The sequence below is a fragment of the Psychrobacter sp. I-STPA6b genome (assembly GCF_020662265.1).
Taxonomy (GTDB): domain Bacteria; phylum Pseudomonadota; class Gammaproteobacteria; order Pseudomonadales; family Moraxellaceae; genus Psychrobacter.
This window is the reverse complement of record NZ_VEWM01000028.1, coordinates 1-57671: the sequence shown is the minus strand read 5'-3', so window position 1 is coordinate 57671 and position 57671 is coordinate 1. Positions and strand designations below refer to the sequence as shown.

The window sequence follows — 57671 nt, the reverse complement described above, 5'->3', positions numbered from 1 at the left end:
TAAAATGATGCACCAATCCATGCAATGCCTGTGATGACATGAAACCAGCGAAAAAATAACTGTAACCAATCAAGTAAATACGCACCCATATCGCAAGCGTCCTTTTTGCAAAAATTTATAAAGCCATGATGTCAATTAAAGTTGACTCATAGAGATTATTTTGGTGTGATAAAATCAAAATAGCCTAAGCAATAAAAATAATGCTTAACCTTAATCAACCTATCATCAATAGATAAGATTAAGAGCCACGATAAGTGCTATAACCGTGCGCACTTAACAATAACGGCACGTGATAATGACTGTTATCAGAAATCACAAAATCAATCACCACTTGCGGATAAAAGGCGGTCAAGCTTTGAGCGTCAAAGTAGGCTTGAGTATCAAAAGTGAGCGTATAGCGTCCAGTGCCAAGCTGCTGTTCTTGATGACTATCACTGACAAATTTCCAACCATCTGAGGTCACACGACCATCATTATTGGTTGTGCCGTTTGCCAGCAAGGTCTGTTTGCCATCATCACCGACTTTATGTAAGGTCACTGCGATATTGGCAGCAGGTTTGCCAAGGTGGGTATCTAAAATATGTGAGGATAAGGTGGCTGACTTATGGTTGGTCATGGTGGCTTCCTTTGTGTTAAATGTGGTGTTAAAGGTAAAAGTAGTTGGTTAAAAACAACAGTAGTTATGCAACGATTAATCTGTAATGAGTTTATTTAAACGTAAACGGGTAATCTTATTTTGTTCAGCGGCGGCATTGTCTAGCTCTTGCTCACGGCTATTTGGCAGGCGAGCTTGTAGCAAATCGAGCATTTGCTGTGCTGACTTACCTGTGGCAAACACAATAAAAATAAAACCAAACTTATCCAAATAGGCTTGATTACCATCGGCTAAGGCTTGCAAAGTGGCATCATCAGCATCATTTGCCCCTGATTGCTCATGGGCGGCACTTGCTTGAGTGTTACGATATTTTTCTTTTAGCGTTGCCACATTGCCAATTTGGGGGTGTCCTTCAAAGGCTTGTAATAAATCGGCCTCTTGCATGGTCTGCCAAATCTCATCACTGCTATTTAGTAAGGTATCTAAATCGGTAAAGGGACGCTGGCTGGCAAGCTGATTTGCCCAATTCTCACTGGTACAGCAGGTTAAAAGCTGGTTAGTGGCGTCATCGGCTGATAACTGGTTAAACTCATTTAGGTTCACAATAGATTCCATAATAACTGATAAAAGATAACCTATTTTGCAAAAACCTGACCATTTGGTCAACTATTTTATCAATTATTTTAAAAAATATTTTGTAGTCAGGTCTTATAGGGTGTTTTCTTAATGAATAAATCATAAAAAATGGTCATAATCGCTAAGGACTATGACCATCTGTAACCCCTGTAAATATTGGGTTATTAGGTTATTGGTTTAATAGGACAAGTGTTTCACTGTCTTTAATATTCTAAGGTATAGCTTAGACCATAGGTTGTCCCAGTTGCGTCTAGGCGGTTCATTGCACCATAGGTAGTTTGGTGATAGACAGTTTTGTACTGAGTATTGCCAATATTATAGATACCATAGTCTAGGTGTCCTTTGGGGAGATTGACTTGTCCAACCAAGTCAGCCACGACATAGCCTGTGACAGGCTGTACATTCAGATCAGGGGTATCTTTAGCATCTTTTGCAGCTTTATCAGTACCATCGATAGCCAGTGCTTGTAAACGAATACTACTACCATGAGGGAAGTTGTATTGTGCATAGGCAGTGGCTTTAAGTGGTGAAATACGGACAGGGCTTAATTCGCGCCAAGTACCATTGCTATCTTTATATTGACCACTGGTATAGGCAATGGTTGTTCCTAGTGTCCATTCGTCATTTAGGTCATGGCTAATTGCTGCTTCTGCACCATAAATTCGCTCATCGGTATCTACCACTTCGACTAGATAATCTTTGGTAAAGTGAACCGTTTTGTCTGAGGTATTATAAAAACCAGAGAGTTTGGCTTTGGTATTGTTAAAATTACCAGCCCAACCAAGCTCATAGCTATCAACTGTTACTGGCTCGATGTTATCTGAGTTTACTTTATAGCCACTGCGTACGTCACGTAGAGCACGTTGAAGGTCAACGATGGTGAAGCCTTGTGAGAAGTTGGCAAATACTTGACTGTTTGGTGTAACTTTATAACTTGTACCTAAGTTAAAGAGTGTTTTGCTGTGTTCTGTTTTACCTGCCGCTACTGTACCAGCAGTAAAGGGAATGTTGTATTTGCCACTTGATTGTAATCTTAGATTATTAAAGAATTCTTCTAATAAGGCTTCTGTGATGGGGGTAAACGCTTCAGTATTTGCCTTGATATTTTGATAACGGATACCAGCGCCGACATGCCAGCTATCAGTAACGTCCATATCTACATTGGCAAAAACACCTGCCTTATCAATGGTGGTGTTAGGACCACCAAAGTATTTATTACCATTAGGCTCGGCGACTAAGCCGTTACTTTGGATGAATTTATTTAAATCTTGTCCATAGTAGTATTGCTTGTCTTTTTCTGTGTCATAGTCAAGACCATAACTAAATAAAGTAGGCACATTGCCAAGCTGTGTTTCTGTTTGCATGGCAGCACGGACACCTAACACTTTAATATCAGCTTCAGACTGAGCGATAGCAACTGCCTTTTGAGCCAAGTTGCGCACAGTTGGTTTTAGTACAGCTGGATCAGTAACCCCAGCACCAATTAATGCTTTGGTTATATAGGGTGCAGCTTGTTTACCGACAGATTGTCCAGAAGGGTAAAAACGACCTGTTTCATCACGGTAGTAGCCAGTGATATTGAGCTTTGAGCCAGCGATGTTATCATGATGATAGTTGAGGTTTACCGTATTTTTGGTAGTGTAAGGTTGATTGGTGATCTTAGCCCCATCAATGGCCTTAAGTGAAGGTGTGGCAGTTGGGTCTAATAAAACTTGTAAACCAGGACCATAGTCAGGACCATAATCTGTGTCTTGTTGATTGTCATAATGGGTGGCGGCTAGGTTCAGACGTTGTGTATCATTAATCTGCCAGCCCAAATTGGCATTGACACTTAGCGTATTGGTGTCTTGTTGGTCAGTTTGAAATACGTCAGGGCTAATACGATTGCCCATACTGTCAAATTGACCACCTTTGACTTCATAGTCGACATCAAGTCGGGCATCAACCACACCGTTTTCACTACCATACTCTAGAGTTTGACCGACATTATAGCCTAATGCTTCTTTATTAAAGTCTTGGTTGCTACTAACACCAACTCGAGTTTGCCCATGTACTCCATAATTAGCCGTTGATTTTGTCACTAGGTTAATCAGACCCCCTGTTGCACCTGAGCCATAAATACTCGTTGCTCCAGATAGTACTTCGACACGCTCAAGCTGAGTGGGGTCAATACTGTTTAACTGTCGAGAGATATTACGTGAGCCTGTTAATGGCACGCCATTTAGCAAATATTGCACAGGGCGACCGTGCATGGTTGTACCATAGTTACTGGTCGAACCACTAGCGGTACCAAGGCTTGGTATGAGTTGTCCCAATATCTCTGCAAGACTGCGATTACCTGTCGCCTGTAGAGCAATCTCATCTTGAGAAATTATCTGAGTGACCGCAGGCATTTCGCTGATTTTTTGTGCCAGTGCAGTACCAGTTTTTGCTTGTGCTGAAATAATAACTGGGTCAAGCGTAACGGTTGGTTGTTGTGTGGTTTCGGCATAGAGTTGCTGAGTGACACACAAAGAAAGTAGAGATAGGGTAAGAGTTTGATAGCTTTTCATGGTATTGCCCTGTAATGATAAGAATAAAAGTCGAACTCAAAGGCAGTCAATCCCAGATAAAATTACAACCACATAAAGTTTGTCTGTCATTGTAGTAGTGATTTTATGTTGAATCGCCTGTCATAGTATTTGTGAATCAAATTTGTTAACTACTTGTTTTGTTAAAAGAAATAATAGATAAAATTAGAATCAACAAATATTAAGAAAAATTTAAATTCCATATTAAATGATAATAATTTACATTACAATAAAAATTAGGGCAATTTTTATGCTAAAACTGTGACGACGGAGTAATATTTTTACGATATCATTAATGGTGATTACATGGGTAATGTGTTACGAAACCATGCTAGGTTAAGAAACTATGTTATAGTCGTCATAGTCATATTCCATTACTCCAAAGTTTAATTCTCTAAAAAATATTACTTCAAATGGATACTTAATGATAAAGCTGTAAAAACAGTTTTAGCTTGGCATCATCATCAGACTGTTTTTTCTGACAGTCTGCTAATAGAGACTCGGCAAGCTCAGGCGTCAAAATAAACACACCATCGTTATCCATCACCGCAATATCACCAGAATGAATCGTCGTTTTTGTGGTATTTGTTGCTAATGGATACTCAAGGTCGACATCTAAATGACCTTGGGTATTTTCACTCTTAAAGGTTGTTAAAGCACTCACACCTTGCGCAAATACTGGCAAACCTAACTGCTGTATCTGCATGGAGTCGGTGACTTTTCCTAAAACAATAATGGCCGATAGTTGTTCTTGCAGTGCTGAGCAGGTACGCAAAGCCCCCCAACATGCACGTTCTGCTAAGACTTGAGCATCAATACACAACACATCACCTGCTTGAGCATTGAGTAAGGCTTGACGAATAATGTCTGTATTATCAGAGCGGAGTTGGACGGTACGTACCACGCCAGCGACTGTCTTTTGACAAGGGAAAATGGCTTTGATATCAGATAGATAGCCTTGGCTGTTTAGGTGTCCAATCGTTGATGTGTCGATGCTTTGATATGCTGTAAGCAGTTGCGAGTTAGAAGTAGGCTTGCTTGATTCTTTGACGGACCCCAACGGCTTGAGTGGGTTTCGGGTGAGGCTTTCACCGGCTGGCATACTACCGTGTGCGTCATGCCCACGCTCAATCACAGGCAGTAATAGTGTTTTGTGTGGATAATGTGGCGCATCTATCAGTAGTTGTTGCAGTAGTTGTTTTTGCGCCTTGCTAAAGTCAATCTGCTCAATATAATGACTGATGCTCAGTTTGACTTGTTGCCACAGCTCGCTTTCGTCAATACCATAATGTAGGGTCATCGACTCAATAATGGCACGAATACTCACCAGTACTCCTAAGGTTTGCAGATAAAAAATCAACTCTTCTGGTGTGTCACGATAGAGGCGGTTTTTAAAGTTTGGCGGGCTAAGATACTCTGGGTCAGCAATACCATGCGCTTCTAGCCACGGTAGATGAATACGCACGGAGTCATGGTCGCGTAATAATAGCCCTGTAAAGCTATGATTGGTCAATACCAGCAAGATATTTTGTCCATGAAGCTCTGGTAAAAATCCAATGCGCAAACAACGTAAATGCAAGTCAAAAAAGACGTCACACATCTGGCGAAAACACTGTAGGGCATTTTCTGGATTGGTGTCCTGCTGTCGCTGTGCCATGATTTCATCAAATATATGATGGCTTTGTCCTTGTTGATGGTTGAGCATACCCAAACTGCCCATTGGGATAAGGCGTATGTTATCATCACACAAAGGCTCGGGCAGTATGCGCAACATTGCACCCAGTTGAGTTGGTTTTTCTTGATAGAAAAAAGGATTGATGGAGCTTTTATCATTGAGATGCTCTGGCGACATATAGCCCCACCAGAAGCGTTCGTCCCATAGGTGTAAGTGCTGGTTTAATACCTCATCTTTTTGTAATGCCTGCATCAGTATGGCTTGGTTTTTTTCACCATTAATAAGTTTTAGTGCAGGCAGGTAGCGTTTGGAATTTAGGGCATGAATACCAATGGGTAGTTTGACACTATAAGGACTTGCAAAGGGCAGAAGCATACTGCGCATGGAGGAAGTCGCAAAGCAGGTCATTTGTGCAAAGTCTAAGATAACGACAGTGCCATCAGCCAAATCCTTATCATAGGCTTGTGGAATGGCATGAGACAGTTGCCAAGGGTGAACGGGAATGGCGATATGGGAGTCCAACAGATTTTTTTGTTGCATCTCAAGGTGTAGGGCTTGTTGCTCTTTGGCTGTTAGTAAACGGCTGGCAGGGCAGGATATCTGTTGAGTCTGTGTATCAGATGCTGTATCACCAATATCACTGATCTTAGCAATCATGTTTGCCGAGGTTGGTGAGTAGACCATATCTGAGGTCATCAGATGCGTTTTTGCCACAGCTAACCACGCTAAAGTTACAGGCTTTTTGTATTCTGCCATATAGTGCAGATAGTCATCATGGTCAAGCCCTGTTTTTGCCTTTGCGATGGGGTGAAATGGTCTATCAACCCAAGATGCCCATTGCTCAGCAGTTTGTAGGGTTTGGTACCAGTGAGGCTGTGTATAGACACAGGTGGGCAGAGTTGCTTGAGCAGACCATTGGCTATGCAGTCGTGCCAGTTGCAGGTCTTCTTTAAGCTTGCTAACACCTGATTGAGATAAGAGAGTCTGGTCAGTTGCTTCAAGTAATAATTGTAATGTTTGTTGTTCACATTCGATGATATCAAGCTGATATGGTGTGGCAGAGGCCTTAGTGTTCGCATCGTCAGATTGAGTCAGTAAAATTGGAAACAATGGTTTTAGCAATCGCCACGGAGCGCAATATGCAGGCTCTACCAAGAGCAACAGCGTACGATGCGCATCAATCTCTATCTTTAATAGTTGGCTATTTAAGCCTGCCATTTGATAGTGGACAGGCAGTTGTACCAATACCAATGTTAAGTTGGCATGAGCTTGTAGATATTGTTGAACGCTGGTGATGCTAATGCGTTGTGACGCTATCCAGTTTTCTAATAAACAACATTCAATCAGATTAGCGGTAAGTTGCCATGTCAGCATCTGCATGGTTGACTGTATCATTTCTGGACTGTCTTGAGTGTCAGGGCTTGCTAAGTGAGCCTCTGAGGCTATTGAGTGCTTAGATTGTGTCGACATAATTGGTGCCTGTTATTGTCTTTTCATTATTTATATAAAGCTCATATAAAGCATACTTATATTGATTTAGGAATCTTGCTTGTCTTGTGTATCTGCAATACCTTGGTTGTCAGGGCATGTGGTACGACTTAACGGATTGTTGATAAAGCGAATTGGGAAAGCACGGTCACCAAACAGGCGACGTTTTGCCAATGACTCAATACGAGTAATGGGTGCAAAAACATCAAACAGCTCAAATCGGGCTTGGTGTTGCGGATGGGCTGTCTGGTACGCATGGATACAGTCAGCAACCTGTTGCCAGAACTTCATTTCGTCATAGTGGTAATGAGTCTGCATAAAGATAGCAATATCTGCAAATGCCACAAAAAATAGACAAGCAACCGTCATATCACGGATGCCATTCGTATCCCATGTCTCAATAAATGAACCTCGGTTAAGGGCAGCATGCACAGCAGGTAAGCTGTGCAGATTGGGGGCAATTTCTGGCTGCGGTAGATGGTCAGGTGAATAGCGTATGCCATCATGTAGGTCTTTGAGTAGAATTTTGATGGGGAAGCCATCTTCATGAACTAAGACAATATTTTGTGCATGTGACTCTAATGCCACGCCATGTGCAAATAATAAATGTATCAATGGTGGCACGGTGACAGCGATTAACTGTTGTATCCAGTTGTCGATGCTATGTCTGTTGAGCCAAGGCTCGATAAGATTGGAGCCGTTTTCTTGTACAAAAGTAACCCCATTTAGTGGGAATGCTTTTTGTGTGCCACTGAGATATTGACTGACATTTTCTCGCCAGATAGCAGCCAATCCGCCGTAAATTTGTGGGTTTTGGTAATTTTGCGCTTGCAATACTTCATGGTCTAAGCTAATACCTGTGTTTTCACTTAAAAAGGCAAATTGTAGTGTTTTAGCCGTTTTGTCATTGCTGATTAATTGATTTAGCCAGTTGCTAATGATAGCGGCATTTAGGACAGTATGCTTGGCTAAAATGCGGGTACTTGAGGTATTGGTTAGGTGCATTGCCAGTTTTAGATAGTCTTTTTGAGCTTGATTTGGCAGTGCTAAGGTGCGTATGGACTGCTGTGCATGGTAGGTATCATGGGCATCACCGACACTGCCTAAGCACAGTATTTGTCCAGTTTGTAGTAGAGGTTGTAGGGTATTAATAAGGGTGTTTTGCCATTGCCAAGGGTGCGCAGGGATTAGCTCATACTGCTCTGGGGTATCAATAGCTTCTTTAAGCTTGTTATGTAGCTGAGTAAAGAGTGTTTCACCGAGGTAGTTTTCTACCCATTGTCTGGCATTCATCTCGCTTCGGCTATTATAGGCAACCAAGCTTTTTTCGACTGCCAGCCAAACTACAGCAATATTTTGAGCAAACTCAGGACCGTAGTGGTAGTTATCTGCTAAGCTAAAGCCAAGACGGGACTTATAGCAAGGGTGATAAGGATGCCCTGCGGTCAGGTGACTTTCAAGGGTGTCATAAGACAGCTCATCAATGGATGTATTAATACTAGAAGCCAGCATTGCCGATTGGATATCGTTGATAAGGGTTTGACGCAACTCTTTAATAAAGCCATCTTTTAGCTCAGCATCCTCAATATTAAGTAGCATATCACTAATAACCATTTCTAATGTGGCATCATGTGTCGTTTTATTATCCGTGCTGTTTGTCTCAGTTGTGGTGTTAGGGCTTGCGCTGATACGTTGCACTGGTTGATTGAGTAGGCGGATTAAATCAAAACTTTGATGAATATAGCCTTGGGCGACATACTGTATGTCATTGTCACAGTTGATGGTAAATTCTAATAACGTTAATGTGTCATCATCATGTTCAGTTGATGCGTCGGTATGCTCTGTAGTTACAGGCTGTTTATCAAACTCAATCACCTCTTCATACATTAGTGCTTGTAGCAGTTGGCGAATGACACGTTGCTCAACTTTTTGCATTTTTTCGAGAGTGTCTGGGCGAAGTGGTGCTTGCCAAGGGGTAAGAAATAGGGGAGTGGCTTGGGTAGATGATGGATTAGGTGGTGTTTGCGTGGATATTGTCATCATAAAATTCCTATATTTGTGAGTATTGTTTAAGCTAGATTGTGATTGAAAGCTGTGATTTTAAAGTTTCAGTTTCTCTATTATTAACTTGTGGTTTGTAGACTGTCTGAGCTGGTTTTGGGCAGTCGCCATGCGCAGGGCAATGTCAGTAATAACAAAATGGATACCATCAAAAATCCCTCTTGAATAACTTGAATCATGGCACTATTGGCAAACGATGTGTCATGACCTAGCATAAGATAAGACTGGCGGGTATCAATATATAGGGTGACCAGCACCAAAAAGATTGTTGAGATGATGCGCCGACTGATGTTATTAACGGCGGCACCTTCAGTCACATCAATATTGGATAGGCTACTTAGCCCCACAGTGGTTGTTGGTAAATATGCCAGCCCAACGCCCACACCACGCAGGCACATGATAAATAGCACCAGCCACATATTACGGGTCAGCATCACAGCGACAAATAGCAGGGTAGCAATGGCACTGATGGCTATACCAATCATGCCAATTTTTCTTGCACCATGATTGTCAACAACTTTTCCTGCAAAGTGAGTTGTTATACTGGCAACCAAGGTAGACAGCATTAAGATAACGCCTGTCCAGAGGGTTGATTGCTTCATGATGTCTTGAATGACCACAGGCAACAGTAGTAAGCACAGCATTAAGCCCAGAGTTTGAGTAACGCTGATGATGATGCTGTCTCGATAAATGATGTTTTTAAATAGATTGACATTGAGTAATGCCGAAGAGTGACGACTTTCATAACGCCACCAAAACCATCCCGAAATGAGAAAAACAGCACTACCAACAGTCAATGTAGTTAGCAAAAGTGTTGGAGATGCTATGCTGTGTGATTTAAGGTAGTTGATACATAACATTAGGCTGACCAGCCAAGCCAATAACCACCAAAACCCGATGGCATCAAAAAAGGGCTTGGTGGTTTCAGAATGGCTATCTGGCAGTCGCCAAAAAGCCAATAAAATGGCAATGACAGATAGGGGAATGGTGCTGGCAAATAACAGCCACCATGCAAACTTTTCGACCAAATAAGCGCCAATCAATGGACCAAATGCCAATGCCATCATAATGACAATGCCCCATAGTGCCATCATGCGTCCGTGTTGGTTTTGTGGATACATACGATAAATGACACCAATGGACAAAGGAATGACTATCCCGCCAGCAAACCCTTGTATTACCCGAGCGATGATGACCATTGGCATATTTAGTGCCAGCGCCCCAACCACTGAGCCAGCAGTAAAAATGGCGATACCAATCAGATACAGATGCTTTAATGACAGTTTTTGGCTGAGATAACCACTGAGCATCAAGCCGATACTCATTGCCATGACATAGGCATTGAGTACCCAGCTTCCCATCACCAAATCGACATTAAACACTTGCATAAATATAGGAATGGCAGGGTTTAATGCACTGTTACTAAAGCTGATGACAATACCACCAAGTAGTAAGGTGTATAACACCCACGGTGAGTGGCTTTTGTCAGTGTTTGCAACTTCAATCTTCGTAACTTCAGTATCAGTAACAGGCGATGTTGTCATGGTTGTTTTCTATAAAGATAAGTTAGGCATTATTGTTATTTTTCATGTTTTCATGACTGCTTTCATGATTGTTTTTCGTCCTTCTTTTGTTTTTCACCTTTTGTTCTTTTTTTGACACTATTTTGGTAAAAGTCTTTATAACCTCGGGACTCATATAAGTCATCTTTGTAACAAAAATAGAGCGCCGCTTCTTTTTCTGGCATCTTGATATATCGTTGAACCTTATAAGCGAAGCTATTTGCCAGCCAGCTATATAGGCGAATATTTTTATCTGGCTCAGCGACGATTTTTTTGGCTTTGGTGTTTTGAAAGATAAATTCATGAACTAGCATGCCAGTAGGCTTGAGGTAGCCGACACCCGCAAGCTCTGTACTACCTAATAAGATATGCCAGCCCATATCGCTCTTTTTTGCATTATAGTAGCGTGCTAAACGGTCACGATAGGCCTCATAAATCTCGGTATAGGCGATGGGTTTGTCATCACAACTGATAATGTATAAACGCTGGTGGTCATCAGCGAGCATCTTTTCAAAATGTGCTTTAAGTTGTCCGATGGGTAAGTGCAATTGCCACTGGTCAACAACGTGCATGGCGTGCATCCACTTATATAATAGCGACATGTCATCTGGATAGTTGACAGGACGTAGACTAAAGGTCTTACCATAGGCTTCGATACTAAAAGTATCTGGTAGTTTTTGGGAAATGGTTGCCATGTTGTTATCCTCAATAAAAAAGTGTTTGTATCAAATGTTCTATAATAAAAATTACGTTATGAAAATTGCCCAAACTGCTGAAAAACAGTCAATGCTTCGGTATCATAATATGTCTCGCCAAGCAGTTGATTAGCGATGACACCTGCCCGATAAGCCCCCAGACCCAAATCAGGCGCACCAACCCCATGTGTGTATAATTCCTGATTCTGCACAAAAATATTGCCATTACCGTGGTAGGCAAGCTGATAGTCACGGCTAATTTTTGGTTGCGCTGAGTCATTTTTGTCCACAAAGTCTAATAGCGTATCTAAGCAGGCTGGCAGGCGGTGTTGATAGCCAGTACCTGCAATCACGCAGTCATAGTGTGCTGTAAAGGTTTTGTTTTGTTGGATTTGTTGACAGGTTAAGGTGATGCCTTGTTGTGGTAAATGAGCATGTTCGTTTGTCTGCTTGACTGTATCAGGTTGAGTTAAACTGGCATCTAATAAAGCACAATTAGACATTAACTGTGAATATGTTTGTTGATTGGCAATGCTACGCTCATAAAGGCGGTGATAAATATCCACAATGGTTGAAAATCCCATACCCTTATAAAGTAAGTCTTGCTCAGAAAGTAGACGTTGTTTGGTTGGTTCATCAAGTTGATAGAAATAATCGGTATAAGCAGGGCTAAAATGCTCCAGTCCTAGAGGGGAATACTCCATGGGGAAAAACCCTGCTGAGCGTGTTAGCCAGTCCAGTTGAAATTTCGCCGTTCCGTCTGAGTTTAGTTGGCTATCAAATAGCTCTCGATAGACTTCTGCCGAAGATTGTCCTGAGCCAAGTATCAGTATTTTAGGTAGTGTTTTTGGCAATTGTTTAGAGGATGATTGAGCGGATGTCTCCGTTAACAGGGCATCTAAGTCAAAATTGTCAGAAAAATGCGCTGAATGCATACAGAGGTGCGGTGCTTGTTTAGCGATTGCTTGGAGGCAATGTGGTAGGGTTGGATAAGTACCTGTCCCCACGACGATATTTTTTGTGTGATAGGTGACAGTTTGTCCATTTTCACGAACGCTTACTTCAAAGCCGTCATTAGGTGCAAGTCTTGGTACGACCTTTAAGACTTGGCTGTCAAAGTGCAAATTATCTAACTGTTTGGTGACCCACTGGCAGTAGTGGTTGTATTCTTTGCGGGCGATTTTAAAGTCTTCTACAAAATAAAACTTTAGCAGACGTTGGTGTTTGTGCAGATAGTTTAAAAAGGTATAAGGACTGGTTGGGTCAATTAATGTCACTAAATCTGCCAAAAAAGGGACTTGTAAGGTGGTATGAGGCAAAATCATACCTTTATGCCAATTAAACTCAGCACGTTGTTCAAAAAACTTAGCCGTAACCTGATGTTGGCTGTTTGCATTTGCCAGTAATGTTGCCAAACTTAAATTAAAAGGACCTAGACCAATGCCAATGACATCAAGCATGTTTTACCTCGTTGTTAATGTTGCGTTTGTTAAATTAAAAATTTGTTTAGTCATTTAATGACGGTTTATGTGGTCTACTATTTATTTGGTGTCTCTTGTTTTTTTGTGGATTTGGCTTTGGTTTTAGATGATTTGTCCTTGGTCTTATTTTTAGCCTTGTCTTTGCCTTTTTCTTTACCCTTATCCTTGACCTTGGCTTTCTCTTGGCTCTGTTGCTGATGTGCGATGGCATAAAAAGGATTGGCTATCTCAACATAGATGGATTGAGTCTCTACAGGGGCAGTCAGTTCATCAAGCTGATATAAGCGTGTCAGTAGATTGCCTTTAAAGGGTAGGGTGTCTGTACGCAGTAATAGCTCAAATAATGAGCGATGCGGATATTTCTGCTCTAGTGTTGTGATGCACTGATATAGCCGAGTGAGCAACTCATCTTCACTGACCAGTTGTGTGCGTGCAATGGCAGTAATCAGCGCAAACATGGTATTACCAATCAAATAATAGCCACAGCGGAAGTCAGCAAAGTCTTCTGGGACGATACATTCTGCCTCTTGCATCATCTCAGGGTATTGGTCAATCAGTGTCATTGCATATTCAGCGATATAACCAAAGCCTTGGTTGTCACGCGCCCAAAAGCGTTTTGGATAGCCATCTTCGAGCTCAATCAGGCTGTTTTGTTGATGCACTTCAAAGCCAATTCCTTGCTCATAATACATATCAATTAATGGAATAAATCCAACTTCTAAAAACTTATCAAACCACTGTAGAGCGATGTCTCTAAGGGGTTGTTTACTGGTTTTATGGATGCTTTGAAATAAAGTGTCGAAGCGGTTGGTGACACGGGTGGGATGGTCTTGGCATAGGCTGGCAAGATTGGTGACTTGATCTTTGCTATTAAATGGGTTGTCACGCAGTATACAGATACTTTCGTCTATGATTGTACCGTTAAGTCGCAAGGCAATCCATGCAGGGTCATTGAGTACGCCGATACTAGGATATTGTTGTGTGAGCTGTTGCCCATAGTCACTGCGCCAAATTCGACAAGCAACCATGCCTCGTTTGCATTCTTTGGGCAGATTGATACGCACAGAGTTGGTAATTGCTACGGATAATGATAGTTTAAACATCCAGTCAGCATCATGACTTGCTAATGTGCGTACAGAGGTCGTAGGGTGTAAATACCAGCCTGCCAGACCTAAGTCAAACAGTTGTTTTGCTTGAGTAAGCTCTTGATACCACGGTTGTTTTTGTAGGTGAGTCGCTTGCCAAGGGTGTAAGGGAAGAAGTTTAAAGTCAGGATGTTTTTTAAGTAGTTTCTTTTGGTATTTATTCAGCATTGGTTTGAGCTTGGCTTTTAGCTCAGTGTCGATACTTGCGCCATCGACATAATCTGAAACGATGAAATCAGCATCAACCAGCCAATAATGAAGTTGGGTTTTGCTATTGGTCTCAGGGGCATATTTTTGCCAGTCATCGCCATAAAACCCAACCCGACTTTTGGGGGTAGGGTGCATGGCGTGTCCGTAGATTAGGTTTTGCTCTGTTTCAATAAAGTTTAGTTTTTCTTCAATGATGTCATCAATCTCATCACTGCGATGCGCTAGGATAATTTGTAGTCCTTGATAACTTTGCAACCATCTTTCTAACACACTAGCGCCATCAAGTTGTTGTTGGTCAGGGTGATTGTAGATGATGTCGTCTATTAATAAACTGGCAACTGAGCTAATCGGCAGTTTTATCCATGATTGCTCTGTACTTGTCGGTGTGTTTTTATTATTACCTGCATTGTCTGTATGTGTGTGCGGAACAGTATTTTGTAACACAAAAGGGGTATCAGCAAAGCGGTGTTGCCCCAGTTGGCTTACTTGCTCAATAGGAACAATGACAGATAGGTCTAACGGTGCTAAATTTAAAGACAGTAAAGCTTTACCTTTACTAATGGCTTGTTGCGCTTTGCTTTGTGCATCACTAGAAATAATCTCCCCACGTTGTGTCTCAAAGCAGTAGGCATTAATGAGGTTTTGTAGTGCCAGTCGGTCGGCTGTTTTTTGTTGTATCATGATGATTGTCCTAATTAGTTGTCTTATTTGTTATCTGGGTTATCGTTTGGTTTTAAGTGCCTTGTTGTAGCAGGGCATGCCCTGTATCTATCACCTGCTGAATAATGTCTTGAATGTCTGCAAGCTGTGTATCAGGGTTTAAAATGGTGAGTTTGAGACAAAACTGTTGTTTAAATTGTGTTGACGCAACATTGGCAATATTGGCAGTCAACAGATATTGAGCGATTTCACGGTTTAGTTTTGCTATTTGCTCTGCGGTTAGCTGATGATGTTGAGGGTTAAAATAGAACAGGACACTGCTTAAATTAACCTGTGTAACCAAGGTAATTTCATCAGCAATATCATGATTTTGGCAGATATATTCAGCCACTTGCTTAGCGGTATCAATGCAGGTATCTATCAGCTTGGCGTAGGTGTGTGTGCCTAAATGACTGAGTGCAAGCCAGAGCTTGAGGGCATCAAAGCGACGCGTTGTTTGCAGTGAATATGTGACAAGGTTTGGAATATTGTCCGTTTCATCATCTTGGGAGTTTAGATAATTGCTATGATGTCGAATACTCTCAAAGTGACTACGCTCAGGCAATAAAAATGCACCACAGCTAATGGGTAGAAAAAAGTGCTTATGAAAGTCCAGAGAGATGGAGTTGGCTTGCTCAAAACCCTGAATAAGATGACGATATTTTTGCGACAGCAGTAACGCTCCGCCCCATGCCCCATCTATATGTAGCCAGATGTCATGTTGACGACAAAGCATTGCCATTTCTGGTAGAGGGTCGATAGCACCTGAGTCAGTCGTACCTGCGGTCGCTACGATGGCTAGGATATTGTTTGCCCCGATTTGCGCAATGTGCTGTTTAAGATTGGCAATGAGCAATCGTCCTTGTGCATCGCTATCTACCTTAACCACACTGCTTGTGCCAAGTCCTAATACCCCTGCATTTTTTTCAATCGAAAAATGCGCTTGGTCTGAGCAAAGGATTTTGCCTGCATTGACATGACTTAGCCCATCACGCTGAATATTAATGCCTTGTTTTAAATAGTAGTGGTTGCGAGCCAGTAAAATGCCCATCAGATTACTTTGAGTTCCGCCACTGGTAAAGACACCACCTGCTTGAGTTTTTGTGTTTTTTGTATTGAATTGGCATTGTTGACAAAGCCATTGGATAAGCTCGGTTTCCATATGGGTAGCGATTGGACTTTGGTTCCATGAGTCCATGCTTTGATTGGTCGCACTGATAAACAGCTCAGCTACCTGACCGATTAATAAGCTGGGTGGGTGTAGATGCGCCAGACAGTGGGTATTTGCGGTGCAGATGCTATTGGGTAAAAAATCTGTCTCTATCTTGGCTAAGATGGCATCCATACTCTCACCCTGTACCGAGATATTGAGTGTGCCTGCTTGACAGACCTGCGCTGATGAGCCACCTTGATATAGTTGTGCCTGCTCCAGCCATTGTTTGATTAACAATGCAGATTGTTGAATATACTCGACATATTCTGTGCTGGTGTGTTGATTTAATAAATACAAAAGAACCCTCGAAAATATGGTGCAAGTCTAATGTGATTTTTTAGCATTCATTACTATCAGTAGAAATGGTGCTGACATCATGTGCGCAATGCTTATTGATTGTTTAATAAAATTAAGTAATGGTGTGGTTATGGTGCATACGGTGGAGAGGCACAGGCGATATCCAGTGCGTTTTTAAATTTTTCTAATGCTTGGGTTAGCTCTTGTTTGCTAATGATTAATGGTGGTAAAAATCTTAGAACACTGCCATAACGCCCACCTTTTTCGATAACTAAGCCGTTATTAAAGCAGGCGGTTTGCAGATGGCTGGCACATGCACCATCAGCAGGATAGCTACCATCCGTACTCATCGGCTGAGTTGGGTCAACCATTTCGACCCCAATCATCAAGCCTCTACCACGTATATGCCCGATTTGTGGATAGCTGTCTTGCAACTGCTGTAACTGAGCAATAAACCATTGCCCCAGTGTTTGTACTTGCTCAGCGATGTTGTGCTGTTGTAGATATTCTAAGGTGACCAGTCCAGAGACCATTGCCAGTTGGTTACCTCGAAACGTGCCAGAGTGATTACCTGCCTGCCAGACATCATATTGTTTTTTAATACCTAATAGTGCTAAAGGTAGCCCACCACCAATGGCTTTGGACATAACGATGATATCAGGGTCAATCCCTGACTGCTCAAAGGCAAACCAGTTACCCGTACGACAAAATCCTGTCTGTACCTCATCAATAATCAGCAAGATTCCCAGCTCTTTGGTGACCTTGCGCACTTGTTGTAACCACTTTATTGGCGCAGGGTTAACCCCACCTTCACCTTGAATGACTTCTAATAGCACCGCCGCAGGCTTGTTAACACCACTTTCTACATCACGCAAAAAATGCTCAAAATAATGTGTATGCGCCTGATGACTCTGCTCAATAGGCAGTCCAAATGCACAGCGGTATTCATTGGGATAAGGCAGAAACTGCACATTGCCCATCAGTGCTTCGATGCCTGCTTTTGCAGATAAGTTTCCAGTCACAGACAATGCCCCATGACTCATTCCATGATAGCCACCACTAAAGCTGATAATGGCTGAACGTCCTGTGACTTTTTTTGCCAGCTTAATGGCCGCTTCGATGGCATCAGCACCCGTTGGTCCACAAAATTGTAAGCAGTATTCATCTGTATCCGTACTCAGTAAGTGATACATAAACTCACTGAATTTATCTTTGACTGGCGTGGTGATGTCAAGGGTATGTAGAGGGAGGTCAGTTTGTAATGTACGGATAAGGCTATCTTTAATCAGGGGGTGATTATGCCCCAGTGCCAAAGTACCTGCACCGGATAGACAGTCGAGATAGCGGTTGCCTTCGACATCAGTAATCCAGACACCAGAAGCACTTTGTATGGCAAATGGCAATCTACGTGGATAGCTACGCACATTGGATTCAAAAGTATCTTGTCGCTTTAGATAGACTTGATTGCTTGCTGTTGGCTGTTGGCTAAGGGGATGCTCGTCAGAGCAGGCTGAACTGGAAAGATTCATGTGATTTGCCTTATTGCTTTATTGAGTTAGACGTGTGGTTAGCCCTGCCACATTGCTGTCGTCAAAACTACTAAACAGCCACAGTGTTGACCTTATTTGCTGTAAATCGTATTACCTGCACTCAGTCATCTGCTCTTATTTTAGTCTGCTTCAACTGTATTGTTTTGCATACCTTGCTTTAGCATGTTAACTCATAATAATTATGATAATAATAATCATTAATGCAATCCATGTCAAAAAAAATAAAAAATACTTTTAAAATTAACTTCTTAGGTGACGGATTAAATATATGAAATATACCCCACCAATCAGAGCAGCAATAGTTCCTGCGGGAATTTCATATGGGAAGATGGCATAGCGTCCTATCCAGTCGGCAATTAGCATAAGTCCTGCGCCAAGCAGTGCTGATAGGGCAAGCTGTCGATGCAACTGTACCGCACCCAAAAATACCGCAAGGTGAGGTACCATCAGCCCAATAAAGCTTAGAGGACCAACGGCAAGAGTAGACGTCGCACTTAAACATGCCACTACTAAAATAATGCCCCATTGGCATAGTCGTACTCGTACACCGATGCTTTTTGCGACATTACTGCCTAAGCTCATGGCGTGTAAGGGTCGAACCAGTAAGCAGGCAGCAGTAAAGAATATCCCTGCCAAGGATATCAGCCACCAGACGGTTTCTGGTCGTGCGCTATAAGTTGTTCCAGACAGCCAACTTAAAACGGCTTGTAATCTAGGGTCGCCAATCAGCTCGATAATATTAAGTACACCATTCATCATCGCTGAGATGGCAATACCAACTAATAGTAAGTAGGACGGTTTTAAAGAGCGTGCCAACCACAAAATTAGCATCAGTACAGCAAAGCTACCCAAACAGCCTGCTATCAAGAGATTGCCCAGTGTCAAAGACAGCCCTAATATCGGCATGATAAAGATGGAGGTAAGTACACCTAAAGCTGCCCCTGAGCTAACCCCAAGCACTTCTGGGCTTGCCATTGGGTTGCGGGTAAATGTCTGTAGCATGACCCCTGCGCTGGCGAGCATGACCCCAGTGGCAGCCGCACTGAGGCTGCGTGGTAGTCGAAACTGCTGAATAAGATGCCAGTTAACAGACCACTGCCAACCAGTAATGGTTTGAGTGATGGTTAATACCAAACCCAATATAATGACAATGCCTAATCCCCAACGTATCCAGTGAATGGGCTTTCGTTGTAATGAGATACTGGGGAAGACTTCATTAACGTGATTTTTTTTCTGCTGTAATATTAACCAGATAATAAGTGGTGCTGCCAAAATACCCGTCATTGCACCAGCAGGTATAAGCATCGGTAATACCTGCTCTAGTAGCATCACCATGTTACTGGTAATCAGTAGCAACACACCACCTAAGATAAAACTTGCAACAAACCTTGTGGCAAGATTCCGCACAGATAAAGCATTGACCAATGTGGCAGCAGCCAAGCCAATAAAGCTTAAAATCCCTATCTCACTGACCACCAATGCGCTGATGGTTGCTACTATGATGATGGATATTGTCCGTACCATATTGACTGGTACGCCCAGACTTTTTGCCTGTCTATCATCTAAGCTCATCAAGCTCAAGGGTTTTAGTAAGGGGATTAGGGCTAAAAATAACAGTAGAGTTGCCACTGCTAAGGTCTGGCTACTTGACCAACTGGTTTGGGTTAACACACCACCTCCCCAGACCAATACGCCCAAGGATTTTTCTGAGAAAAACACCAAAAATACCGCAGATAATGCACTGATAAAAATATTGATGATTAACCCAGATAATACTAAGACGATGGGGTTCATCCTGCTAGGGAGTGACATGAGAAATACAATGCTTAAAGTGGCTAATGCACCAATAAACGCCACCCAAAAACTGCCATAGAGGCCATAACTGGGGAAAAATAAGGTGACAATCAATAAGGTAAACTGTGCGCCACTACCAACAGCCAATGTACTATCTGAAGCTAACGTATTTTTGACCAGTTGTTGTAATAAGGTGCTAATTGTACCTAATAGCCCGCCTGCCAAAAATGCCACTATCATGGTAGGTAAAATAGTGATTTGGGCAGCAACTTGAGATAAAGACAGCTCTGAAGTTGGTGTGAATAACTCTGATAAAGGGTAATGCCACAACTGTTGAATAACGACATAACTACTGTATAGCAAAGCAATAATTAAAATGCTAAAAAAAGCCCCACGTTTTAAAACATCACGTGTTAATGCTGTATTTCTAAATAGAGATAGGTTTTTCACAGAGTACCTCTATCATTATTAGTATTGTTAAGATGGCTGTGAATCTGATTGTGTACGTGATTGTCATGATGAATAGGGTCATTAATACTATCAACACCCTGCAATGTAATATTCTGCATTTGCTGTGCAAAGTTGGTCATAGAGGATACACCTGCACCATAAGTCCAAATCGAAGACAGCACCGCAAAGCATCGCTCTTTTCCATAATTTAGATCGTCCCAGACAATACTATGACTAAGCTCGGTTTGTAACATTGGGCTAAATGGCTCAATAACCAGCAGGCAGGTATCCTTATCTAGCTTAGTTAAATCTGCTAGTCGAATGGGTGCAAAGCCCCATTTATTACTATTACCAAAACTGACCAGCTCACCGCCCATCATTTGTAAGGTAGGATAAAATAAGCTTTCGGGTGCATACATACGCAGATTACCTTTATTGACAAACTGGACAACGGCAAACTTATGAACCTGAGGGTAACGGGTACGCAGTATATCGCCAGAGTGGATAATGTCTTGTTTTGCCTGTGCTAAATAGGTTGTTGCAAGTTGCGGTTGCTCAATAATATTGCCAATCTGGGTCACTTGGTCGGCATATTTGTCCCATGTTGCTGGTGTGGAAGCTTGGTTATTATTGCTACTGCTATTTTTATCTGCCTTATTATCTGATTTCTTTTTCTTATTTGAATAAGGCTCAATGTTGATAGTATATACAGGCACATCACCGTACATTGGACGAATATGTGCATAAAAATAATTATCAATGACCATATCTATGTCGAGTTGAGACATCATTTCAGGATTGGGTTGATAGCGGATACCAACATCAATGGTATCTTCAGGAAGCGATTCTCCAACCCACTCTTTATACACTCGCACATCTCCAGAAGCCACTGGTGGATATCCCATTGCCATCAGCTCTGAAGCAATTCCCCAGTCAGGCGTAAAAATTCTGAATTTTTTGGTATCATTTTTTAGGGGTGCATGATTATTGTTATTTTGCTCTGTATCGCTGGTATTACTTGACTGATTGGCATGACAGCCTGTTAAAGTCACACTGATAATAATAAACAGCATAATGATTATAAGCATTAACTTTTGCTCATTACAGGGGTGATGTGACGGATATGACTGACTCATACGACGGCTACCTTATGCCCATCGACAGGGTGAGACAGTAGATGTAAGTTGATGCCAAAGATATTGTATAACACGGTTTGATTCATGGTCTCGGTGACATTGCCCTGATAGCAAAGTTTGCCTTGCTTTAAAGCGATAAACTCATCACAAAACTGAGCTGCTAAATTAATATCATGCAAGATAATGACCACACCCAAATTACGCTCTTGTACAAGTTGCTTGACCAGTTTTAATATCTCTACTTGATAGACGATGTCTAACGCAGCCAGTGGCTCATCAAGTAGCAGATAGTCAGTCTGTTGAGCCAGACACATTGCCAGCCACGCGCGCGCCCGCTCTCCACCTGAAAGAGTAGAGACCGTTTGCGTTGACTTGGTTAAGATTTGTGCCTGACTCATTGCTGTCTGCACGACCTGTTTGTCTTCCTCACTGGGTTTTTGTAGCCAGCGTTGCCACGGATAGCGACCAAGCATCACCAGCTCTTCAACTGTAAATGTCTGTGCATCTGGTAGGTTTTGAGGCAGATAGGCGATGTGTTGAGCCAAGCGTTTACTTGGAATTTTATGAATTGGTTCATGTTGGAAAAGCACATTGCCTTGGCTGGCATGATATTCCCCTGCCAGTAGTTTTATTAAAGAGGATTTTCCTGAGCCATTATGTCCAATTAATCCGTATAACTTACCTGTTTCAATGTTTAGGTGAATGTCACTTAATAAGGTTTTGTTATTTTGGCACAATGTAACGTGGTCTATCGTTAGCATGGATTATCTCGGTCGCTATTTATGGTTTTTTATGATGAGTCATCATATTTATTTAGGGTCTACTGCTTTGTTGCTTTATCAGTGTGTTGCTTATTGTAAGCACTTACTCATTATTAAGTCGCCAATAAACTTTGAGGACAAAGTCACCTCGTGGTAAATCAAACAAAGGTTTGAGACGTTTGCGTAGGGTTTTTGCCGTATTTGCTTCCAATGCACCCCAGACCTTATCTATCTTGATACCAGCATCACTAATGTGCGTTTTGATAGTATCTTCAATAGTCGTTACCAACTCTGCCTGTGCTGTCTGGCTAATAGGGATAATGGTTGCTTGTTGAGCGGGCGTGCCAATATCGTGGGTTAAATAGTCTTGGTCGGCTGGGTCATTGGTAATGCTGATAATAATAGGTGGAGTAGGGTTGTGCCATAGCTCTAATAATCTGGCAACGGTTGGAAGCGAAGTCTCATCAGCAATTAATAGCACTTGTCCTTTGCCATCATCGAGGTGCTGAATTTTTTCAGGAAACTCACGTTTACTACTAATCACATCATTGGGCTTTAGACTACGCGCCCAGTTACCACCAGCAGTATCTCCATGTAGATAGACATCGACCCAAGCCAGCGTTTGCCGTTGAGTGTCTATTTCTGTGGGTGTATGCCATGCTTTACGCAAGGTATAGTAGCAATGCTGGCGTGATAATGGCTGTGATGGCTTATGTGGACTTTCTAAATCAAATAGATAAGCATAACCGGCTTGCTCTAATGGGATATCATCAGATGTACTAAGAAGTAGACGATACATATTAGCCGTCACTAAAAAGCTATCTATAAAAGTAAATTGTTGTTTTCTAAGCTTAATAGACTGTCTGCCCAGCTTTTTATCTGTTTGTTGTTTTAAGATGATATACTGACTTTGTAGCTCTTTAAGCTGTTCAATGGGGGCAGGGAAGGCAATAAAATGTGTCTCAGAGGGACGCTGTGTATAATTAACCTGAATGTCAATGCCTTGATGATAGATTTCCGTGATTAGCACACGCTCTATCTCAGTGTTAATATCCATATCAGCATTGCCTTGCTTGGCTATATTGATGTTATTGATAAGGACAGTTGCAATATTGACTAAGTCATCTTGATGCTCTTCATTGATATGCTCAATAAATAAGGGTTTTTCAGGGTGAGTAATGAGGGATTTTTCCATAATGATGCTTACCTTATTAGCGCAAATAGCAAATTGAATACAACTTAGGTAAGCATGGTAGTTTATTTGATAAAAATTATCAAAAGTAAATGGTAATAATTTGCAAAATTACTTAATAAAAATAGCCTAAGCAAATAGAAATTAAATACATCACCCAAATCACCAACATTAACAAAAAATAGCGACTTTGTATGCCAGAGACTCAAACATCATCACACCGTAGCCAACAGGACATTCGCGAATATAATCAACAGATAATTTTACAATCAGCAGAAGAAGAATTTGTCCTTCAAGGTTATCAAGGCGCAACCATGCAGGCTATTGCAGATAGAGCAGGGTTGCCCAAAGCAAACATCCATTATTACTTTAAAAGTAAAAAAAATCTCTATAAAACAGTGCTAATGGGTATCATTGAAGAATGGAACGCCGGTTTGGTGACCATGAGTGTGGATAGTGACCCCAAAGAAGTTTTGACACAGTTTATCTCTACCAAACTTGAACAAGCATTTAAGCATCCCAATCGTCATAAGCTTTTTGCCTTAGAGGTCATCGGTGGTGCGCCACATTTACAAACCTTTATGGCAACAACGATGAAGGCTTGGGCAACAGATAAAGTTGAAGTGATGAAGGTTTGGCACAGTCAAGGTAAAATCCGTGTTGCCGACCCAATGCAGTTGCTTTTTTTAATATGGGCAACAACACAGCATTATGCAGAATTTGAGACAGAGATTTTGGGTTTGATGGATAAACAAGCCTATGATGAGACGGATAAACAACGAGCCATCGACTTTTTATTGCCGTTTATATTAAGAGGATGCGGGCTTGAGTGAGGGGTGGAAATGATAAAAAAGAGGATGAAAACCATAAGTAAATAAGATAGAGTGATTTATACAATAGGGTCTGTTAAAGAATAAATAGTCTAAATTAATAGCCTCAGTAGACTAAAATAAAATCCTTGCCTATAAAAAGCAAGGATTTTTCCAAAAATCATATAAGAAATTTTTTATTCACTATTAATTAGAATCATTCTTTAACACATAGGCATATGCCACTTTACGACCTTGTTCATCAATCTCCCAATACACTCCTTGTACCTCAGGCTCAAAACCTGGAAGACTATTAACTCCTTCTTCAAGTGCCAAAAAGTAATCTAATACTGCACCATCCCAGATTTCACCGGGGACAATACAGTACACACCAGGTGGATAGGGTAGAGCACCTTCCATCGCTATACGTCCTTTAATCTGGCTAAGAGGTACTAGCTCAATTTCATTGCGAATAAAGGCATTGTGTGCATCAAATGCCCGCATCGCCAGTTTGGGGCGATGTTCATATTCAAACATCTGTTGTTGTAGCTTGTTAAGCTGGTACTTGGCATAAAAATCATGTAAGCGTTGGCATAAGTCACAAATACCCAGTTTACGATATTGTGGATAGGCTTTTGCTAGGGTTGGTAAAACTTCAGACACAGGGCTATTGGTTTTGATATGTGCTTCAAAACGCACAATACGGGCTACTAAATGTTGGAATTTTGCCAATGTTTCAGCCGGTGTAAGCAAGAACAAAATGGAATTTAAATCTGCTTTTTCAGGAATCACTGAGCTTTCACGTAGATAGTGGGCTAAGATAGCAGCAGGGATACCAGTTTCTTCATATTCACCCGTTTGCATATCAATGCCAGGTGTGGTGAGTAGCAATTTACATGGGTCAATAAAATATTGATTGTTCTCATACAACTCAAAATCATGCCAGCGTGCACCTGCCTCAAAGGCAAAGAAGCGGATGTCATTAGCAATGGTTTCGGTATCATAATCTTGCCATGGTTTACCATCAATCTGTGGTGGTACAAAAGGCTGAATCATGGTGCAGGTATCAAGTAGCATTTTACGTGCTTCAATACCACCGATGATACACTCATGCCACATACGTTGACCTGCCTTGCCTTCATGCATTTTTGCATTAACATCCAGTGAGGCAAACAATGGATAAAATGGGCTGGTCGAAACGTGCATCATAAAGGCATTGTTAAAGCGTTTATGACTGACATAACGGGGCTGTCCGCTAATATGATTGTCTTTTTTATGAATTTGTGAGGCTTGTGAAAATCCTGCCTGCTGTTTGTGCACCGATTGGGTGACTAAAATACCTGGATCATCTGCTGTTAGCTCCAATAATAGTGGTGAGCAATCTCGCATCATTGGGATAAACTGCTCATAGCCAACCCATGCACTATCAAATAAGATGTAATCACATAAATGTCCAATTTTATCAACTACCTGACGGGCATTATAAATTGTACCGTCATAGGTACCTAGTTGAATCACTGCCAAACGGAAAGGACGTTCTTTCTCTGCACGCTCGGGAGCAACTTCTCGGATACGCTCACGAATAATAGCTTCATCAAAGCAGTGAGCAGCAATACCACCGATTAGCCCATACGCATTGCGATCAGTTTCTAAATAGACGGCCGTACCACCACTCATACTCAGTGCACCTTGATACACTGACTTATGATTATTGCGATCAAATAATACCAAGTCGCCATGTGCTACCAATGCACCAATGGCAATTTTGTTTGAAGAAGAAGTGCCATTTAGTACAAAATAGGTTTTATCGGCATTAAACACTTTGGCGGCATGAGCTTGTGCTTCATAGGCAGGACCTTCATGAATCAGTAAATCACCTAAGCCAACATCAGCATTGCATGAGTCGGCACGAAATAGCGTCTCACCAAAGTATAAAAAGAAACGCCGTCCTGAAGGGTGACGGCGGAAAAATTGCCCACCTTGATGCCCAGGGCAGTCAAAAGCAGCATTGCCATAGTCGGTATATTCACGTAATGCTTGGAAAAATGGTGGGTCTAAAGTATCGATATAATGAGCAGCTGCAGCACTGACTAGCTGTCCGTTATAATATTTTTGATCATCGGCAAGCTCAAGCACACCATAGACATGGGGTAGCCACTCATCAGGAACACTATCGCCATATTTAATTGCCACAAAAATAGGAATGCTAAATCCTAAGTCCTCAATTTCTGCCCATGCTGCTGGCAGATCTTCCATTGTGACGACAATGGCAGCAATATTGGTAAAATCTGTCGCACGAACATCTGTCAGGCGGTAGTTACAATTAAGTGCATAATCAATGCCATCACTAACGGCAATTTTCATAGGTGTGTCCCATCTCTATTTCAAACTAAAATTAAAACTATACGTGAAATCATAATAATAACCAATGAAAATATAATGAAAATAAACAAAAATAATTGGAACAGTATCCAAGTCAATACCGCATTCTAAACAATTGCAGTTCCATAAAAAGCTTGTTATGCTAAGCGGATAAGCAGACAAAATCGTATCATCTATTCACCAGACCCCACCTGTCGCCATGTTTGTGACAGCCTATATGTTTAAAAGTCGTCTTGAAAACTACTGGATGACTCGTCCAGATATTCTACACTTAGGTCATGTTCATGACCTAAACCAGTTTTTAATCCCTTATAACCTAGAACTTAAATTTATACCTTGTAAGCAACTACCAAAATTTGCTTTATTACAGGCTAGTCAAAAAGAGGCTCAGGCAATTTATAATATTTTGCCAACCAATTCTACAAATGATGATTATCTAAAGCATTTCTTCAAACGATATATCCGCAATACACCACTGACGTGGGCTGAATATCAGACACAGCAAAACTATCTTAATCTTGAAAATAGTTGTTATCAGGATTTTCTACAGTTTATTACTCATGCCAATATATCTTTGGAGTTTGATAATAGAGTGTATGAAACCCTACAACCTGCCTGTAACTGGATTGATGGTAATCCACCACAGCTATTAGCTTATTATCGGCAATTTTTTCAGCAATCTGATGTCTTGTTTAATCAGTACGGCTTACAAAAAATGAATGATGCTTTAAGCTTTATTTTAAGCCATTTTGATTATGGTTTTGAAAAATTGGCTTATGACAGTCGCATTGATAACGTCATGTTTGCGACGTTAAATAAAATTTTGCAATTAGATAGTAAAGAATGTCAATATGGGGCATTACATGGATTGAACCATTTGCAACACCCTGATACAAAAACTAGTATTGACCAATATATTGCAACGCAAGCAGATTTAGATAACTTAGACTATGACGATATCAAGTTTGCTCGGGCGTGTATCACAGGTCGGGTGATGTAAAAAATCTATAAGATACAACCCTAAATATTTTGCTAAAATATCCACACCAAACCCATTTATAATCTATTGCTGGTGATATATTCTGATATGGGTAGATTAAGTTTAATCTCTAGCTCTTGTATCATATAAATCATTAAGCACCAAAAGCCATCATCTTTTAAAGCCTTTTTATCTAACTCTTTATCTAAACAGGCTATTTCTTGCATTAGCTTATTAGCCGTATTGTTGGCAAGCTCAACTAAAGCAACTTCATCAGTATCTTTATCAAATATCTTTGACTTTAATAAGAAGATTTTAGATAAAAATAATGAATAACATTGCAAAAACACAGCTAATGAGCGATTAACATATACTTTATCATTGTTAAAGTCCAAGCCTTCATTAGGCAATAATAAGATATGCTCATTGCTATCTATGACAAAAAACCCAAATATACAATAGCCAAAAACCTTAAATAGCTCATTTGCGTTATTGGATATGACGATGATTTCATCTGGGTAATTTATAAAAGAAAACCCCATCTTTGGATAGTCATCAAGATAGGAAAATATATTGTTTAATATATTTTCCATCGTCATTTTTTGAGCTGGCTGAGTATCTACAATGCGGTATCCTTTTGCTAAAAGGACATCTATATTAATACGCATAGTTATACATAGTTAAGCCTAATGAGCATCATTCAGTCTTATCCTCTTTTTCAGCCTTTTTAGCAAATTCCTTGCTTAACTCCCCAAGCTGTTGCAAATAGCTTGCTCCAAGCTCTGGGTCGGTCATGGCAATCCATGAGGCATAGCCCATTAGGGTATTAAAATTCTCATCAGCCCGCAGTTTTCCGCCATTTTGTAGGTTATGAATGACGGCTCTTAGCATACGTTTGGTTTTGCGAGGTACTCGGGGCGTACCGTCACCATTGACCACCAAGCCTGTGACGTTTTGCTGATTGCCTGTGCGAATGATTTTGGTTTTATCACTGTTAATGGCAAAGCCTTCCTCGCTCAAAATTTTACTTACTGAGCCAAGCAGTTGCCCGATAAGCTGGTTTTGCTCATTGTTATTGTTGGTAGAAGTGGCGGTGTCGGTTTTGGGTAGGCTAAAGGTTAAGTCATCGGCATAACGGCTATAGCGTAAGCCCAATTTATCCGCAAGTCCCGTCAATCGGCGGTCAAGGTTTAGACAGACGATGTTGGTAAGGGCAGGGCTGGTGGGTGCACCTTGTGGCAAACAGCGGTCAGCCAAGGCGACATAGTAGGTCACGCCATTTTGACGCACGATTTGACGCGGTGATTCGGTGCAAAGCAGTGCCAATAAGGTAGCGATTTGCTCATGATAGCCTGCATGACGAAACACGCCTTTAACCCTGCGCCAATGCACACTGGGGAAGAAGTCTTTGATATCCAGTTTAATCAGCAGTTCGCTATCGGTATGCACACACGCATTGCTAACAATGGATTTGCCTTGCACAAAGCCATGCGCCGAGCCATGAATGGGCAGGTTATTGAGGATATTATCCAGTATCCAGCGTTGGGCATATTTTAGGCGCGGAATGGGCGACCAGATTTGCCGAGGCGTGCCGTTGCGTTTGGCGATGGTAAAGTGGTTGTAGGTTAAGTTGGTGGCAACGTCACGCTGATAACACAAGCCTTTTAACTGTGGTATGGTCAAGTTTAGGGAGCTTGCCAGCTTTTGGGGCTTGTCGATAAGGGGCAGTTGGTTTTCTATCAGCCGATTGCTGGCGTCTTTTACGTCCCATTGGTCGGGGCTGGTGTCGTCCGTCCAGTAAATATCGCGCCCAAGATAAACAATGTGCTGGGCTTTGTAGGCTTGCCATGCTTGTTGTTTGAGCTTTTTGGCTTCAAGGGCTTCTTGTTTGAGTTGTTTTTTGTAGCGGTCACGCTCTTTGGGACTCATGTTGTCAATGGGCTGACGTTCAACCAAAAATCCTTGTTTAACAAGCTGTTGCTGGACGTACTGATAACGCCCGCCTGCTTGTTCAATGTCTTGCCAAAGCTGTTGTAGCTCGTTGAGCTTTTCATCACCATTGGGGTTGATTAGGTTGCCATGATGAGCTTGGTTGTTATGGATATACTGTGACAGCTGTTGTGCGTTATTTTGGTTGTTGTTGCTGTTATTGTTGCGCTTACTCATCGGTTACACCCCTTGATTTTCAATAAAGCCATCGGCTTCAAATTTGGCAATGTGTTGTAAAAAGGCTTGTTTGGCTTGTTTGGGCTGGTTAAAGATAAATTGCTGGCGTGTGTTGGTAGCAGTATTGATGGCATTGCTGTTGCTGTTATTGCTGTCGCCAGTGGTTTCGCCTTGCCCGTTTTGGCGTTGATAATGCTGATATTTGCGTTTGCGTGGGTCGTGATTAAGGTATTCAATAATCACTTTTTTAGCTTTTAGGGTGATTTGCACTTGCTGTATGTTGACGCTACTCATACCTGCATGGCTGTTCTGGTTGTTACTGTCTTGCGAGCCATCGTCCTTACTATTGTTTTTACGGTTGTCTTTACTGTTGCTATTTGATAAAGCGGTTAAATCCAAAATAGGATTAAAGTTAGCATTGCTTTGCTCATCGGTTTGAGTGTTAGTAGCATTAGTACTGTTAGTATTAATATTAATACGTTTGCTTAATATACGGGTTTCTTGCCAGTTGGCTTGGGCTTGTGGGTCATGACTGGCGTCAAAGTCGTTATATGCCAGACGTAGGGCGATAAGGTGTGAGCAAACCCCTTGCGTCAGTCGATGTTGCAAAAATTGCGGACAGCTACATTCGGCACGACTGACGATACCTTCGTCGCCGAGTTGTAATTGGCTGTGATAACTGCGTCTGTCCTCGCTAACGTGAATGTCCGCTTGGATAAGTATGCCTTGACTGGCAAGGTTATCCACCGAAAATTTGCGGATAGCATCGGTTCGGCTAACAAGGTCATAGGCTTGTTTTTCAGCAGGATTATGATAGGCAAACGCTTGCATATCCAGTGGTGTTTGCGTTAATGGACGGTAGTAATAGGTTTGCGTTGCCATGTCATAACGGATAAATCCTTGCTGACTGGCGGTCAAGAGTTGTTGACGGATAGCGGTTTTGTTTGTTTTGTTATCTTTGCTTAAATCAGTAAGGCTACTGGGCTGTTGTTGCAACTGCTCAAGTAGGGCTTGTAGGTCTGATTGGTCATCATTTTTACTGCTAACATTGCCATCAATCTTGTCACCCTCAACGCTCAAACTTTGTGGGCGTTTAGGCAATAGTAAGTCAAAGCCCAATGCTTGCGACCAGTTGCTTTGGCTAAAGCCTGTCATGGCAAAGGTAAAGTGGAAACCGTCACCCGCCAGCGTCCAATAGCTTGGCATACCTTGTCCAAGCAAGGATACATTAACCGTTTTGCAATGGGGCAATAGGCGTTTGAGTAGGGCAAGGCGACGACGACCCCAAAGGCGGATAAGTTTGGCTTGTGAGCCTTGATAAGAGCGGGCGTGTTTGCTGACTTGACTGGTAACGGCAATATTAAACGGCTCTAGGATAATAATTGGCTGTTGTTGGGGACGCAGTTCGATAAGCAAGCCTCGGCGTTTGCCTTTGATGTCGGCATGCATACGCAATTCAAACAAGACGTTATATAAGGCGATGGGGTCTAGCTCAATGCTGTCTTGGGGCAGTTGTGACGCTGACTGCACTTGTAATAACGAGCGTATCCAGTTTTTGGGAACGTTAATGCGTTTTTCGATAACTTCATTAACTTCAACTTCGTTTGTTTCGTTATTAGCCTCACTTTTACCGTTTACTTTTTGGTTGTCGTTATTTGTTGCCTCATTTAGGCGTTGTAAACTAACCGCCTCATGCCCAATATCAAGGCTGGTTGGCGTGTAGTCGCGTATGCGTTGAATGCCTTCGTATAAAGCACTGCTATAGTCAATACTGGTTGTGCCATAGTTAATGCTATCCGCACCGCCTGCACTGCTTTGACTATCAAAAATATCATGGCTTAAGGTCAACTGGGCATAACAGCCTTCGTCACGACTAAACACTTCAAAGCTAATGCCTTGCTCATGCACTTGGATAATCGGGTCAAGGATACAAAAGGCTAGTGGGTCGTTATTAAACAGCCATTCAAAATATTGCCGTTGGGCGGTAAACAGGTTTTTATTAGCATTGGCTCGTCGCATTTGCATAAATACGCTATAAGCCGAGCGGTCTTTGGGAACATAACGATAATCACTGCTCACCACATCAAACAATGCTGATAAGGTATCGCGAAACAGCAAGGGCGATTTGACCTTAGCATGGAATTTGACATCTTGGCGATTTAGCTCGGTAAATAGTGCCACATGCTGGGTTAGTTTTTCGCTGTTATCTTGGCTAAGTGAAGCGTCTGTATTAACAGGGCTATCAATTACCTGACTATCTATCACTTGGCTTGGACGAGCATAATCCATTCTCATCATCACGCCATCAGCATTTAGGTTATTATTGACGTCATTATTTGTATTCATGTCATTTGCACTGTCTAGCGTGTTATTTTTTTGGTCATTGCTCATTTATTATTCTCCTTTACCGTTGGTGGCGTTGGCTGGCGTGTCTGTAAGGGGCTGTGCTTGTGTCAATAATTGTGACTGAGGTAACGCCCGTTTTTGTTGTTGACGGCTTATGGCTCGTTGCCAACGGCGTAATACTTTATAAGCGGTTTTTGCAATTTCTTGGCGAACATCATTGTCTTGGCTTACACTATTAACATAATCGACACTGTCCGCTTGATGACTGTCAATCAACATTTGTAGCCACTGTTCAATACGTGGGTCATGCAGTTGCGACAGGCTTTCAATGGCTCGCAAGCGTAAGCTAATAGTTAAGCTGTTATCAAATGCCCAATTCATCAAACTTTCAGCGTCATCGGCTTTAATCCATGCCAGCAGTTGTTGATTAGGTGATTTTTCTACAAAGCTGTCGGTTGGTGTGTCATTGGCTTTATTGGCAGAGATTGCATTATCTGCTTTATCCACTTTACCTGCTTGTTGTAAACTGATAACTTGCTGTATTTGCCCCAATAGCTGTTGTGTGTCGCTATTTAGCCATGTGATACCTTTTTTCCCATCACTGCTTTGAGAAACATTGTAGGTCTGTAATAGTTGCTCTAATGGCTTGGCAATGTTTGCAGTATTTGTAGTTGTAGAAGATAAGCTGGCAAGCTGTGCTAATAAGGCTTGATTCCACCAGTTATCTACCCATGTTGCCAACGATTTAACTGCCGATAACACAGGGTTATTTTGGTTGTCAATCAGCCATGTCCATAGCTCATTTAGACGTTGTTTTGCAGTGTTATTTGTGCTGTCAGTATGGCGGATAAGTAGCCATAGCAGTTGCTTGATGGTATCAGCAATCTGTTCACTACGCTCTAGCCATGAGCCGTTTTGGGTTAGAGCAGGGCGTTGGCTCACCTCTTTACATAAGCCAGCCCATTGATTTTTAGCTAGCTCAAATTGTTGCCATAACAACTCAACAATATTGGTGTTATCCGCATTGTCGGCATTAAGATAGCTATTTGGATATTGATTAAGATAACGCAGTCCAATATGTTTGCTAGTAATAGTGTCACTGCTGATAAGCTGTTGTAAGCTACTGGCAGGCATATCTTGACGAGCCAATATGCTGTCCGCCAATCGCTGTTTGATGGTGCTATCAAGGCGACGCTGATAACGATTGATAAAGTCGGTTAGCTCATCAATGCTGGCATGTTGGCAAATGCGTTTTAGGCTTAATTGCTCGCCGATGGTTTCGTCCTCACACAATGGGTCACAACTTAATAGCATTGCCCAATCGTAAGGATAGACGTTGTTTTGCTGTTGCTCATTTTCCGTTTCGTTGCCTTCTTTATTGCCATTTTCATTTTCATTGTCTTTTTCATTCCAGAGAGCTTGTGCCGTTTTAAAGGCGATGATTACGGTGTCATCGTCAAGCTCGCTGTCTTGTTCACCTGATTGTTTGATGATATCAAGCAGTAAGGTTTTATTTGCCTCAATGTCAATGGGTTTGCTGGCATAACGTAGCAGTGTCACTGCGTGGTCTTGTGGAGCAAAGAAACATTCTGTTTGTAGATAACGGCGGATATATTGGCGAATCTCTTCCCATGCAGGGGTGGTGTTTAGCCAACGCAAACCATTGAGACAATGAATCAGGGCACTGTCCCAAACCTCTAAGTTTTGTAACTGGGTTTTTAATAAGGCAAAAATGGTGTCGCTGTGCTCAAATTGACCATCTTGGCTTAAGCGTCCCAATGCCTCACTTGCCACATCTTGCAGATAATGCTCATTATCCTGAGCCAGTTTAATCAGCTTGTCATAGGCTTGTTCGATGGCATGAATATATTGAGCGTTTTGGGTAGTCTGCTTTTTCTTGGCATCTTTAATGTCTTGCTGATGAGTATTGTCATAAGCATTGCCTAACAATTCACCCAATGCCAATACGCCACGACGACGCAACTCGCCATCAGTATTGTAATCAATGGTTGCCATTAAAATACTCAAACCCTCAAAGCTACCTTGTTTTGCCAGCCCTTCTGCTGATAAAAACTGAATCTCAGGCTCACGACTTTGTAAGGCTTTGCGTAAGCTGGTTAGGCTACCTTGACGTTTGTCGGCACGAAATACCATGGTTTCAATCAGGCGACGGCGGTACTGTGGTTTGCTATCGGGGATTTGCTCATACGCCCGTTGTAAGGCAAGGTCAATTTGCTGATTTATATTTTGTGGCTGTTTTTGTGCTTGTTCTGGCTTGTCTTTGTCTATCTCTTTACCTACCCATGCCATCGAGCTTAATAATTCATAGACCTTATCATAATCGGCAACCGCCAATAGATGGTTAAATAAGTCTAGCAATACATTAGGGTAGCGGGCATGCTGTTTTTCTTGCCAATGCTCAGTACTTTGTAAGTCTTCATAATCCATGATGGTTTGGTCAAAACCGCTGATGGTGACGATACATTGAATAAGTTGATTACGGGCGTGTTTGCTCATTTTCCGTCCACTATGCCCACTGTTTTGGTAGCTATCTTGCAACTGTTTTAACAAGGCAGGCACAAGGCTGACATCACGCAATTTACCAATGGTTTGATAAATGCTATCAACTTCGCCTTTGTTTTCAGGTGCATCAATAAGCGTTAGTAATTGCTGGCTAAAGCGTTGATAATCGGCTTGGTACTGAGGTTTGTCCTGAGTGTTTTGTAAGAAATCCAACGCCGTATAAATCTTATCTAAGATATTTTTTTGTGAATAACGCTCTGGCATATTTCGCCATAGCTTAAATAAGGCGGTCAAAATCTCAGTGGGTTGCTGGCTAATATAGTTATCAGCAAGCTGGCACAATGCCAAATAGCGGGTTTGCAAGTCATCATTGTGCATGGCGGTTTGCAATAAGGTCAGTTTGTCGTCAGTGGCTTTATCTTTATTATCAGTGCCACTAGAAGTAGTATTAACCGCTTTTACCGATTGCCACTGGGTTACTACTTGTTGACGTAATGAGACGTTATAAGCGGTCAGTGCCGATAACGACGCTGGCAAGTTGCCAACACGCTGTTGAAGCAATTTATATACTTCAAGAGCAAGTTGCAGGCTGTTACTTTGCAATAGCTCGGTTAGTTGCTCGTTAATCTGTGCTTCGCTGGCGTCAGCATTATTAACTAACAGCGTTAAGCCTTTTTTAATCATGTCCAAATGCGGTGAGCTAATGGCTTGCTCGCTTAGTTTTTGTGCAGGGGCGTTCAGCTGTTGCAAACTTTGCCATGCCAATTCACGCACATCATAATGACGATAATTGAGTAGTGGTAACAACACCCGACGAACGCTGTCTTGCCAATCCGCTGAATTGTGTGATTGGTTTGGTTGCGGTTGTTTGGTGAGCCACATTAAGCCATGAATGGCAGTATTGGCATAATGGGTCTGGTAACTGTCTTGACGGATAATATCCAGCCATGCCCCAAATGCCAAACTTTGATATGGATAGTGAGCAGTGTCATCAGCATTGACATCAATATTGACGCCAACATGAACATTGTCGCTATTGTCGTCATTTAAAGAGTTATTAAGGTTGTCAGTTAGTGCCACATAGCCTCGTTGCCATGCATGAGCCATTTCTTTGACAACAATGGAACTGCGACTATATTCTGGCAAACCTAACAATTCTGATAACCGATATAACACTTCAATGGCATGGGCTTTGCGTAACGGATTGGCAAATATGATTTGCTGTGCCAACTGATATAACCGCTCGGCAGTGATGATGGTTAATAGTTCTTGTTGCTCTTTATTGTTAATATAGCCATTGAATATATGTTTTAACTGTTGTTGCAGATAATCGCTAAGATACTGCCAAATACGTGGTTGAATTGAGGGTGTGTTTGTACTGGTGGTATTGTTGCTGTTATGCTGACTATCTTTCTGGCTGTTTTGCTCAAAGCGTGCCAGTACATTGGCAATAAATACCGCTGATTTGTCACTAGCAAAACTTAAACTGCTAATCAGTCGTTTGGGCTGAGATTGCTCGTTATCTTTACTATACATAGATAGCACATCATAAAATACCAGCAATAAACGGCTTGCCTCATTTAACTTTTCATAAGACCCATTATCATTCATCGCATCAGCCAATATATTGGCATTGGCAATACCTAAACCATTACGGGCTTGTAACCAGTGCAATTCGGTTAATGGGTATTTGATGGCTTTTAAGCCTCGTTTATCTTTTGTAAATAACTGCTCGCCATGACTGTCACCCCATACTGCCAAAGCAATACTGGCAGATTGTTTGACAACATTTCGCTCATCATTTTGCCAGTCAATCAATTTATCACGATGGGCAGGCAGGGTATTGGGGCGGGCAACCCACATAAGCTGTGGAGCTAAGGTACGAAAGTCGGCGTCTGCATGGTCAAGATAATGCACAAACCAGTCAAAAGCATGCCAATGTTTTTGTTGTGGTTGTTGTTGCTTTGGCTGTGATTGCTGGTCAGGGTGAGCATTGGACTGATAAAAACCATCAGCAGAGAACGAACATAACACCGCCAACCCTTCTAAAGACTGCTCAATATGGCGTTGCCATTGGCGATAGTCCTCACTATCTTTTTTTAGTGTTGGCATAGGCTTGGCTAAATACTGCTCAAACACGGCATAAGCCTGATTGGCTTGGCTATTTTGGTTAGTTTGATTTGCATTGCTACTGTTTTGCTCGTCAACAATGTGATGAATGCTATCACTGTCATCAATATCCACATGATTGCTAAGCTGTTGCAATTGGCATTGTTGTGCCAATAAGGTGGCAGATTTAAGCTGAATTTCAGCATAAGGACTGCTTAACGCTGAGGTGAGCATGTTTTGATATTGCTGATTGCTCACCGTTTTGCAAAGTATTAAAGCGGTATCTAATGCCTTTTCTCGCAATTCCTGGCTGTCATCATCAAATAAGGTGCTAATAGTTGGCAACACCTGCTCAGTTAGTTTGGCACTGGCGTGTTTATTGACTTCATGTAACGCCAATTTACGCATGTCCAAAAATGGGCTGGCAAGGGCAGAGTTGATAACACTGGCAATGCTGATGTGCTTTTGTTTTAGAGCAATATCAATGGCTTGCCTGCGAATGTTATTAAATTTATCAGCTAAAAATAGGCTTAAGACCTGCTGATTTTGTTCATCTTGGGCTTGTTTTTGCTCGGCGGTGGTTTGCCCTCGTTTTTCTTGTTGTTGCAATAGCTGATGTTGCCATTCTGCCACTGCCACTTGATGCACGTCTTCAAATTGGCTATGACTTAAGGTATCAATCAGCTTGGCAAGTGGGGCAGGGCTGTTATCAACACTATTGTCAGTATCAGCAGTATCAGCATTTTGCGTCTGATTAATTACCCGATTTAACAGCACTTTCACCACTTCTTGGCGGATACTTTCAAAGGGGTTATTTAATGCTTGCAATAAGACAGCAGTCATCTCTTCGCTAATGACATTATTAGTAGATTTGCTGTCTGTTGTATTGGCTTGGGTTAAGAAAATCGCCAATGCCCGCTCATGAATGTCTTGATGTTTACTGGCAAAGCCAACGGACGCCCATTGCAATGGACTATCTGCCAATTTGCCATAAGCATTCATTGCCGTTTGGCGTACGTTGTCCACTTTATCATCAAGCAATAAAGGTAAAATATCCTTACCTTCAGCACTACCGTCAACATCACCTAGGTTTGCCAATGCCACTGCCACGCCAGCTCGAATGTTGTTATCTTGGTCATGCATTAGGCGAATCAGTGAGCCAAATGCCCGTCTGTCTTGTAGGCAAGCTAGGGCATAGGCAGAGTGAAAACAGATGTCTGCATGTGGATTACCCAAACCTTGCAATAGTGGCTCAAGCTCGGCATTGCTTAGCTTGGCAGTTTGTATTGGCGTTGTTTTATCAATGCTATTGTTCGTGTGGTTAACATTGTTAACATTGGCAAAGTCTTGGGTGGTAAAATCCAGCGTCACTGTTGTGTTGGCTGTGTTGCTGTTACTACTGCTATTATTGCCACTGGCATTGTTTTTATCATCTTTTTGGTTGGTGTCTTTGCCAGTGACCTTATTGGCAACAGTTTTTAAAGTTTGTGACAGTTTTTGTAAGGCAGATTGCTTTTGTGTTGGCTCATTTGCCGAGGATATTAAGGCATCTGACCACAAACGAAAATCATTAAAGTCCTGCAAAATACGTTGTAGCTGATTATCACCTAGCTGTTGTGAAGCGTGTTTAAGTGCCTCAGTAAGTTTAGGCTCTGCCAAAACGGACACATAAAAGGCAGTTTGGCGAACCGTTTGTGCCTCATTATTTTGTAATAACATCAGCTGACGGCGAACTTCTATTGAGTTTAGCAAACCACGTTGATATAAACGGATTAATCCTGCTTGTTTAATATCGCTATGGTTGCTCTCTAACGCCATCAAATCAGCTTTTGGACTGTCCTCAGGCAGTAAGGTTTCTAAAATCACCAAAGCCTGTTTACGCACATTGGCAAATTGGTTTTGGCACAATACTTCTTGCAGTATTGGCAACACTAGACGCTGTAAATCTTCAGATTGCTTGGCAACGTCAAAATAACCATTGACTGCCAAAGTCACAACGTCTTCATGCTTACTTTTTAGGGCAATGTCTAAATATTCATAGCTATCAAGGGTTTGAGCCTCATCTGCTTGTTGTTGCTGTTGCTGATAAGCAAGGCTTGCCAACGCCTCAAACGCTATTTGCCGACCACGTTTGCTTGGGGCTTTATTTAGCTGTTTTTCTAAAATACTGGGGGCTTTATCCAGTCCATTATCAAGCCCACTTTGAGCAATCCATGTAATTAATTGCTCAACCTTATGGCTATCTTTGGCGGTTAATTTGTCTAAAACGTTACTAACAAGGGTTAAATTTTGCTTATCAACCTGCCCATTTAACAGCTCTAATGCCTCGTTAAAGGCAGTGTCAGCATGAGCCGAAGTGTCTGTTAATAAATCTTTTACCTGTTGATAGCCATCTTTGACAATATGAGCCACCTCACCCAATTTGCCTGCATTGCTATCAGTGATTAATACATAACGTAGGCTTTGGTCAGTACCAACTGCCACAATCGCTGACTGCCCCAAATAATTGACAAGGCTTAATTGGCGAATTTTGCTCAAATCCTCTTTGCAACTGTTGGGCTGACCCTTATCAAATGCCCATGATTTGATGGATTTATCGTCCGACCCTGTATATAAACGGCTGTCCGACACCAATAAGGCAGTGACCATCTCGCTATGCTGGCTGGCTTTGGCTCTATCTAAGGGGTGTAAATCGCCTTGCACATGGGTACGCAGTAATTTTTTATCCGTTCCTGCCGAAAAGAAATATTGCCCAACAGGCTCAAAACACACCACATTGACTTTGCCATCATGAAGTGTGGCTTGACTGCTAAAGGCAAAATTGGCAGTGGTGGCTGTATCATCTGTATCATCTGTATCATCACTTTGACCCAAATCTTGTCCCAACCACTGATAACTACTGATTTGACCCAAAGTATTTCCCACTACCAACCATTTACCATCGCTAGAGGTTGCAAAAGTGGTGGCAACGCCTGTGCCTGTATTGGTGATATTGGCAGTGCTGTCCGTTGCATTGTCTGAGGTGTTGTCTGATTGCGACTGTTGGCTTAATGGTAAAACTGCCAGACAATCACCAACCTGATGTTTTTGATATTGCCAAACCACAATATGACGAGGATATAAAACAGCGATTGCCCCTTCCAAAGTTGCCATAGCAACGGCATTAGGATTGTGTTTCTTATGGTTGTTATCATTGTTATTTGTGTCTGTAAAATCAGCAAATTCCGCCAACTTATCAAATGCAGAGGTATTGCTTACTTGTTTGATTTTTTTGGCTTGCCAATCGCTTTGGTACAAATGACCATCTTGCCCGACCATTATAATGGTGCTGTCTGCCAATGCACACATGGCTTGTATGGCACAAGGCATGGCAGTGGTTTGCAACGTTAATGGCTCTTTTGAGCTGTCAATACGATACAGCATTGGGCTGGTTTGTTTGTTGCTATCTGTATAATTGGGCTGGCGAGTAGTAAATATACTGGTATTGTCTTGACTGACAAGGGCGTTAATCTGCCCCCAATAAGGTAATGTGCTGTTTTTCATAAGATTATCTCGGTTTTAATTTTTTAATATTTGACTTATTCCTCCCCTTAACCCCTCCCAACGGGAGGGGGAACAATTCCTTCTACTTTGGAATATGGTTTGGGGTGGGAGTGGGCTAACTTACCTGTAAATGTTCTGCCAATTCAGGATAACGGTTAAGTAAACGAGTGACCGCTACCAAACAAGCATGGCGTTCCATCTTGCCTGCCGAATGGGTAAAGGTATAAAGCATGGGCAGTATCACTTGAGCAAAACTGCGGTCAGCCAATGCCACATCACGAAAAGTTTCAATCAATGCCAATTTGGCTTGGCTGGCAGGAATGACTTTTAAATGAGCTTTTTTCTCATCAGCCTTATTGCTTTGCTGATTGTATTTGCCATGTTTTTGTTGTTGCTTATCGTTTGCCTTACTCTCAGCTTTGCTCTCAGGCGTGGCAGGTAAGCGGGCAGGGGGCAACTCATACAATCCCCGTCTTAACAAAATTAATAGCTGTTCAAAATCAGCAGGTACATTATCTAGCAAGCTACTGGCAGGCTCATAAATAGCTGTTGCAGGGCTTGTTGTATTAGTGATGTCGTTTTGTTTACCAGCTTGTTTATCATTTTTTTGATTAGATTTTGTATCAGTGCTATCAGCTCTTTGTGTTTGTTTATTGGTTTGGTAATCTTGCAATTGGTTGTCGCTGATATGACGATTTTTAAAGCGTTGCCATAGCATAGTCACCGCAGAATATCGTACTTCACGGTCGCTACTTTGGGTTAAATAATATAAGGTTTCCACCTGTTGAAACTCTGGATAACGCTGTAATAAAGTAATACCAAGCTGGCGAGCAAAACGGCGTTTGCTATCAATTAAGGCATATAACGTAGTGGCACTTAAGCGTTGTTTTAGCTCACTTGGGCTTAGATGATAACGACGGTTTTCAGCGGTTTGCTCACTGATAAAGGCTTGGGTTAATAGCTCTTGCACCTCGCTATGGGTGGACTCAGCCATCATCACCCATTGCTTGCTGTCAGGTTGCCAGTTTGCCAACTCATATTTACTTAATAACAAACCAAACTCACGCAAGCGAGTGTTGCCATGTTGCAGTAGCGGAATGACACGCTCAGGGCTAAAAAATTCAGCAGGAATAATGGCGTCAGGGTCGACAGGGCGGTCAGTCAATGCCAAACAAATATCGGCATGGTGATGGCTTAAATAGCTAATTGCCAACTCACTAATGGGATCGGTTGGGTCGTCGGTTGCCATATTCCATAAGGCAGTTGCCCCTGCCAGCACCTCATCTTCGCTTGCCTCACGCACTTGACCTGTGAGCATTTGCAAAAAGGCGGTTTCTGAAATGATTTTTAACTCTGCCCCTTTGGCAATTAAATCCTCAGCTTTTAACTGCTTACTGCCTTTGCGACCATTGCCATATAACGGTGAACCTTCATCACCAATGACTAAATAATCAAGTTTATTATTGACCGCACTGCTAATCGAGCCATTTGCCTCTTTCACCAGTTTTTCTGCCTCACCTCGGCTCATACTATTCATCTTACCAGTGAACAAATAGCGTTGCCCTGACAAATCGACAGTCACTGTTGTTACGGTATTAGCATTAGTGGTGGGCGATTCGGGTTGCTCATTGTCTTGCTGATTTGTTTGCTTGCTTGGGGCAAAGTCGGCAGGTAAAAAGCCTTTATTAATCCTATCAATGGCAAATTCACGATAAACGCTTTTTTCACTTTGTGCCAATTTCATCAGCCAATCAAAACCCAATTGGGTAGGGGCAAAACGGCGCACATCAGACAGCCAATATCGTACGCTATATGCTAAGTCCTCATTAAAGGTTAAATGGCGTTGCCAATTTGTGGCAATTTTTTGGTTATTAGGATTATCAGCATTTTCATTATTTTCATTGCTATCAATATTTGTAGAAGTATCACCATGGATAAGCTGTTGTATCCACTCATTACTATTCCAATCAGGCTCATACGCCAATGCTTGCCAAAAACTTATTGGCAAACGATTGGCAGTGATTAATTCTTCATTTATCCACTCTTCAATGGTATCTTGCGATAAGGGGTGCAATAATAGCCGTTGCCAAACTTCAGCATCAACCGCATTTAAATCCAGCGTTTTTAACTGTTTTAAAACAAACGCCATCGCCTGTTTCATTGCCTTAGCCTGTTGCATCGCCTTATTATAAGCACTGTAATAATCGAGATAACCACCACCATAATTATTATCTGTAACATCAATATAACGACTGATATTGATAAAATAATCTGTGCCTAACTCTTTTGCTGAATATAAATTGGGCAACTGTTTACTGGCAAAATTGACACTATGCTTATTACCACTGATTAACCGCTCAAAAAACCACTCAGGGGTCAAATCTCGACGATTAAAATGCTTACTTAACTGCTCGCCTGCCACCTTATGATGATAATCGGTATCTAAAAGCTGACCCCAACCCTCAATACCGACATCTTTGCGTGGGTCACGACTTAAAATCTGCTCAATGGCAAATTTACGCACGCTGGCATGTTCAGAGATTGCCAAAAACATCAGCTCGTTTAATGGCAAATCTTGGGCGTAACTTTTGGCATAACTAATGGCGTATTCATAAGCGTCTTTATTATCAGAATACAACAGCTTAATCACCACCGTATGCAAGCCTAACTCGCTAAAACGGGCTTTTTCAAAATTTGGCGATTGGGTCAATAGCCACACAATCATCTCATCACGAGCTTGGCTATGGTTATGCCCTGATGATAATTCTTGAATGGTCTGTACGCTGACATCACGCAACTGTGTCTGAAAATCATGCTTTAAACTGTCAGTGGCAAACTGGCGAATTGCCTCATTTTTGGCTTGTTTTAACACAGTAAATAATGGCTCAGGGTCTTGTTGCCACGCCTCAGCAAATGCTCGTGACTTATTATCAAACAGCTTTTGGCGGTGCTTATAACCAAAGCGACTCACCCCATAATTTTGCTCTTTGCTATTATGAAAACAAATATGATTAAGCACCCAACTGTTACGTTGTTGCTCACCATTGATATTGATATCCTCATCGTACGCCACCAACACCGCACAACTTGCCTCAATATAACAAACAGGCAACTGATGACCGAGTGTGCGTAAATACCGCCACGCCCTTAGGCTCATATAAGTTTTGGTCGCCTTGCTGACAGGAGTTCTCATACTATTATCAAAGCGATGAGCGTCAATTTTGGCAGTTAAACAACCAAATATCTCATAATCATGCAAAAATTCAGCTTGCTTATAAATATACTTAAACCCTTTCCACACCCCATAGCTAAGTGGTAGGCGAGCAATCGCTTGTTTTAACACCTGCCGAGAATAGGCACTGCCATCGTCCCATAAGGCAGTTAAAATCAGATGAATCTTAAAACGGTCGGGTAGGGGATAGACGCCTTCATCTGCCTCAAGTTTGGCAATCATCGCCACCCGCTCAGCAAACTGCACCTCTGGGTGCTTTTCTCGAAACTCAACGCTAAAAATCTTGCTTAAAAATCGCTCAAAGGTCAGCTCATCTTCGGGAATTGGCTTGTCTATTGTTGGGTCTGGTTGGGAAGCTAAAGTCAGAAGTTTATCTACCAAAGTAGGGTCTTGTACTTGCCAAGCATGTGATACTTGCGAAAATGTCAGTGTCATGATGAACTGCCTTGTTAAAATAAAATGAATATTTAATTGTTGATTTTATAAATAGGTTTTATGACTAAATGATAATAATTGATGATGACACTCTTTATAGCATAAAAAGTAGTGGTTTTTAATAGTTAATTACAGTGGCGTTAAATAAACGCGTCAATGATTGTCGTGACTGTTTAACCTAAGTTAAAAACAGCATTGACAACAATCTTTGACTACTGCACAATAATAACCGTTGTGAGATTTAGCGTTTCACTGCTTGCAGTGAGGGGCGATGTTGCGTCGTCCACGAGACAAGCCTGTACATTTGACACAAGGAAGACTGTTTCAGCCCTACTAATACCTAATAGACCCCCCTAGTGTATTAGTTCGCTGGCGCAATCACGCAAACGTGATTGAACTAATTACACTAGGGGGGTCTATTAGGTGTAGGTCAGTGAGTCTTCCATGTACCCAGTTATGAGGTAAATCAACAACATACTAAACCCCAGTTATTATGATAATAACTGGGGTTTTTTTATGGCAAATTCTTTAACTCGCAATCATTTGTTTAAGCCATTAACTAAACCATCAGCGGTAATTCTAACCACTGTGTCTGCGGGTAATTAGCTTGCAAATAGCGTTGTAAATAGTCCTTTGTACTATTACAAATGCTGTTATCGCTATTAGTAACCCTATCAGTATCTAACTCTCCACCCAAATAGTGATTATATATAACGCTATGCAACTGTAAGCCCCGATTGCTAATCGCTTCAATGCTAAGTAGGGTATGATTGATACTGCCCAATCTACCTGAAGTTACTAATACCACAGGATATTGACAGTCACTAATATAATCAAGGGTTAATAAATCATCGTTTAATGGCACTAAAACCCCGCCAGCCCCTTCTAATAGTACGATATCATACTCAGCCTCAAGCTGTTTAGTTGCCTTGAGAATAATTTCTGGGTTAATTTTTTCACCAACTAAGGAAGCTGAAAAATGTGGTGAAGCGGGTTTTGGATATACATAAGGGCAGGTGATACCATCTTTATCGACTTGCTGTAGGTCAATGCCCATCATTTGTCGATGCGTTAAAATATCATCAGCGATACCTATACAGCCTGTTTGTACTAGTTTTTGAGTAATCACCTTTTTACCTTGTGCTTGCATGGTTTTGGCAAGCCAGCCTGTGGCATAGGTTTTGCCAATATCGGTATCAATCCCAGTAATAAATAGCACTGCCATGATGGTTTATTCCTTAATTACCTTTAAATATGATTTTTATAAAAATATTTAAGAATCAATTAAAATAATCAATCAATAAATCTACTAATGTTGTGCATAAATGCTCAAGCTGGTCATCTGTGATGATAAGTGGTGGCATAATATATACCAGCTTTCCAAATGGACGTACCCAAATATCTGATTCTAATAATAATTTTTGAAATTTCGGCATATCAATTACTTGCTGTAGCTCAATCACACCAATTGCACCGAGACAACGTACATCAGCAACCTCAGATAAGTTAAAAGCAGAGGCTAAATACTGTTGGAGTAATTTTTGTATGTGACGTGCTTTGCTGGGAATATCGTTAGCAATAATAAGCTCAACTGAGGCTTTTGCCACAGAGCAGGCTAGGGGATTACCCATAAATGTTGGGCCATGCATCAGTGCTGGATAGTCGCTATGGCGGATAATTTTTGCCACATGGCGGGTACATAAGGTAGAAGCAAAGGTCATATAACCACCTGTTAATGCCTTGCCAATGGTCATAATATCTGGTGAAATCTGAGCATGATGACAGGCAAACATCTCACCAGTACGTCCAAATCCTGTGGCAATTTCATCTGCAATCAAGAGTACGTTATAGTCATCACAAAGTTTGCGTAATAGCTGTAAATACTCAGGGCTATAAAAACGCATTCCGCCAGCACCTTGTACGATTGGTTCAATGATAAAGCCAGCTAATTTTTGATGATTTTGAGTGAAAAAGTCGGTTAGATTTTGTTTAACATTGGCAGATAATGGCTGATTAAAGCCCATAGGTGGTGCTTTCACAAAGTTCTGAATGGGTAATTGTTTGCCATATAAGCCGTGCATGCCAGTCACAGGGTCACAAACGCTCATTGCATGCCACGTATCACCATAATAGCCTGAGCGTGTGGTGGCGAATTGGTTTTTCAAAGGCTTGCCATTTGCAACCTGATATTGCAACGCCATTTTTAGAGCAACTTCAACCGAGACACTACCGCTATCAGCATAAAAGATGGCATCAAGCCCAGTAGGCACTATAGATAGTAGCAACTTACCAAGCTCAATTGCTGGCTGGTGGGTTAAGCCACCAAACATCACATGTGACATTTTATCGACTTGCTGGTGTATGGCATCATTGAGCTTTGGATGATTATAACCATGAATCGCTGACCACCAAGATGACATACCATCAATCATACGTCGTCCATCTTCAGTATAAAGATAAACACCATCGGCACGGTCGATAACAATATTAGGATATGTTGGTGGCAAGCTGGCATAAGGATGCCAAAGGTGTTGGCTGTCGAACTGATTCATTGTAAGACCTAGTGAGACAAAATCCATATTATAACAGCGAATATAAGTTATTGGTTTTATTGGATACAAGCCCCCTGTTTCGATTGGTTTGTTTTCGCATAATATATATTATGTTAAATAAAAGATACCATGCAATAACTTTATAAAAACTACCTTATTCTTATTGTTTTATTCACAAATCCAAAAGACTAACAGATACTTTGAGTCTAAGTTTTATCTTACTATTGAATAACGAGGAATATAAAGCATGGTTACTGCTCGTGATGACTGTAAAAAACTGGTAAAACTTTAGAGCCAATGAATAAGCTTTACAGACATGGGAAGGGAAATCTATAAAGAACCCTAGTTTTAACAAACCCCTTTACCTTGTTTAAGTTCATCATCACATTATTTGAGCTGACTAGGGAAGATGCTGAATATATTCACCTTATGATCGAGACTCTCCCCTACTTCTAGACTTCTTCAGATTTCAATTTCCATGGTCAAATAATAATAAAGTATAGATTAAATTTAATTGACAAGTGAATATATATTAAATATTATTTTTACGCATACACTTGTTCACATAATAGCAATAATATTACTGTAATAAATCAAAAATGATTAATAGGTATAAACTATGGATACAAATTCACACAAACTACACAATAAGCCACACACCCAAAGCTTTTCAAAACTCACCTTATCTTCTGCTGTCAGTACAGGAATACTCGCCCTCTTTTCTAGCTCATCAGCATTTGCTGATATAGCAGCTGGTCAAGATTGGCTGAGTCAACAAGCTTCAAGCGCCCATCCTCAAAGTTTTATTGCCAATCCATTACAGACTCAGCAAGAAGTTGCGCAGACATTGCAGTTATTACAGCAACAAGTAGCAAATACAAATTTAACAGACCTTTTAGCTCAAGAAAAAAGCAGTGAAGGCTTGGTACGGTTAATTTTATTAGCACACAGCCAAAATGAAGTGCTACATCCTGCATGGCAACAACTGGTTCATAATCAAAATGATGATGGTGGTTTTGCACATGTTGAAGGTTGGCAGTCCAATCCACTAGATACAGCTTTTGTATTAGTTGCCTTAGCTGAGACGGATTATTTATCAGGGTTAGATAGCCATAGTCGCCAGCAATGGCAAAGCCGTATTAGCTCTGCCCTACACTACCTTGCTTCACAGCAACATAGCGATGGTGCTTATCGTATTTCCCATCTGGATAACTTATATACCAGTAGTTATGTATTATCCGCATTTACACCTTATTTAAATTCTTATGGACAGTATATTCCTACGGTACAAAGTCTAGTTACCTATTTAAAGTCTCAACAAACAGCACCTGCCACATGGTCAAATCAAAGTAACAATAAAGGTCTTTTTTTAGATGCACTGGTCGCAGAGAGTTTATATCCTTATCAAGCCAGCAATCAAATAAATGACTTTCGGCAAGCTTTTAATAATAGAGTCATCGCTCTACAAGCAGATGATGGTAGCTGGCAAAACGATGCTTACGTAACCTCGCTTGTATTAAGAGCATCTGAAAAGCTAAGCCACCATCCTATTAATCCAATTACATCAGCAATTAGCTTATCGGTCATTGATGCAGAGACCAATTTATCATTGGCAAATGTGCATCTAACTGCGAGTGCTAGCAATAGTGCGCAGGCTATAGAAGTTCATAGTGATACCGAAGGCAATCTGTTGCTACAAGATGTCAGCGAAGGGGATTACGTCTTCCACCTAAGTAAAGATGGCTATGCCAGTGTGCAGTTCCGTTTGCATTTACAGCAAGGTGAGCAAATCAATCTTGGTCAAGTCAAGCTTAGCCGAGCCACTGCAGTCAGTAATGGTCAGATTCAGGGCGTAGTAACAGACAAGCTATCAGGTAGCCCTATTGCCAATGCTACAGTTACTGTGGTTTTGGTAGATAGTGATGGTAAGAAACTGAGCAATATTGACCCTATTATTACAAAAAGCAATGCTCAAGGTGCGTATCAGATTGTATTGACCGAGCAACAGCAACAAGTATCTAATGGACGGTTTGGTGTCGATGTTCGGGCAACAGGTTATGCACCTACGCAAGGTACTGGCATTGCTCCTGCGGGTGGCTCAGTATTATTTAGCCCTGCTCTACAGCTACAAACCCACACACAAGCACTACTAACAGGGCGTATACTGGATGAATCTGGTCAGCCCATCTCCGATGTATTGATTGTTAATAAGGGTAATGCAAACAATACAACCACTACCAATACGTCGGGTTTGTTTAGTATTTCTGGACTAGATACAGGTCAGCAGACATGGCAAATACAAAAAGAAGGCTTTCAGATTGCAACCCTAAACTTTGTTGTTAATGAGCCTAGAACTTATAATGCAGGTGATGTTTACTTATCTGCCATTCAACGAAGTGACCCGAGTGATCCCAATAGTGACCCCCTACCCCCAAAAGTTGGCACGTTTGTTATTACTCCTACAGATGCTCAAACAGGACAGCATGTACAAGGGTTTACTGTTACTGCAGAAAAGCTGGATGCAAGTAATAACGTCATTCAAACGCAATCTTTCACCCCAAATAATGAACAAAATCTAGCGACTGAGTTAAGTATTGAGTTGCCCACTGGTAAATGGCGACTGACAGTCTCACACCCTGCATATCAAGCCAACCATCAAACTTTTAATTTAACAGATGCACAAAGTATTAATTTTGCACCTGCACTGACATTAAATCCTTATGCACTCTCTGCTGATGTTGTTGATTCCTTAACTAACCAAGCCATTACCAATGCACCATTTCAAGTCATTAATAATGATAATGACCAAGTTTTATACAATGGTAAAACAGATACAAACGGACACCTTAGTATCCCGAGCAATCTAACAGCCAGTAATCTTCGTCTTGAGATTACACCGCCTTTATATCTATCAACGACGCGATACATTAACCGTCAAACTGAATCTACAACCAATGTGAATCTGGGTGAGATTCGCTTACGACCAAAGTCAGCACAGGTTATTCTGCCTGACCTTGTAGTAAGCCAGTTAGATACCACAGACTTAACTACAGAGCAACAGAGTTTAATTACTACAGGTACATTACACGCCAGCATTAGCAATAAAGGCAATGCTGAGGTTAGAGACGATATTAAGATAACTGCATTTATTGATAAAAATAATAACCGGCAACTTGATGAGGGTGAGCAGATCGTCGGTAGCACTACCCTAACCGATACATTAGCCATAGATGGTACGGTTCAAGTTGATATTGATATATCAGGCAAGGTAGATTTTAGAGATGCACCAATCGCTGTCATGGTTGATAGCGATGAAAAAATCGCTGAAAAAGAAGATGGTAATAATGTTCGTTTAACCAGTGATGGTGTGGAGATTAAGCCTGAGCAAGGCACGCTTGAGGCTGAGATGGTTTGGCATTGGAAACCTGGTTCTAATACGCCATACCCAAGTTATGATCAAGTGATGGCTTCTCCTGTAGTTGCACCCCTATATGATTCTAATAAAAATAATAAAATAGATATTGATGATGAAAGATTCGTATTATTTACTAGTTTCAGTAACGGCAATTATCATAGTGCAAATGGTGTTCTTAGAATAATAAATGCTAATAATGGTAAAGAGCTAAAAAGTTTTGGTATAAAGGAGTCTCAAGGTTTTGCACCTGCCCCTTCAGGAAATATTGCTTTAGCTGATTTAAACGGTGATGGTGTAGTTGAGATTCTTGTTACAACTGAAAGAGGTATTAGTTGTTACACCATAGAGGATGGTTTGGTATGGCATACAGATATTGTCAAACAACAAGGTTATTGGAAGCCAATATCTATGTCTGCACCTGTAGTCTTTGATATTGGAAATGATAGTTCTCCTGAAATAATAATTGGTAAAAATATTTTAAATAAAAATGGAGATATTATTTATCAAGACTCTAGTAGATGGAGGGGTTCAGTTCAAATATCTAATGCTTTTCATTATCAAAATAAAAGTTTGGCTGTTATAAATGGTGCTTTATATAATTTAGATGGATTTACTAAACTTCATGATTTTGTTTTACCAAGCTCCTACACTTCATCTGCTCTAGTGAATACAGGAAATGATGAGACACCAGAAGTTGTTATTGCATCAAGCCAAGGTTTGTATTTATTTGAGATGGATGGTACAAAAAAGTGGGGGCCAATTAGAATAACGAATAGAAATGCTGGCTCTCCTATCATTGCAGATATGGATAATAACGGTATACCAGATATTGGTATAGCCACTGAAAATGATTATTTGGCTTTTCGACTAGATGGAACATTAATGTGGTCTATTCCTGTATCTGACTATTCTTCAAGTGTAACAAGCTCAACGGTATTTGATTTTGATAATGATAATAATGCTGAAGTAGTATATGCAGACGAACAGAAATTAAGAATTATTAATGGTACAAACGGTGAGATAAAGACTCAATTTAATAATATCTCTGGTACTTTATATGAATCACCAATTATTGTTGATGCAGATAATGATGATCATGCTGATATTATTGTAGTTTCGAATAATTACTCTCGTCGTCACTTAGGTACTACTGGTGTACGCATGTTTTCCAGTAAGAATAAGGACTGGGCAAATACCAGACATATTTGGAATCAACATAACTATCATATTACTAATATTAATGATGATATGACTGTGCCAACTTATGAGGAAGCTAGTTGGCTAAAACATAATACTTATCGATTAAATACCATTCTCGGTGTTAATCCTATAGCTGCTACTGACCTTACTACCTCCTATCTACAAATATCTGATAATGGCAGTACCACACCCAGTCGTTTTACTGCCCGCATTGGTAATGCAGGGGGCAAAACCGTTGCCAAAGGCACACCGATTAGCTTTTATCGTCTTCCACAAGGAGCAGATAACAGCCAAGCTCAGCTACTTGAAACCATCACGTTAACTGAGTCCCTAGCAGGTGGTGACTATGTTGATATCAGTATTGACTATACACCAGCAAATGGCAGTCTTGCTGACTTTGGTGAGCTTATCGTTATCGCAAATGATGCAGGTGCTGGTATAGACAGTGCCACAGGCATTGTAAATCCGACAGATCCAAATGACCCCAATACATCAGCAGATACACAAGGTGTTATTCAAGAATATACCCGTCATAATAATCTGGCTCGTATTAGTATTACAGGGGAGTTCACGCGTTTTAGTCTTGCTGGCGAGGTAGATAAAACACATTATCAAGCTGACGAAACCGTTACCATTAGTGCCATACCAACCAACTTAGGAAGCTTCCCAACCACCCCTGATGTGCGAGTGAGTATCATTGATAGTGTGGGTAATGTGGTCAAGCAATTTGCAGACACACCTGTTGACTTGGGCGTGGCATTGACCAATATCGGCAATCCTCCTGTTAATAGTGCCAATGTTACCCACACATGGCAAACAGGACAAACCCGCACTGGCAACTACCATGCTCATATTGAGCTAATCTATCAAGATAAAGTTGTTGCCAGTCTAGATAGACCTTTTGCCATTGTCGCTGATGACATCAACGGGCTAAATGCACAAACAACCAGCCAGCTATATGTCGATAAAACGCAATACTTTGCGACAGATCTGGTACAGATTCATTCACGCCTGCAAAATACTGCCAGTAATGCCATGGCAACACAACGAGAGGTTCATTTAACCGTTGCCGACCCTAATGGTGATATTATCTGGACACAAGACTATAACTATCATGAGCTTGCCCCAAATGCACTCAAAGACCAATACTTTACCCTACCCCTTGCCAATGCACCGTCAGGTCACTATACCGTTACCAGTACCACTACAGCCACTGATGGTAGTCAAGCTCCACAAATATTGACACAAAGCTTTAAGGTGCTTACCGCCAGCGAATCAGGCTTTGGCATTACAGGTCAGATTACTGCCCAGCCTCAAGTCAACCTTGGGGAAACAGTGAATTGGCAGTGGCAAGTTGCTAATAATAGCAATGAAGGTTTAACCGACTTACCACTGTCTATTGCCCTATTTAGACAAGATGAGAGTGAGCCATTTGCCACATTGCCTTTATCTTCTATCTCCTTAGACACCTCAGGTAAACTGACAGGCAGTGTACCTTGGGTAAGTACAGGACAAGCCAATAGTCAAGTCAGTGCTGTACTACTTGCCAATTTTGCTGGCAAGCAAAAAGGATTGGCTCAAACCACGGTCACTCTTTTAGAGCCTCCCGTCACTGTACAAATTAATGAGCAAGAGCAGATCAGCGATAGCTTATTGGTCTATTATAGCTGTGCTGAAGGCTGGCATACTTATGTGCAAAATTTCAGCTTTGGCATATTTGAACATGGCTGTTTTGATCAAAGAGCAAACCTACTACAGCGCTATTTAGACCGTATCCAAGTGCCTTACAAACTGGTCAAACGTCCAGAGAACTTTGCTAACGAGATGCAAAGTGGTAAATATGGACAATATTGGCTACTTGGCTCAATCGAGCAGCTGCGCCCACATACCAAAAAAGAAATTACCGAGTTGGCTTTTAGTGGTGATAATGTCGTCGTAGACAGTGGCTTAAATAGCTGGTTAAACCAAGACTTGTATTTATTGGCTGGTGTAAAACACAAAGGGCGCGTATTACCTAACCATGCTGATTTAACCGTTGATACAAATAAATTAACACCACCTGATGACCCTATTATCGCCAATACCCCATTAAAAGCTGATGGACGTAAACAGATGGGTAGCCCTTACCACTCTATGTGGGTGCAGTGGCTAGAGCCAACAGACCCCAACAAAACCCAAGTCTGGGCGACCATGAATGGTCAAAGAAGACGCCTAACCAATATTGCCCAGCATCAAGAAGCCTATAAAGACTATCCTGCCATCACCACCCAACGTTATGGTAATGGCATGCCAGTCGCTCTGAGCTTCGACTTGGTCGGCAGTCTATATTGGGCAACTCATGCTAACAACTTATCACCCTATAATAATAATGCCAATGTACAAGAGCTGCGCTGGGATAACACCTTAAAACAACTACTGACAGATAAAAGACAAGTTGCCAAAGCAGACTATGTACCACAAGAAGTCGTACGCATCCCCATCCGCTTACATAACCAAGGACAGGCAAACAAACGCATACAAGTGGATATCAACTTACCAACGGGTAGTCAATGGCTAGGCTATAAAGGTGGCACTGACGATACCTTAGCAGGTGATGACACCGTTCATTACCAAGTAACCTTAAAGCCACAACAACAGCTCAATGATGTCATTACCGTTCGCCTTCCTAAAGCTTCAGGCACTCATGCCATTCGCATCACTGTCTTGGATATTAACAACCAAAGTAATCAACAAAGCGGGCATATCTTGGCACAAAAAGAATCTCGTTATCTGGTGCGAGGTATTGATAGCCGTATTCAGCTACTACAACAACACATACAACCATGGCGAGTATTTGGCATAGATGGCTACTTAGCACTCAATGCTAAAACTCAAATCAATCTTATTAACACACACTACCATAACGGTGCAAAACAGCTGACTGTCTACGAGGCAGCAAGGCTGGGGAATACCCTATCCAGTATGCAAAGCCTACCTGACCGTGATATTCAAGCCATACGTCTAGAAGTCGATGAGTTACTGCGAGCATTACAAATAGATTGGTACATTGAGCGTGATGGTTATATTCCTCCTCCATAAACACTCATAAGCAGAAACTGACAGCAGAAAATAGAGATAACTAACGAAATAGACTAAAAGAATACTAAGGAACAACCATGAACCTATTTTTTCGACCAAACCCACAACAGCCTGAATATAACCAAGCAACTAAGCTGTCTAAAGCACTGAGTATCATTTGCACCGCAGGGCTACTTAATGTCATGAGTCTACCAGCACAGGCTGCCGCCGTGAATGAACGAGCCAAAGCTGCCTATCAGGCGCAGCAAAGCCTTGTCGGTAATGATGCTTATGACAAACTAATTAATCTCACCAGTAAATATGAACTGGAGCAACAAAGCTACCAACAACAGCGCCAACATTACTTATCTGGTCGTAGCATCTTTAAAAAGACCATAGACGGTATTACCAATCTTTTTACTGATGATAATGAAGTGGTTGATACCATAGACCCTGAGCTACTCGAACAAACTCGTGAGCAAATACAGTCTTTGCAACAGCAATTAACCACTGAACAACGCACCCTCATTGCGACTTTGCGAGATCAAACTGCACAAATGCAACAAGCAGGCTTTGATAGACAAGCCTTTTTAGATCATCGAGATTTAATCTTAGAGGTAGATAAACGCTATCAGACCCTACAGGGACTGCTGAAACAGGTAGCACAAAGCCAAACACCAGCGCAGACACTAAATGCTATCACAGCCCTGAATACCCAACTACAACAATGGCAACCACCCCAGTCTCAAACCGATGTAGAAAATCTACCATGGGGGATGCCTGATAGTGAAGTGCGTGAGCCCATCGTCAGTGAAGCAGACAGCGTGGTCTTACAAAATGCCAGCTACACTGACTCTCAAGCAATACCTTACTCTGCCATTCATCAATGGCGCAATACTGAGTATCAAATCGGGCAGTTATTACTCAATAGGGATATAGTACAAACTGATTTTCAAAAAGTCGCTGGCTTGGCTGGTCAAACCGATGCAGGTAACTGGACGGTACTCAATGCCCTACCTGCTGAAGTACAACCTGCTGACCTAGCAGAAACACCTGATGTATATATTAGTGAAAATATTGAAAATTTAGCATTTTCTTTAGATTATAATCCTGCCAAAATCTATAAATGGGTACATGACAATATTGAATATATCCCCACTTATGGCAGTATCCAAGGCTCTGAATATTGTTTAGAAACATCTCGTTGTAATGCTACCGATACTGCAAGTTTATTGATTGCTTTAATGCGTGCCAGTGAAATCCCCGCGAGATATGTTTATGGGACAATTGAAATTCCTAGCGACATGGCTATTAACTGGTTCGGTATTGATAACATGGATGCCATAGGAAATTTGTTAGGTCAAGGCGGTATTCCACATCGTTTTATCATGAATGGAAGCAAAATTCAGAGTATTCAGCTTGAGCATATATGGTCAGAAGTTTATATTCCTTATATACCATCCAAAGGAAATATTGATTTTGATATTTTGGGAAATGGTATAAAACCTAGTCAGTTAAATAGCCACTGGATACCTCTTGATGGCTCATACAAAAAGGTTAGTTTCTCAAGTACAAATTTATCTGATGAATTCAATTTAGAAAGTGATGACATTTTAAACAATTTAATTAAAGGCACTGAGTTTAATACTGAAAAAAATAGCTTCCAAGGATTTAATAGTGATAACTTAGAACAAGTCCTAGAACAACAAATACAAAAAATAGATAACAAAAATTTAGTATTTAATACTGAATATGATTCAACCCAATATATACATAAAACAAGAATAACGCCTTATTCCAGTGACTTGCTTAGTCCTATACTACCGTATAAGGTAAAAACCTTGATTTCTGATTACCATGAACTGCCTGAGAGTCTCAAGCATTATTTCATAATTAAGGCATATGCTGATGATAGATTTGCAGGATATCCTGATTTAGCTTCACCCATTGCTAATATCAAAATTGCTACATCACAATTACAAGGTAAACATTTAGCACTCTCATTTTTACCAGCTTCTGATAATGAGAAATTAAAACTGACTAATATAGTGAAAGCTAACAATAATGGTACAGTTAACTTTGAAACATTATCTAAATCTAAAAGTTTACCAACCAATATTAATCTAAGGGCTCAAATAACATTAGATGGTGAAGTACTAAAGCCAATTAATCAAACTTATAAATTAGGTTATGATACGACATTCTACATGGGTTATCAGAGTCCAAATAGTAGTAATAGATTAGCGCGTAAAAAAGTCACTGCTGGCGAATATCATGCCATTGGTTATAACTTACAGGGAATTAGTGACTTTCAACTTGGGAAGATATCCACTAATTACAACCAACAACTTGATGACCCAACACAATCAAATCAAAACTCTGCACATGATACTACTGGACAAATACTACAAGCAGGGATACAAGGATATTTTGCTTTCAACGATAAGCAATCTAAACTCATGCAGGGTCAATCTAATATTCTACAATATCCCTATATGAGCTTTGGTACATATTCAACTAATTTAAATACACAATATAGATATGGACTTCCCTTTAGAACCGCATCAACTGGTACGGTCATGGATATTGATGTTATTAAAAATATTACCGTAGATATCACTCACAATGTGGCAAATGCTTTAAGTGTTTTGAAAGCTCAAGGTTATCAAATGAGTGCTAATGAACACAGAATCCCTGAGGCTTTATTCAATACTGACGAGCAACCTAATCAAGTAAAAGCCATAAGTGCTGTTAAGGCATTACAAATTGCTATGCAAGAAGGGCAGAAAATCTTTTATTTCAACAAAGCAGAGCAGGATAAAATCCTCCCACAAATCAGTCATGATAGTGATACTATGAAGGATATTGCTAATGCTCTAAATCAAGGTAAATACGTCACCGTATCAGAACGTCCTATTGAATATGCAGGTTGGTCAGGCAGCGGCTATATACTAGAATCAGTCTATGGTGGTGGCGGTGCATATATGATTAGTGGAGGGTTAAATGGTGGCTCTGCACAAGCGAGCGATGGAGATACTGATCTGGCATTAGCAGGTATGGCTGTCTTATCAGAGGTAAAACCAACGAAGTTCAAAGTAAACTTCTTTGGTATGTTGGAATGTGAGTTTAAAAGAACTAGCTCAATATTAAAGATAATTCTTACTTTAGCTGCTATAAGCCTCTTAGTCCCATCTATTCGAGAAATGCTAAAAATACCAGAACTCGCTCCTCTAGCAGCCGAGTCTATAAAAGCTATGATGGTAGCCAGTCTTGCTCTCTTTAGTGTTAATAGTTATGGTAACTATAAAGAAATAAAAGAAATAAAAACAACTGATAATTTACAAGACTGTGTCTGTAAGAGTGGTATAAGGGGAAAATCAGGAGCTTGCTGGATTTGTAGTAGAGAAAGTTACTTTATTTTTAAAAATAGAAAAGAGGCTGCTGAGTCCACTACAAATACTTTAGGTAAGTGTAAATATGGCATGAAATCTAATGAGTTGAATACTAGAGCAATAGCATGGACAGAGTTAGCTAATGCAAGAAATGCAGTTAATCATTGCTTCTTTCCTCCTGATAACGGTCACATTGTAGTGGCATAATAAAGTTAGACAACAAATAAGAGGTTATACTACCAGTAAAAAAGGAGAAACAGTATGACCAGTAAACGCAAAAGATATAGCCGAGAGTTCAAGCTTGAAGCGATCAGTTTAGTC

At 41.2% G+C, this 57671-nt stretch carries 28 protein-coding genes (1 of these 28 running past the window's edge); 4 read left to right on the top strand and 24 right to left on the bottom strand.

Features of this window, described 5'->3' with window-relative positions:
* The 16 genes from FHK88_RS03625 to FHK88_RS03545 form a co-directional block, all read right to left on the bottom strand.
* Positions 1-89, bottom strand: partial view of a urate hydroxylase PuuD gene (locus FHK88_RS03625; RefSeq protein ID WP_227429418.1) — the start only. Its footprint begins 1276 nt before the window's first position; only the first 89 of its 1365 coding nucleotides appear in the window; its start codon is at positions 87-89; its stop codon lies beyond the left edge, outside the window.
* A gap of 149 nt (positions 90-238) precedes the next feature.
* Positions 239-616 carry a hydroxyisourate hydrolase gene (gene uraH / locus FHK88_RS03620; protein WP_227429417.1) on the bottom strand — a complete coding sequence of 126 codons (378 nt, stop codon included), beginning with the start codon at positions 614-616 and terminating at the stop codon, positions 239-241.
* Positions 617-691: 75 nt separating this feature from the next.
* Entirely contained in the window at positions 692-1198 is a 507-nt protein-coding gene (uraD, locus tag FHK88_RS03610) for a 2-oxo-4-hydroxy-4-carboxy-5-ureidoimidazoline decarboxylase (RefSeq protein ID WP_319800146.1), read from the bottom strand.
* Positions 1199-1434: 236 nt separating this feature from the next.
* Positions 1435-3783 carry a TonB-dependent receptor gene (locus FHK88_RS03605; RefSeq protein WP_227429416.1) on the bottom strand — a complete coding sequence of 783 codons (2349 nt, stop codon included), beginning with the start codon at positions 3781-3783 and terminating at the stop codon, positions 1435-1437.
* 439 nt (positions 3784-4222) lie between these two features.
* The gene (locus FHK88_RS03600) at positions 4223-6946 is read right to left on the bottom strand and encodes an IucA/IucC family protein (RefSeq protein WP_227429415.1); all 2724 of its coding nucleotides are present in this window, start codon (positions 6944-6946) and stop codon (positions 4223-4225) included.
* A gap of 66 nt (positions 6947-7012) precedes the next feature.
* Positions 7013-9007 (bottom strand): IucA/IucC family protein, encoded by a 1995-nt coding sequence (locus FHK88_RS03595; protein WP_227429414.1) that lies wholly within the window; start codon positions 9005-9007, stop codon positions 7013-7015.
* Positions 9008-9087: 80 nt separating this feature from the next.
* A complete protein-coding gene (locus FHK88_RS03590) occupies positions 9088-10569 on the bottom strand; it encodes an MFS transporter (protein WP_227429413.1) in 1482 nt (493 codons plus the stop codon).
* A 62-nt stretch (positions 10570-10631) separates the two neighbouring features.
* On the bottom strand, positions 10632-11282 hold the full coding sequence (locus FHK88_RS03585; RefSeq protein WP_227429412.1) for a GNAT family N-acetyltransferase: 651 nt from the start codon (positions 11280-11282) through the stop codon (positions 10632-10634).
* Positions 11283-11338: 56 nt separating this feature from the next.
* Positions 11339-12742 carry a lysine N(6)-hydroxylase/L-ornithine N(5)-oxygenase family protein gene (locus FHK88_RS03580; protein WP_227429411.1) on the bottom strand — a complete coding sequence of 468 codons (1404 nt, stop codon included), beginning with the start codon at positions 12740-12742 and terminating at the stop codon, positions 11339-11341.
* A gap of 77 nt (positions 12743-12819) precedes the next feature.
* Entirely contained in the window at positions 12820-14799 is a 1980-nt protein-coding gene (locus tag FHK88_RS03575) for an IucA/IucC family protein (protein ID WP_227429410.1), read from the bottom strand.
* A 52-nt stretch (positions 14800-14851) separates the two neighbouring features.
* Entirely contained in the window at positions 14852-16327 is a 1476-nt protein-coding gene (locus tag FHK88_RS03570; RefSeq protein ID WP_227429409.1) for a pyridoxal phosphate-dependent decarboxylase family protein, read from the bottom strand.
* Positions 16328-16455: 128 nt separating this feature from the next.
* Entirely contained in the window at positions 16456-17856 is a 1401-nt protein-coding gene (locus tag FHK88_RS03565) for a diaminobutyrate--2-oxoglutarate transaminase family protein (protein WP_227429408.1), read from the bottom strand.
* Between the two features lie 261 nt (positions 17857-18117).
* The gene (fhuB, locus tag FHK88_RS03560; protein ID WP_227429407.1) at positions 18118-20121 is read right to left on the bottom strand and encodes a Fe(3+)-hydroxamate ABC transporter permease FhuB; all 2004 of its coding nucleotides are present in this window, start codon (positions 20119-20121) and stop codon (positions 18118-18120) included.
* The gene (locus tag FHK88_RS03555; protein WP_227429406.1) at positions 20118-21257 is read right to left on the bottom strand and encodes an ABC transporter substrate-binding protein; all 1140 of its coding nucleotides are present in this window, start codon (positions 21255-21257) and stop codon (positions 20118-20120) included. Before FHK88_RS03555 ends, fhuB begins: the two co-directional genes overlap by 4 nt.
* On the bottom strand, positions 21254-22018 hold the full coding sequence (locus FHK88_RS03550; protein WP_227429405.1) for an ABC transporter ATP-binding protein: 765 nt from the start codon (positions 22016-22018) through the stop codon (positions 21254-21256). The genes FHK88_RS03555 and FHK88_RS03550 overlap by 4 nt, the downstream gene beginning before the upstream one ends.
* A gap of 103 nt (positions 22019-22121) precedes the next feature.
* Positions 22122-23213, bottom strand: coding sequence for a siderophore-interacting protein (locus FHK88_RS03545; RefSeq protein ID WP_227429404.1), 1092 nt, complete (start codon positions 23211-23213; stop codon positions 22122-22124).
* 191 nt (positions 23214-23404) lie between these two features.
* On the opposite strand from FHK88_RS03545, the gene FHK88_RS03540 reads away from it, so the two are divergent.
* On the top strand, positions 23405-24043 hold the full coding sequence (locus FHK88_RS03540) for a TetR/AcrR family transcriptional regulator (protein ID WP_227429403.1): 639 nt from the start codon (positions 23405-23407) through the stop codon (positions 24041-24043).
* A gap of 183 nt (positions 24044-24226) precedes the next feature.
* Here the strand turns inward: FHK88_RS03540 and FHK88_RS03535 are convergent, their stop codons facing one another.
* The gene (locus FHK88_RS03535) at positions 24227-26383 is read right to left on the bottom strand and encodes an ornithine decarboxylase (RefSeq protein ID WP_227429402.1); all 2157 of its coding nucleotides are present in this window, start codon (positions 26381-26383) and stop codon (positions 24227-24229) included.
* Between the two features lie 235 nt (positions 26384-26618).
* Between FHK88_RS03535 and FHK88_RS03530 the strand changes: the two genes are divergently transcribed.
* The gene (locus FHK88_RS03530; protein WP_227429401.1) at positions 26619-27401 is read left to right on the top strand and encodes a hypothetical protein; all 783 of its coding nucleotides are present in this window, start codon (positions 26619-26621) and stop codon (positions 27399-27401) included.
* Between the two features lie 56 nt (positions 27402-27457).
* Here the strand turns inward: FHK88_RS03530 and FHK88_RS03525 are convergent, their stop codons facing one another.
* The 7 genes from FHK88_RS03525 to bioA all read right to left on the bottom strand — a co-directional run bounded on the left by FHK88_RS03525 (position 27458) and on the right by bioA (position 46286).
* The gene (locus FHK88_RS03525) at positions 27458-28048 is read right to left on the bottom strand and encodes a hypothetical protein (protein ID WP_227429400.1); all 591 of its coding nucleotides are present in this window, start codon (positions 28046-28048) and stop codon (positions 27458-27460) included.
* A gap of 28 nt (positions 28049-28076) precedes the next feature.
* Positions 28077-29546 (bottom strand): reverse transcriptase family protein, encoded by a 1470-nt coding sequence (locus tag FHK88_RS03520; RefSeq protein ID WP_227429399.1) that lies wholly within the window; start codon positions 29544-29546, stop codon positions 28077-28079.
* A gap of 3 nt (positions 29547-29549) precedes the next feature.
* Positions 29550-31937, bottom strand: a complete 2388-nt coding sequence (locus FHK88_RS03515) for a hypothetical protein (RefSeq protein WP_227429398.1) — start codon at positions 31935-31937, stop codon at positions 29550-29552.
* Between the two features lie 3 nt (positions 31938-31940).
* Positions 31941-40067, bottom strand: a complete 8127-nt coding sequence (locus FHK88_RS03510) for a HEAT repeat domain-containing protein (RefSeq protein WP_227429397.1) — start codon at positions 40065-40067, stop codon at positions 31941-31943.
* 115 nt (positions 40068-40182) lie between these two features.
* The gene (locus tag FHK88_RS03505) at positions 40183-43734 is read right to left on the bottom strand and encodes a BRCT domain-containing protein (protein ID WP_227429396.1); all 3552 of its coding nucleotides are present in this window, start codon (positions 43732-43734) and stop codon (positions 40183-40185) included.
* A gap of 559 nt (positions 43735-44293) precedes the next feature.
* Positions 44294-44959 (bottom strand): dethiobiotin synthase, encoded by a 666-nt coding sequence (gene bioD / locus FHK88_RS03500; protein ID WP_227429395.1) that lies wholly within the window; start codon positions 44957-44959, stop codon positions 44294-44296.
* A 55-nt stretch (positions 44960-45014) separates the two neighbouring features.
* The gene (bioA, locus tag FHK88_RS03495; RefSeq protein ID WP_227429394.1) at positions 45015-46286 is read right to left on the bottom strand and encodes an adenosylmethionine--8-amino-7-oxononanoate transaminase; all 1272 of its coding nucleotides are present in this window, start codon (positions 46284-46286) and stop codon (positions 45015-45017) included.
* A gap of 619 nt (positions 46287-46905) precedes the next feature.
* On the opposite strand from bioA, the gene FHK88_RS03490 reads away from it, so the two are divergent.
* On the top strand, positions 46906-53979 hold the full coding sequence (locus FHK88_RS03490) for a carboxypeptidase regulatory-like domain-containing protein (RefSeq protein WP_227429393.1): 7074 nt from the start codon (positions 46906-46908) through the stop codon (positions 53977-53979).
* Between the two features lie 77 nt (positions 53980-54056).
* Entirely contained in the window at positions 54057-57557 is a 3501-nt protein-coding gene (locus tag FHK88_RS03485; protein WP_227429392.1) for a transglutaminase-like domain-containing protein, read from the top strand.
* The last annotated feature ends 114 nt before the right edge of the window (positions 57558-57671 follow it).

Coding starts and splice junctions, on each gene's coding strand:
- FHK88_RS03585 (WP_227429412.1), bottom strand. CDS start 11,282: ATGGCAACCATTTCCCAAAAACTACCAGATACTTTTAGTATCGAAGCC.
- FHK88_RS03595 (WP_227429414.1), bottom strand. CDS start 9,007: ATGATGACAATATCCACGCAAACACCACCTAATCCATCATCTACCCAA.
- FHK88_RS03505 (WP_227429396.1), bottom strand. CDS start 43,734: ATGACACTGACATTTTCGCAAGTATCACATGCTTGGCAAGTACAAGAC.
- FHK88_RS03605 (WP_227429416.1), bottom strand. CDS start 3,783: ATGAAAAGCTATCAAACTCTTACCCTATCTCTACTTTCTTTGTGTGTC.
- FHK88_RS03520 (WP_227429399.1), bottom strand. CDS start 29,546: ATGAGTAAGCGCAACAATAACAGCAACAACAACCAAAATAACGCACAA.
- FHK88_RS03485 (WP_227429392.1), top strand. CDS start 54,057: ATGAACCTATTTTTTCGACCAAACCCACAACAGCCTGAATATAACCAA.
- bioA (WP_227429394.1), bottom strand. CDS start 46,286: ATGAATCAGTTCGACAGCCAACACCTTTGGCATCCTTATGCCAGCTTG.
- FHK88_RS03545 (WP_227429404.1), bottom strand. CDS start 23,213: ATGGAAAAATCCCTCATTACTCACCCTGAAAAACCCTTATTTATTGAG.
- FHK88_RS03510 (WP_227429397.1), bottom strand. CDS start 40,067: ATGAAAAACAGCACATTACCTTATTGGGGGCAGATTAACGCCCTTGTC.
- FHK88_RS03515 (WP_227429398.1), bottom strand. CDS start 31,937: ATGAGCAATGACCAAAAAAATAACACGCTAGACAGTGCAAATGACATG.
- FHK88_RS03600 (WP_227429415.1), bottom strand. CDS start 6,946: ATGTCGACACAATCTAAGCACTCAATAGCCTCAGAGGCTCACTTAGCA.
- bioD (WP_227429395.1), bottom strand. CDS start 44,959: ATGGCAGTGCTATTTATTACTGGGATTGATACCGATATTGGCAAAACC.
- FHK88_RS03530 (WP_227429401.1), top strand. CDS start 26,619: ATGTTTAAAAGTCGTCTTGAAAACTACTGGATGACTCGTCCAGATATT.
- FHK88_RS03490 (WP_227429393.1), top strand. CDS start 46,906: ATGGATACAAATTCACACAAACTACACAATAAGCCACACACCCAAAGC.
- FHK88_RS03540 (WP_227429403.1), top strand. CDS start 23,405: ATGCCAGAGACTCAAACATCATCACACCGTAGCCAACAGGACATTCGC.
- FHK88_RS03525 (WP_227429400.1), bottom strand. CDS start 28,048: ATGCGTATTAATATAGATGTCCTTTTAGCAAAAGGATACCGCATTGTA.
- FHK88_RS03565 (WP_227429408.1), bottom strand. CDS start 17,856: ATGAATCTTTCCAGTTCAGCCTGCTCTGACGAGCATCCCCTTAGCCAA.
- FHK88_RS03575 (WP_227429410.1), bottom strand. CDS start 14,799: ATGATACAACAAAAAACAGCCGACCGACTGGCACTACAAAACCTCATT.
- FHK88_RS03550 (WP_227429405.1), bottom strand. CDS start 22,018: ATGCTAACGATAGACCACGTTACATTGTGCCAAAATAACAAAACCTTA.
- FHK88_RS03580 (WP_227429411.1), bottom strand. CDS start 12,742: ATGCTTGATGTCATTGGCATTGGTCTAGGTCCTTTTAATTTAAGTTTG.
- FHK88_RS03590 (WP_227429413.1), bottom strand. CDS start 10,569: ATGACAACATCGCCTGTTACTGATACTGAAGTTACGAAGATTGAAGTT.
- FHK88_RS03535 (WP_227429402.1), bottom strand. CDS start 26,383: ATGAAAATTGCCGTTAGTGATGGCATTGATTATGCACTTAATTGTAAC.
- FHK88_RS03555 (WP_227429406.1), bottom strand. CDS start 21,257: ATGAGTCAGTCATATCCGTCACATCACCCCTGTAATGAGCAAAAGTTA.
- uraH (WP_227429417.1), bottom strand. CDS start 616: ATGACCAACCATAAGTCAGCCACCTTATCCTCACATATTTTAGATACC.